This window comes from Haloferula sp. BvORR071 (assembly GCF_000739615.1).
Classification (GTDB): Bacteria; Verrucomicrobiota; Verrucomicrobiia; order Verrucomicrobiales; family Akkermansiaceae; genus Haloferula.
Genome location: NZ_BATP01000042.1, coordinates 1 through 47651, shown reverse-complemented (window position 1 = coordinate 47651; position 47651 = coordinate 1). Strand labels below are relative to the sequence as shown.

General features: G+C 62.3%; 34 protein-coding genes and 1 pseudogene. 13 read left to right on the top strand and 22 right to left on the bottom strand.

Annotated elements, in window-relative coordinates; translation table 11 throughout:
- The 11 genes from BV071_RS23050 to BV071_RS23000 all read right to left on the bottom strand — a co-directional run.
- Positions 1-519, bottom strand: a 519-nt coding sequence (locus BV071_RS23050; RefSeq protein WP_035612218.1) for a lamin tail domain-containing protein, incomplete at its 3' end; no start/stop codon positions are given.
- A gap of 84 nt (positions 520-603) precedes the next feature.
- Entirely contained in the window at positions 604-3927 is a 3324-nt protein-coding gene (locus BV071_RS33525) for a cadherin-like domain-containing protein (RefSeq protein ID WP_265594765.1), read from the bottom strand.
- Between the two features lie 264 nt (positions 3928-4191).
- On the bottom strand, positions 4192-6555 hold the full coding sequence (locus tag BV071_RS23040; RefSeq protein WP_035612217.1) for a hypothetical protein: 2364 nt from the start codon (positions 6553-6555) through the stop codon (positions 4192-4194).
- 234 nt (positions 6556-6789) lie between these two features.
- On the bottom strand, positions 6790-8220 hold the full coding sequence (locus BV071_RS23035; RefSeq protein ID WP_035612216.1) for a DUF1501 domain-containing protein: 1431 nt from the start codon (positions 8218-8220) through the stop codon (positions 6790-6792).
- Between the two features lie 3 nt (positions 8221-8223).
- The gene (locus BV071_RS23030; RefSeq protein WP_081886181.1) at positions 8224-10641 is read right to left on the bottom strand and encodes a DUF1549 domain-containing protein; all 2418 of its coding nucleotides are present in this window, start codon (positions 10639-10641) and stop codon (positions 8224-8226) included.
- Positions 10638-14231: a family 16 glycoside hydrolase gene (locus BV071_RS23025; RefSeq protein ID WP_052573772.1), complete on the bottom strand. Its 3594-nt coding sequence runs from the start codon at positions 14229-14231 to the stop codon at positions 10638-10640. The genes BV071_RS23030 and BV071_RS23025 overlap by 4 nt, the downstream gene beginning before the upstream one ends.
- 28 nt (positions 14232-14259) lie before the next feature.
- Positions 14260-14955 (bottom strand): hypothetical protein, encoded by a 696-nt coding sequence (locus tag BV071_RS23020; protein ID WP_035612215.1) that lies wholly within the window; start codon positions 14953-14955, stop codon positions 14260-14262.
- Positions 14956-14967: 12 nt separating this feature from the next.
- The gene (locus tag BV071_RS23015; RefSeq protein WP_035612214.1) at positions 14968-18435 is read right to left on the bottom strand and encodes a hypothetical protein; all 3468 of its coding nucleotides are present in this window, start codon (positions 18433-18435) and stop codon (positions 14968-14970) included.
- A gap of 111 nt (positions 18436-18546) precedes the next feature.
- The gene (locus tag BV071_RS23010) at positions 18547-18990 is read right to left on the bottom strand and encodes an AraC family transcriptional regulator (protein WP_035612213.1); all 444 of its coding nucleotides are present in this window, start codon (positions 18988-18990) and stop codon (positions 18547-18549) included.
- A gap of 359 nt (positions 18991-19349) precedes the next feature.
- The gene (locus tag BV071_RS23005; RefSeq protein WP_035612212.1) at positions 19350-19997 is read right to left on the bottom strand and encodes a response regulator transcription factor; all 648 of its coding nucleotides are present in this window, start codon (positions 19995-19997) and stop codon (positions 19350-19352) included.
- The gene (locus tag BV071_RS23000; RefSeq protein ID WP_035612211.1) at positions 19994-22522 is read right to left on the bottom strand and encodes a histidine kinase; all 2529 of its coding nucleotides are present in this window, start codon (positions 22520-22522) and stop codon (positions 19994-19996) included. Before BV071_RS23000 ends, BV071_RS23005 begins: the two co-directional genes overlap by 4 nt.
- 151 nt (positions 22523-22673) lie before the next feature.
- Between BV071_RS23000 and BV071_RS22995 the strand changes: the two genes are divergently transcribed.
- Positions 22674-23129, top strand: a complete 456-nt coding sequence (locus tag BV071_RS22995; protein ID WP_035612210.1) for a hypothetical protein — start codon at positions 22674-22676, stop codon at positions 23127-23129.
- Between the two features lie 185 nt (positions 23130-23314).
- Here BV071_RS22995 and BV071_RS22990 read toward each other — a convergent pair whose 3' ends face one another.
- Positions 23315-24172 carry a hypothetical protein gene (locus BV071_RS22990; RefSeq protein WP_265594764.1) on the bottom strand — a complete coding sequence of 286 codons (858 nt, stop codon included), beginning with the start codon at positions 24170-24172 and terminating at the stop codon, positions 23315-23317.
- Positions 24173-24315: 143 nt separating this feature from the next.
- Between BV071_RS22990 and BV071_RS22985 the strand changes: the two genes are divergently transcribed.
- The 6 genes from BV071_RS22985 (at position 24316) to BV071_RS22960 (ending at position 29650) form a co-directional block, all read left to right on the top strand.
- The gene (locus BV071_RS22985; RefSeq protein ID WP_035612208.1) at positions 24316-24924 is read left to right on the top strand and encodes a hypothetical protein; all 609 of its coding nucleotides are present in this window, start codon (positions 24316-24318) and stop codon (positions 24922-24924) included.
- A 198-nt stretch (positions 24925-25122) separates the two neighbouring features.
- Positions 25123-25944 carry a PhzF family phenazine biosynthesis protein gene (locus BV071_RS22980; protein WP_052573771.1) on the top strand — a complete coding sequence of 274 codons (822 nt, stop codon included), beginning with the start codon at positions 25123-25125 and terminating at the stop codon, positions 25942-25944.
- Positions 25945-26012: 68 nt separating this feature from the next.
- A complete protein-coding gene (locus BV071_RS22975; RefSeq protein ID WP_035612207.1) occupies positions 26013-26996 on the top strand; it encodes an alpha/beta hydrolase-fold protein in 984 nt (327 codons plus the stop codon).
- Between the two features lie 55 nt (positions 26997-27051).
- The gene (locus BV071_RS22970; RefSeq protein ID WP_265594763.1) at positions 27052-28146 is read left to right on the top strand and encodes a hypothetical protein; all 1095 of its coding nucleotides are present in this window, start codon (positions 27052-27054) and stop codon (positions 28144-28146) included.
- Between the two features lie 39 nt (positions 28147-28185).
- Complete coding sequence (locus BV071_RS33520; protein WP_052573769.1) at positions 28186-28728, top strand: metallophosphoesterase family protein; 543 nt, start codon at positions 28186-28188, stop codon at positions 28726-28728.
- A 541-nt stretch (positions 28729-29269) separates the two neighbouring features.
- On the top strand, positions 29270-29650 hold the full coding sequence (locus BV071_RS22960; protein ID WP_035612205.1) for a hypothetical protein: 381 nt from the start codon (positions 29270-29272) through the stop codon (positions 29648-29650).
- A 134-nt stretch (positions 29651-29784) separates the two neighbouring features.
- Here BV071_RS22960 and BV071_RS22955 read toward each other — a convergent pair whose 3' ends face one another.
- On the bottom strand, positions 29785-32715 hold the full coding sequence (locus BV071_RS22955) for a PVC-type heme-binding CxxCH protein (protein WP_052573768.1): 2931 nt from the start codon (positions 32713-32715) through the stop codon (positions 29785-29787).
- A 342-nt stretch (positions 32716-33057) separates the two neighbouring features.
- Here BV071_RS22955 and BV071_RS22950 point away from each other — a divergent pair, with 342 nt between their 5' ends.
- The 6 genes from BV071_RS22950 (at position 33058) to BV071_RS22925 (ending at position 39840) form a co-directional block, all read left to right on the top strand.
- Positions 33058-34968 carry a sigma 54-interacting transcriptional regulator gene (locus BV071_RS22950; RefSeq protein WP_035612223.1) on the top strand — a complete coding sequence of 637 codons (1911 nt, stop codon included), beginning with the start codon at positions 33058-33060 and terminating at the stop codon, positions 34966-34968.
- Positions 34969-35349: 381 nt separating this feature from the next.
- A complete protein-coding gene (locus BV071_RS22945; RefSeq protein ID WP_035612204.1) occupies positions 35350-35931 on the top strand; it encodes an OsmC family protein in 582 nt (193 codons plus the stop codon).
- A 73-nt stretch (positions 35932-36004) separates the two neighbouring features.
- Positions 36005-37318: a selenium-binding protein SBP56-related protein gene (locus tag BV071_RS22940; protein WP_052573767.1), complete on the top strand. Its 1314-nt coding sequence runs from the start codon at positions 36005-36007 to the stop codon at positions 37316-37318.
- A 15-nt stretch (positions 37319-37333) separates the two neighbouring features.
- Positions 37334-37975, top strand: a complete 642-nt coding sequence (locus BV071_RS22935) for an SCO family protein (RefSeq protein WP_035612203.1) — start codon at positions 37334-37336, stop codon at positions 37973-37975.
- Positions 37976-38022: 47 nt separating this feature from the next.
- A complete protein-coding gene (locus BV071_RS22930; RefSeq protein ID WP_035612202.1) occupies positions 38023-39315 on the top strand; it encodes a hypothetical protein in 1293 nt (430 codons plus the stop codon).
- Positions 39316-39396: 81 nt separating this feature from the next.
- Positions 39397-39840: a GNAT family N-acetyltransferase gene (locus BV071_RS22925; RefSeq protein ID WP_052573766.1), complete on the top strand. Its 444-nt coding sequence runs from the start codon at positions 39397-39399 to the stop codon at positions 39838-39840.
- Positions 39841-39858: 18 nt separating this feature from the next.
- Here the strand turns inward: BV071_RS22925 and BV071_RS22920 are convergent, their stop codons facing one another.
- From BV071_RS22920 to BV071_RS22880, 9 genes and pseudogenes are all read right to left on the bottom strand, one after another.
- Positions 39859-40641 carry a glucose 1-dehydrogenase gene (locus BV071_RS22920; RefSeq protein ID WP_035612201.1) on the bottom strand — a complete coding sequence of 261 codons (783 nt, stop codon included), beginning with the start codon at positions 40639-40641 and terminating at the stop codon, positions 39859-39861.
- A 10-nt stretch (positions 40642-40651) separates the two neighbouring features.
- Entirely contained in the window at positions 40652-40951 is a 300-nt protein-coding gene (locus BV071_RS22915) for a hypothetical protein (RefSeq protein WP_035612199.1), read from the bottom strand.
- 19 nt (positions 40952-40970) lie between these two features.
- Entirely contained in the window at positions 40971-41969 is a 999-nt protein-coding gene (locus BV071_RS22910) for a galactitol-1-phosphate 5-dehydrogenase (RefSeq protein WP_035612198.1), read from the bottom strand.
- A gap of 10 nt (positions 41970-41979) precedes the next feature.
- Entirely contained in the window at positions 41980-42291 is a 312-nt protein-coding gene (locus BV071_RS22905; RefSeq protein WP_052573765.1) for a Dabb family protein, read from the bottom strand.
- Between the two features lie 60 nt (positions 42292-42351).
- Positions 42352-43539: an ABC transporter permease gene (locus BV071_RS22900; RefSeq protein ID WP_035612197.1), complete on the bottom strand. Its 1188-nt coding sequence runs from the start codon at positions 43537-43539 to the stop codon at positions 42352-42354.
- 60 nt (positions 43540-43599) lie between these two features.
- Positions 43600-44757, bottom strand: a complete 1158-nt coding sequence (locus BV071_RS22895) for an FtsX-like permease family protein (protein WP_035612196.1) — start codon at positions 44755-44757, stop codon at positions 43600-43602.
- 18 nt (positions 44758-44775) lie between these two features.
- Positions 44776-45474: an ABC transporter ATP-binding protein gene (locus BV071_RS22890; protein ID WP_035612195.1), complete on the bottom strand. Its 699-nt coding sequence runs from the start codon at positions 45472-45474 to the stop codon at positions 44776-44778.
- The gene (locus BV071_RS22885; protein WP_035612219.1) at positions 45471-46718 is read right to left on the bottom strand and encodes an efflux RND transporter periplasmic adaptor subunit; all 1248 of its coding nucleotides are present in this window, start codon (positions 46716-46718) and stop codon (positions 45471-45473) included. The genes BV071_RS22890 and BV071_RS22885 overlap by 4 nt, the downstream gene beginning before the upstream one ends.
- Positions 46719-46830: 112 nt before the next feature.
- A pseudogene (locus BV071_RS22880) lies at positions 46831-47651 on the bottom strand (hypothetical protein); the annotation flags it as partial.

Below are 47651 nucleotides of genomic sequence, written 5' to 3'. Positions count from 1 at the left end.
GGCCGCAGGTGAACCGCCGGGATTGAGACTGGCGCGCCAGTTGGCGGGATTGGCAGCGGCGAGCCCGGGCTTGCGCTTGGCCAAGCTTGCCCCCGCGCCGTCAGCAGCTACCGGCCAGTCGCCGGAGTCGGAATAGGTGAGGCGGTCCATCAGGCGCCCGCTCGGATTGAGCAGGTCGATGGTCTCGCCTGAATTGGAGAGATTGCCGGTGAAGGGGCCGAGCACCCCCGGGATGCCAGCAAGGGATGCGTGTGCCGGCATCTTGGCGATGAGCCGGTAGCCGCCGCCGGGGATCACGGTATTCGCCGGGATTTTGTAAGTGATGCCGTCTGCCAGCGACCAGCCGGAGATGTCCACATTCACCGCCATCTGGTTGTGCAACTCGATCCACTCCGCATCCTGGCTGACCAAGGGATTGTAGTGGATCTCATTGATGGTCACCACCGCATCTCCCCACAATCGGGAAACGCCGAGCAAGGCGACAAGGCAAAGGGGACGAAACAGCGGGCGGGAGATCATGGGTGAATCCGAAATCGGCTCCGCGAGAACCCTTTCCGGGCGCTCGCGGAGCCGTTGTTATAACCAGGTCCTAAAGTGCGGCCCTCAGGGCGTATACGAGATACGGTAGAAGGCCTTGCCAGCGGGCGGATCTCCGTCCGTCACCGAGACGGAGCCCGAAGGCGGTGCTATTTTCGTATCAACATCGGTCCAGCTTCCGGCGGCCAAGGTCGTCGAACGCTGCAGGATGTACGTCGCGCCCGGTGCGCCGGTGAAGGTGCCAACGATGTCGCCACTGACGAAGGCAATATTGATGTTGGTCGGAGCGCTGGCACTGGGTGCCGTCACGGTGACCAAGACTGATTCCACCGTGGTGCCACCCCAGATCCCGTCATTCACCGTGTAGGTGAATGTATCCGAACCCGTATAGCCGGCCGGCGGGGTGTAGGTGATCACACCATCGGCCTGCGCCACAGTGCCACCGTGGCTGCTCGTCGCACTGACGCTGGTGAAGGCCACCACATCGCCATCCGCATCCGAATCGTTGGACAGGAGATCAGCCACATCGATCTGAAGTGGAACATCCTTCGGGGTTGTCGCCGCGTCGAACTCCGTGGTCGGATTCGAGTTGTTGACGGTGACCGCTGCCACGTTGCTATCCACGGAGGTGACGTTGTTCGTGACGCGAACCTTGTAGTTGCCCGCGACCGTTGCATCGTCGACCAGGATCTGGAGCACCGGACTGGTGGCATCGACGATGGGAGTCACGCCCTTGTACCATTGGTAGGTCACCGGCGAGGAACCGCTGGCAGCCACTGCCAATGTCAGAGCGCCGTTGTGGGGACCATTGCCACCCACCGGTTGTTCCGCGATGTGCGGAGCAGTGCCCGGCGGGATCGAGCCAATCGCGGCGAACTGATCGATCCTCAGGCCCGTGAAACCGGAGACGGCATCCTCATTCCGGACCACGAAGTCGATGGTATTCACTCCCGTGGTCAGCAAACCCGGGAAGGCCGTGTTGGTGATGGTGAAGTTAACATAGTTTCCGAAGGTGACGCCGGTCGTGTTGGGGAAGCCCACGGGAGTGCCGTTGACCCGGATCTCCACGCCTGCATTGTCCGTCGCCCATTTGCCGGAGATCGCCACCGTGCTCAGGTCGAACCCGGTGAGATCCAGCGAGCGCCGGTAAACATACACACCAGCACCGGCACCGGCATCGGAACCGGCACCAGCAGCTCCAGAACTGTTGGCACGAGGCCCGATCCACTGGGAAGTCGGGGAGTTTGCCAGCCAGGAACCCGGCAAGCCTGTTTGGACGTAGACGGTATCCGTCGGTCCATCGGGATTGACGATGAGCTTGTAGTGCGGATCTACCTGGCCGCCAGCCAGCACATTGCCGTCCAAGCCGATACCGGAGCCACTGTATCCGGGGATATTCTCCAGCACGCTGACCACGGCGGGGTTGCTCGTTGTGGTGCCGGACCCGTTGGTCACCACCAGGGTGTAGGAGCCGGCATCGACCCCGGAGACATCGTTGAGAACCAAGACCGGAGTGGTGGCACCTGAAACATCGGTGACCCCCTTCTTCCACTGATAGGTCATGTTCGGGCTGCCGACGGTTTCGCCGTGAAGGGTCACGCTCGAACCAATGCCGATCGTGGCACCGGTCGGCTGGAGAGTGAACTCAGGGGCCTTCGCCACGTAAGGATCAGCGGCGCGGTTGCTGATGCCGTAGACGTGCATCGATTTCCGGTCGAACGGCGTCGTGGTGGCAACGTCGATTCCGGACGCGGTGATGGTGGCCGTGCCGGCTGCGCTCGCCGTGTAGTGGTACTCGAAGCATACCCCTTGGTTGTTGCCGCCACCACTATCCTGGTTCAGGACACTTGATCCTTCGCCCGTTCCGCCGATGAGGGCGACTCGCCGGGTGCCATCGTCCCAACCCACCGAATAGAGGGTGAAAACGTAGGCCTGGCCCGGAGTAAGACCGGACAAGGTGTGGGTTTCAGGGTAGCCGCCATACACAAAGTCCTTGGCCAAGGGCGCCCCATAGCCGGTAACACTGTTAGGATCGTTGTTGTAGAAGCTGGGGAGGTTGGAGGACGTATAGCCGGTTCCGGCCGGGTTGGCACCGGCGATCCCGGTGAAATTCACCCCGTTGACATTGAAGTTGGTGGCTGCACCGAACTTGAAGGCGTGGGTATAGGGGTGGTTGGAACTGATCCCGGACGTGCTGTCGTCGGACCAGGCATGCGATGTCCAAACGGGTGCCGGCGCACTGGCCACCGCCTCACGGTTGGTGAAACCACTGGTGTGGAAGGATCCCGGACCGTGATTGGGATAGTTGATCACAACCGGGCTGCCGAGTGCATCGGTGGTGTAGGCATAGTTGACCTTGAGCCCGTTACCTTGGCCGTAATGGGTCAGGTTTACCGTGTACTTCTCACTATTCAGGCTGCTGCTGAAAGTTGCCGAGCGCTGGCTTCCCGTGGCATCGAAACCGATTCCGTATAGAGTGAAGACGTACTGGGTGTTCGGCTTCAGGTTCTGCAGCGTGATGGAGGGATTGGGCCCACCATAGCGGAAGTCCTTCGCCAAGCTCCCGCTGACCCCCGTCACGTTGTTCGGAGTCCGGTTGGAGAAGATATTGCCCAGATCGGCGATCGCGAAACGGTTCGATCCGGGAGAATCGCCGATATCAAAATCCACTCCATTGATCTTGGTGGAAACCCAAGCGCCCCCGCCAAAGCTGTGGGCATGGGTATAAACATACTGCGAATCGATCCCCGAATCCGCATCACCAGTCCAAGGGGCGAAGGACCAAGCCCCAGTGGATGGAGCGATGGTCACATCATCCACCAGCAGCGTGTGATCGCCGACAGTCTTGGTGTTCGCGATTGTGATCTCGTGGCTCGCATTGGTGGCCGTGAATTCAAAGCCAACATACTTCCAGGGCGTAGTGTTGAGGGCTGTGGCCACGTTGGTCACTTCGGCAGCCACCGTCGGACCGGTACCGTCGGTCGAGAAGACCAAGTTGGGTAGGTTGGTGGTGCCCTGGTAGCGAGCATTGACCCGGAACGAGACGTTGTATTTCACGCCGGGAGTCAGTCCCGTGATCGTGGTCTTGACGTTGTTCGATCCGGCGCTGGCACCTGCCTGAATGAATAGAACGTTGGGCCCGGTAGGGATTTGCCCGTTGTTCATGAAGGGCGAAGCTGTCGCCGAGTGATTCTGGCCGATGAAGTTCGGGTTCGAGAGAGTCCAGCCAGTAATCACTCCGCCATTGAGATTGGCGTATCCGGGTGACGTCGTGAAATTATTCGACGAGAAACTCGGATTGGTGATGACTTGGGCGGATGCAGGGAGGGCAGCAAGAAGCACTGCGGCAAGGAAATGCCTTGGCAGAGCCCATTGCGGAGTCGGGGTCATTTTCATTGTGGTGGGTTATTTTGATCAGGAAGCCTTTGAGGGTCGGGTGGCTTCGATCCCGGTTCCAGACCGAGGGCCCCGGCGTCAGGAGGGTTTAACGCCAAGCGCCGGCCCTTGGGTGGAAACCGGTATCTATCAGCACGCTTTTTAGCCCGGTGGTGGATTCTGACGACGCAATTGGATTCCAATTCCCTGCCAATCTGTGAGTCTTGACTCGTGGCAGCATGGATTCCGGGATTTCGAACGTACCGGCTCTTGGGGAATTCAATTCTCGATCCGGTAGAACTCGCGGCGCTCGCTTGCTTCGCTGGCAGGCACGATCGCCTGGCCGGCTCCGGCAACATTCGTGGTCACATTCACCGGCGGCACGAGCGGGCCGAATGGAGTTGTTAGATCAGGAGACTTGGTGACATGATACTGGGTTTCCCCCGCACCCGTGAAGTTGATCAGGATATCGCCACCGGCATTCCGGGTGACTCCGGTGATCTTGAGGCTGGCTGGCACAGAGAGCACTTCATTGGCCAAGCCATAGAGGTGGAAGGAACCACTGGCTGCGGCAGCACTCTCGTGAACCTTCGCGTCAATCACCAGGGAGCTGCTTTGCGCCGTGTAGTTGTAGCTGAGGTAATAGGCGGAATGTTCGTTGCCATTGCCCAGCACAGCACCCGGCCGGTCTTCCCGCAGAGCACCGAATGGTTGCTCGACCGAGCTGCCATTGGTGAAGATCAGATCGATCGGGCGGCCTGAGCCCTCGGTATCCCAAGGGCGAATGAAGATCTTGAGCTGATACTGTCCGCCCACGGTCAAACCGCTGAGGGTGAAGGTCTGGCTAACGCCCGGATTGCCATTCGAGCAATAGGTGAAAGCGCCGAAAAGATTGGTCAGATCCGCACCGGTCACATTGCCGGTGTCAGGCACCCAGTCGCCATTGGTGAAGGGATTGACCTCGGACTTCGCGACCGCCGAGGTGGTCCACGAGAAGTTCGGCGGCGTGGTGGTCGGGCTCAGTTCCAAAAAGGTCAGGCCGTTGAGCGTGGTCTCGTTACCCCCGCTAATCAGATGGCTGTAGACCTTGGTGGTCGAAATCCCGGTGCTTTCGTCATCCGTGAGGGGAACCAGAGCGAATGCCGGTGGCAGGGCCGGCTTCGAGCCGCTGTCCATCGGATCGCTGCCATGCGCGACCTCAAAGCCATCGCGCGAGCCGTCCGAATCCGTGTCGGGATCGACAGGATTCGAACCCGTGTCATTCGCGTCCACGAAGGCGAGTTTGTTCGACTCGGCCTTGTCATTGAGACCGTCGCGATCCGTATCCGCGAGAACTGGATTCGTCGGGAGACGGAATCCCGCGCCGGCGAGTTCCTCATTGTCGAACAAGCCGTCGCCATCGCTGTCTTTCGAGGTCGGGCTCATGCCCGGGTAAAGTCCGGCTCCGTAGGTCTGCTCCTGCAGGTCGGAGATGCCATCGCCATCGAAGTCACCGGTGCCAGGACCGGGCCCGGGACCGGAGGCCAGGCCATTGAGCGAGGTCAGGTCATTGGCGTGGAGGATTTCCCAGGTATCCAGGAGACCGTCCTCATCATCATCCTTGATCGAGGTGAGGACCAGCTCGGTCTGGATCGTTCCGCCGGTCACGCTGCCAGTGCCTTGGACACGAATCCGGTAAGTGGTGCCGCCCGGGTCCTGGGTGAAGTCGTAGTTCTTAGCTTCCAGGCGATCGCCGTTGATCTGAAACTTGCCATTGTCGACATCTCCCGTCCCGGACACGAGCGTGAAAACGGAAGCTTCGGGCCCCTTGGCAAAAGTGCTGCCCGAGAGCGTCGCCACCAGATCACCAAGATCGCTTCCCGAGATGACGGTGTTCTTGGAGGACGCCAGGGTGTATTCCACCGGGATGGTGGAAACCGAGTAGTTGTCGATCAGGGTGCCTACCTGATTGGTCTCCAGTTCCATGTAGAGGACCCCGGCATTTCCGTCCCAATTGAAGGTATCGTCCGCCACTTGGACTCCGTCGACCTTGGAACGGGCACGAACGGTGGCGGCGTCGGCAAAGGAACTGAAGACGTAGTCGATCACGATATGGCGCGCCGTGAGGACCGGAGTCGTGCTGCCGCCTGCGCCTTTGTTCGCGCTATTATCAAATCGCTCGGTGGCCCCGTTGTTGCGGAAGAGAATCCCGTAGTCGGTGGCCGCGTGATTCACGCGGGTCGCCGGTTCACCCGCGGCCTGATTGGAGTGACCCATGTTGAAGGAGACCCAGTTGGCCGAGGTGATGTCCGTGGCGACGAAGTCGAACTCCACGCGAAGTCCGCCATCCGCAAGAATACTCGTCCCGGTAGCCCCTGCCGCCCAGTCGAACCAAAGCGAAGGATTCTGGAAACGCACCCGGCCGCCGCCGCCACTGGCGGGGAGAATCAGGCGCAGCTGATTGTCCTGAATCTGCTGCTGCACGCGGGCCGAGCGCAAGACCACGCTGGAGGCCAGGCTGCCGGTCAAGCGACCGGCCGACGAGGTGCCGTCGAAATTGGTGGAATTCGCGACGTTGAAGTTGTCCGCGAAGAGGAGGGTATTGGCCGGAACAGGGGTAGCGGCTAGCGCCGCAAGCAGGCTAACAAGTGTTCTGGGTTTCATCGGGTTTTCGGGGTGGGGACGCGCGTCCCGGCAGGACTGCACGGGTTCGCTGGCGGCCAAGGTCCACCCCCTCGTCCACTGCGGAATGGGAATCGGGAGACCCTAGCAGCTACGACTTGTGACAGATTCGTCACGGAAGGGCCGCGAAATTGGATTCCCAAATCGTGCCAAAGCGCGGGCCCCGGCTAAACCGACCCTGCTAAGGAAAGGGAGGGAAGAACAGTCTCCCTAGTCTCAGGCGAAGAGCGTCTCGACAGCCTTCCCCTTCCCGTCCTGGGTCGCGTAGAAAGGCCTCTTCTCCACCTCGAACACGCTCTTCGGGCTAATACCCATGGCGGTGAAAATCGTGGCGTGCAGATCGGAAATGCTCACCGGATCCTTGACCGCGATCAAGGGGCGCTCGTCCGCGGTAGCACCGTGGACATAGCCTTTCTTCATCCCGCCGCCGAACATCACCACGGAAGAGCCGCCGGTGAAGTGGCGGTGCAGTCCATAGTGGGTCATGTTCTCCAAGGTGTCCGATTTCACGCGAGCCTGATCCTTCGCGACCGAGCCGGGCACGCCCTCGATCATCATGTCGCGGCTGAATTCGCTGGCGATGATGACCAAGGTGCGGTCGAGCATGTGGCGCTCTTCAAGATCGCGGATCAGGCGGGCAATCGGCCGGTCGACCTCTTGCTTGAGCTTCACCACGGTCTCGTGGCCGTTCTCGTGGGTATCCCAGTGGACGAAGGGGACATACTCGGTGGTGACCTCGATGAAGCGGGCCCCGGACTCGGCAAGACGCCGGGCCAGCAGGCAGCCGCGGCCAAAACGGCCTGTCCCATACGCATCCAGCACTTCCTTCGGCTCGCGGGTCAGATCAAAGGCATCCTTCTCCTTCGAGCCTAACAGGCGGTGCGCATTCTCCAGCGAGCGCAGCATCGACTCCTGCTGGTAGTCGCTCATGAAGTCGCGGTCCGGCTGACTGTCCACCAGCTTCTGGTAGAGCTTGTAGCGGTTGGCGAAGCGCCCGGCGTCCATTCCCTCGGGCGGGCGGACCGAGCGGGCGGCCTCATCCGGGTAAGGCAGATTGAATGGTCCGAATTCCGAGCCCAAGAAGCCGGCGGTGGTAAAGGACTTCAGCTCCTCGCTCTCGCCGATGCCTTCGAGGCGCTGGCCGATATTGACGAATGCGGGCATGACCGGATTCGCCGGGCCCAACACCCGCGCCATCCACGCACCGATGTGGGGGGCGGCCACGGTCTGCGGCGGCACATATCCGGTATGCCAATGATACTGGTGCCGCGAATGAAGGATGCTGCCAAGGTCCGGCTGGACGTGCGAGCGGATCAGCGTCGCGCGATCCATCAGCTTGGCGATTTCTTCCAGACCTTGGCTGATCTTCACGCCATCGAGCGTGGTATCGATCGCCGGGAAGGTGCTGAGGATCTTGTCCACCGGTGCACCCTTGGTGAAGGGCAGGTAGGCCTTCGGATCAAAAGTCTCGGGCGCCGCCATGCCACCAGCCATCCACAGCAGGATGCAGCGGTCGGCCTTCGCCTTTGGATGCACTACCTCCTCCACGTTACCAAAGGCGCGTGGAGCGCCGGACATCGTGGCGGCCAAGGTCGAAGCGGAAAGCGCCTTCAGGAAAGCGCGGCGCGACTGGAAGGGCTGGTTCATGGGTCAGCGGACAAATTGGAACTCGGGCAGGAGCAGGACCGTCCAGAGCAGATCTTCCACTGACTGGCGGCTGGGGCGGATGCCCATCTCCTTGGTCAGCGTGCTCTTCTCCGTGGTGGTGGGACGGCGGCCGAGGGCGCGCATGAAAACGGCATCGACCATTTGGTCACTGCCGGTGATCTCGCGGTCGAGATTCTCCGCGCCGGTCTTGAGCAAGCCCGCCAAGGCCTCGCCATTGGCCAAATCAATCGCCTCGAGGGTCGTGATATTGTCCGGCCGCATGCTCACGATCTGCTCGCGGTTTGGACGCCCCAAGGCGCGCATGAGGAGGTCTGCATTCACCAGCGAAGACCGGACCATCGGCTTCTTGGAACTGGTATTCAGCCCCTCGGCAAGTCCTTCGCAGAAACGGTCCCATACTGCGGGCGAAGAGACTTCCTCCGCTGGCTTCCAATCGCGAGGCGCATGAGTGTAGCGACCTTTCAAATCCGGCAAGGTGGGACTGGTCTTCCACTCATTGCTGCTGGCGATCACCACCTTGCGGCCGTCCATCATCCGAGCATGCGCCTCGAAGATCAGGCCAGCCGGATTCGGGAATTCGCCGCCGTTGCGAGCCACGATCAGAAGAGAGTTCTTGCCGGAGCGGAGATGGGCGAGCTCGATCTGGCGCTTCTGCGGCCCGGCCGGCGAGCCCTTCTCAGTGGCAACGCTGATTCCATTCACGAAGATCTCGGCTTCGTTGTCCGCGATGAAGACCGCGGGGGCGGCCACCGGTGCCTCGGGCAAGTTGACCTCGGTGGCGAAGACCATGGTCTCGCCGGCGGGAGAGGAAGCGGAGGCCGTGGAGTAGGACCAGATCCACTTGGCGCTCAAGACCGGTCCGCCACCGGCTGCGCCGCCATGGGGAACGGCGGCGACGATCTTGTCCGGTGCCGTTCCCGTAAGAGTCCACACCGCGTCCACGAACTGCTCTGCGCTCAGGCGCTTCTGCAAGGGACCACGGAAGACCTTCGGGTCATCGCCCTGCGACAAGCCCACACACTGCGACTGGTACGCCTGCGAGGAAACTATCAGCGCGAGTGCCTTTTTCAGATCGTAGCCATCATCGGAGAAACGCACCGCGAGGTAGTCCAGCAAGTCCTCGCTCCAAGGTGCGGTGTCCATGGCATCGACCGGATGAACGATGCCGCGGCCCATCATGCGGTGCCAGAGGCGGTTTACGATCGTGCGGGTGAAGCGGCCATTGTCCGGATGCGTCATCAGCGCGGCAAGCTGGCTGAGGCGCTCAGGCTGCGGGGCACTCGCATCCACTTCACCGAGTTCGGGGAAGAGCCAGCCGGGCTTGGCCATCTTGCCTGTCGGCTTGTCACAGCGCGCAATCTCCAGCGGCGCGGTGGCGTAGATCGCCGCGAGGCCATAGGCCTGGTCCAGCTTCCAGCGATCCACGAAACTATCGTGGCAGGAAGCGCACTTCATGTTCAGACCAAGGAATGTCTGTGAGACCGATTGGGCAAACTGCACCTCCCGCACCTGGCTGGCATTCACATTGCCGCGCCACTGGATGCCATCGATGAAGCCACGGGATTCCGATGTCGGCGGGGCCAGTAATTCGCGGGCGAACTTGTCGTAGGGCTTGTTCGAGACCAGCGACTGGTAGAGCCAACCGGTGATCTGCTTGCGGCCACCGTCAATGTAGCCTGTGCCTTGGTAATCATTCCGCAGCAGGTCGTTCCAGAAGCTCAGCCAATGATCCGCATAATCGGTATCGCGGGCCAAGGTCGAGGAGATCAGCCGTTCGCGCTTGTTCGCCGAATGGTCTGCCACGAAGGCCTCCACTTCCTGCGGTGCCGGCAGCACGCCGATGAGATCGAGTGTCAGGCGGCGGATGAAGGCCGCGTCGTCAAGCGGCTTCGGCCGGGGGACTTTGTTGTCGTGGAGATAGGCGTCGATGATCCGGTCCACGGGGTGCTCGCGCCCCTCCACCACCGGCGGCAACTCCGGACGGCGGGGCTTGAGCGGCGGCTCGTAGGCGTCCTTGCCAAAAGTGAAGCCTGGTTCCCAAGCCACCCCTTCGTTGATCCATGCGCGCAGCAACTCGATTTGCTCGGCGGGCACGCGCGCGCCCTTCGGCGGCATGCGGTCGTCCTTGTCGTCCGAGTGGAGCAGCTCCAGGAAGAGGCTGTCATCGGCCTTGCCGGGCTCAAGGACCACGCCGTCCTCGGAGCCTGCCAGCAGGCTCTCGCGGGTGTTCATCGAGAAGCCGCCCTTGTGGGCGTCACCGGTATGGCACTTGCCGCAATGCTGCCGGATCACCGGCACAATCTGGTGGGAGAAATCCACCGCAGCCCCGGCGGGAGCGGCAAACACCGCGGCAGCCAGAAAGACCGCGCGACCACGCAGGAATCGGGAGGGCGAGGTCATTTGTTGAGCAGGTAAGCTAGCAGGTCCTTCAGTTCGTCCGGATTGAGACGGTTCACCAGGGCTGCCGGCATGGGCGAGATCGGCGAGGGCTTAATCTCTTTGATCTGATTGCGCTCGATTTCCATCGTCGCGCTGAAGTCGAAGGGGCTGGTGGCGAGGATCCAGTGTTCGTCTTTCTCCTCGATCAGCTTGCCGACGATCTGCGAGCCGTCCTGCTTGGTGACGACATCGAAGGCATACTGATCGGATACCACCTTGCTGGGTTCGAGGATTGCCTCCGCCAGATCGCGGACGCTGAAACGGCCACCCACCGCGGTGAGGTCCGGTCCTGCCGAACCACCCTCGCCATCGAAGCGGTGGCATGCGGCGCACAGCGAGGCCTGGAACATCTTCTTGCCGTTCTCCTTGCTGCGACCGCTCAGGCCTTCGTTGGCAAGCCTCTCGATCTCCGAGACGCTCCACTCACGACCCGGGCCGGTGACCCGCGGCAAGTCCGCCAGAGGATTGGGAGTCGTCGCCGGCGAGAGTTTCTCGATCCAGCTCTTCTCCTCCGTGGTGCAGGTGGCAAGGGTTTGGTTCCGCAGGTCCTTGATGAAGCCGGCGTAGCTTTCGCCGCCGCTCTTCTTCAGGAGCGTGTCAAACCAGGCGAAGAAGCGCTTGCGCTCATCTGGCGACCACGGGCCCTTCACCACCCGCAGGCAGTAGATATAGTGGATGACCTGGGCGGGCGGCAGGTTCGCGACCATGCGCTCGACGATGCCGCCGTAGTTCGAATTGCGCTTGGCCGTCTGCAGCCAATCCGGCGGTAGTGCCGGGCCGGTGTTATCCATCAGCGCGAGGGTGCGGCCGACGATGCCCGGTGCCTGCAGGTAGGAAAGCATGCGGCAGAGCTCGCGATTCAACTCGCTGTCCAACGAAGGGAAAGCGGCATCGATCTTGGCGAGCACAGCGGCGCGCTCGGCATCATTCGGCTGCCCGTGACGGGCAAAGACCAAGCCGGCGGCACGCAGCCAGTTGAGCTGCTGCGGCTTGTCGAGCTTGGCCCAATCGAGGCCATTGAGGCTATCGAGCATCTGCTTGCGCTGCGAGGCGCTGCCAGTGCGGGCCAAGGCCATGGCGCCCTCGATCACGCGCCATGAGTCGCTCTCCTTGGGCAATTCAGCGACAATCGCCGCCGCGCCTGCGGCCTCCACCGCGAGACGCGATTCGTAGCGGGTCAAGCGATCGGGCGAGCCCATGCCTTCCCACGCTCCATTGGCACTCGCGAGCTCCAGCGGCTTGGCCTCGTAGGGCACGGGAGTGGTTGGCTCGGCGCCCTTGTAAGTCACACGCCAGAGGGACGAGGCCGTGCGGCGGCCGCCGGTCAGGAAATACATCGCGCCATCCTTACCGATCACCGCATCGGTGACGGGCAGGCCGCTGCCAGCCAGGAAGTCCTCGCGCTCGGCCTTGTAGCCCCGGCCCTCCGGCGTCAGGTGGATCGCGTGGATGGTGGCGTAGGTCCAGTCCAGCGCGTAGATTGCCTTCTGGTACTTCGCGGGGAACTTCGCGCCGCGGCCGGAGAGCACACCAGTGGGAGAACCCGGCCCCATGTCGAGCTGCGGATACATACTATCCTCATAGTACTGTGGCCAAGGCCCCGAGCCGTTGCGCCAGCCGAATTCCGCGCCGGGAACCACATGGCAGATCCGGGTGGGGCGGTACCAAGGCGTACCAAGGTCCCACTCCATGTCCGAGTCATAGGTGAAGAGGTCGCCCTTCCAATCGAAGGCGAGGTCGTAGCCGTTGCGGAAGCCCATCGCGAAGAGCTGCCACTTCGAGTCCGTGAGATTCATGCGCGCCACCCAGCCACCCGGTGCCATGCGGTCGTGGGCGTGGCCCTTCGCATCCGGACGCCGCGGCAGCAGTTGATCTTCTTGCCACACCTGCGGAGGTAAGGACGAATCCATCTTCGGCAGGTCGGTGAAATTGCCCGCGATCACATAGAGATACTTGCCATCCGGCGAGGCCGCCAGGCCGTGCGGGCCGTGCTCGCCGCGCCCGTTTACTTCCAGCAGCAATTCCGGCTTGTCCGGCTCACCGTCGTGGTCGCTGTCGGTCACCTTGTAAACGCCCGCCTTGTCACCGCCTTCGTTGACGGTCACGTAGAGCACACCATTGTGCCAGAGCAGGCCGTGCGCACCACTGAGCGGAATCGCGGTCGGCGTGACCACCGTCGGATCGGTCGAATTCGCCGGCGGCTCGACCCGGTAGATCTTTCCGTATTGGTCGGAGCAGAGCAGCTTGCCATTACCGTCGATGGTCATGGCGACCCAGGAGCCTTGCACCCCCGGCACCTTGTAGAGGCGCTCGACGCGGAAGCCATCCACCACGCTGAAGTCCGCCGTCACGTCTTCCGGCGCGCTGCTGCCGCTGCTTTCCGGCTCGATCACATTGCCCCAGGGCGCGTCACCCATGGTCGCGATCACCACTGCAGGGGTCCAGCCCTTCGCATCGAAGCGGTCCTCGGTCCAGCCGCGAGTCCCTTCCAGGTTCGCCAGCCACTTGTCGTCCGAAACCAGGAAGATCTTCTTGCCGTCCTTCAAGGTAGCGCTGAAGCGCAAGGCGATGGCGGCGACCCCTTCCTGGTTGCGACCTTCCACCGTGATCACGTTGCGCTCACCCGGCCGCACCAGCTTGATGATGTCGTGACTCGCCGGCACCGACCATTCACTGCTCCAGCCGAGATCCTTGCCATTGACCCACACGCGCTGCCAGTTGTCGCCGGTTACGGTGACAGTGGCGGAGACAAGATCCTTCGGCAGCTCGAACTCGCGGCGGAAGAAGGCTTTCTCTCCATCGGCGGCATTGCGCTTTTGCCAAATCCACTTCGCGGATGGCTCGGCGACCTTGGCTGCCGCGGTGACCTTGCCCGGCGCTACCGTGCGGATGCGGATATCCTTGAACTCCGCCTTCATCGATGGACCCGCATGAAGCTGCAGCGCCAGACTGCCCTTCAAGGCTCGCCGCCCCGCATCCACGTCGTGGATCTCGGCCACCTCCTTGTCGTTGACGAAGTGCTGTAGGGTATCACCGCGGGCGACCACCCGGTAAGTGTTCCAATCCTCGAGCTTCACCGCCGGCCGGTCGAACTTGCCGGTCACTTTCGGTTTGTCCGCGAGCTCGACCTGCTGACCGCTCTCGCAGGCGATTCCCCTGCCCCGCTCCTCATAGAGCATGCCGAGGTAATTCGCAGCGGGGTGCATGTCCATTTGGTAACCGCCGACGCTCCATGTCGCGGCGTCCAGGACCTTGCTGCGGTACTGCAGCCCGGAATTGTTGTCGCCGGTGACGCGCCCCTTGAACTCGATTTCGAAGTCCGAGGGTTCGCCACCTTGCCAGATGAGGAAGGTATTCACGCCGACCTTGCGCTGGTCCTGGTCGGTCTCGCCGACCAGCACGCCTTGGTCGACCCGCCAGAGGCGCGGATCACCGGACCAACCGCTCAGGTCCTTGCCATTGAAAAGCGGTTTCCATTCCTGCGCATGGGCACAGTTCAGGCCGAGCGGAAGCACAGCGAAGGCAAGCGGAGTCAGCAGGCGGAGTTGCATGTGATGGATACCAGCAAAACGGCGATACTCAGGGATTCTTTCCTTCAGGCTCCGGGTTGTCCGGAAAGGACATCACCCGGGGGATCGGACTGCCCGGCTCCGCCACGATGAACAGGATGGTGCGGGCCGAGGGATCGTGGTTCCAGCGGGTCTCGCAGACCGGATAAGCCGGGCTCTTTTCAGAAGTGCGATAGGAGAGATTCACGTTGTAATCCTCGTGGCCCGAAGTCGGCGCATCAACAATCACCTTCGAGCGCGGCTTCACGGCCACCTGCTGCTTGCCCACCTGGCCGCCGATTTCCACACCGGTCAGATTGTACCACAGCATCTGGCCGGGCTTGAAGTGCTCCGCGGAGGCATCGATCACCTGAAGTCGAACCGGCAGAGTTTTGTTAGAGGGGTCCGCGCTCAGCATCAGGTAGCAGGCACCGATATTTTCACCCACCGTCGCCGAGGGCGACGCAGGATCCGGGACCTCCTTATCTGCCAGCGGAGCTTTCAGCAGGCGCAGGGTGAGTGCGCCGCCGGGCAGCTCGTAGAACTTCGAGAGGTTCATGCGCGGCAAATCGATCTGACGCGCGACCTTGCCATCGTAGAGGTAGAGCGGCGAGGGCACGCTGTTGTTTTCCCCCAGCACCAGAACCCGGCAGGTGCGTTTGGACTTTTCCTGCGCAAAGGACGCGAGCGGCAGGAGGGCGATCAGAAGAGCCAGTAGTTGTCTCATGTGTAGAGCCTGTCAGATTTCCGAGGGATTAAGCCAGCGGAAGCTGACGATCTCGAAGCGGCGGCCAAAGATCTTGTTCACGCTCGAGGTTGGCACCGTGGCCAGATCGGCCGAGTCCTTGGAGTCCACGTAGTTGCGGGTTCGCTGGACCACCGCTTCGCAAACCGCACGGCTGATGATATTGCCCTTCTCATCCCGGGCGTCGCCGTGAGCGCGGATCGTGAAGGTATCGTCACGTGCGGAAAGGATCGGGGCCAGCGGCCGCAGCACATCCGCCTGGCGGGTCCAGCCCGGCAAGCCGTAGGCGCTCTCGCCCACCGCGGCTTGCTTGAAGCTATATTCGGCTTCACCGGCGGCCTGATCGGGGTCGGCCACCGAGTCCTTGGAAAGCCCTTCGAGGGTTCCATAGGGACCGCTCTGGCCCTTCTCCGCCAGCTTGTTCAGCGCCGCCTGCACGGCTCCCGCCAGGGCCAAGTCTCCGGAGGAAAGCTGGCGATTGATGAATTCGGAGAGCGAAAGGAAGGGGCCGCGTGCCCGGACCTGTTCCACGATCTCGCGGGCCATTTCCTCGATCAAATTGTCATCCAGCGTGCGGTAGCCAGTGAACTCGGAAGCCCCGGGGAACCCGCCAGCACCGGTCGCCTTTCCAGCCTGCACATCGCCCGCAATGCTGAAGCGGCTGAAGGGATGCTCGCTCGCCTCCGAGGAATCCACGCTCCAGCTCGTGCCGGACTCGCGGATGTAGGGCACCCGCTGCTCGCGGGCATGTCCGAGCAGTGCCCGCCACGCCGCCTCCGAGGTCGAGTTCACGTTGAACATCCCTTCGACTTCCAAGCGGGACGCGGCGCTCTTCCAGCCATTCGCGCTCTTCAAGGAGGTGAAGATCTTGTCCGCCTTCGATGAGTCGGCGCCGGCGTCCTCGCGGATCGGGCGATAGGCGGTATTCCCGAGCGGCTGTTCACCGGCGAGGAAGGAGGAGTAAACCTGCTGCGTGGTCCGGCCACTGCCACCGTAAGAGCTCGGATCCGGCGCGATCGACGAGAAGAACCAGTCGTCGAAGAGCACGTGGTTCGCGCAATACGAGTCGTCGTGCTGGAGGTTGAGATCGGCCGAGGGAGGCCCGGAATTATAAACCGCACCGGCTGGTATCAGCGGAGTGGCATCGCTATTGCCGATCAGGTTGAAGGCAAAGGGCGGGATTGGATTCTCGTAGCGGAGATCCCAATTCTGCAGTTCACAGATCGATTGGAGCGGCCGCACCGGGATCTCAGCGATCACGCAGCGCGAGAGCCCGTCGCCCTTCAGGAACCCGGTCACAATGTAACCGCGTTGCGAGCTGTCGCTGGAATTCGGCAGATAGCTGTCACCGCCCGCGGAGTGCTCCACAAAGCTGTAGTCGAAAGGTGAATTCACCGGATGCCCCGTGCCGCGGTAGTGCTGGTGGATCGTCTCCTCAATCAGATCCTTGCCACCCATCGCGGTGTAATTCACCAGTGGGCTGGACTGGACGAAGCCCTTGGCAGGCACGTGAGTGCGGCTGGCCATCCGCGCCCCGAAGATGGTGGACATGAAGGGTACCGGTGTGCTCGCTGCCGAACTCAGCGAAGCTTCGGCCAGATTCGGCAAGGGCTTGTAAACCTTGTTCGCCACCGCCTCCGGGTAGATCATGCGGTAGGCAAGCGTGCGGACTCCGGAGACGAAAATATCCAGGAAAATGCCCACCCCCGGCGGGCCGGTATAGGTGGCATTGTCATTGTAGGCCGTGTCAAATTTCGCATCCGCCCGGATCTTGGCGGTGGCTGACACCGCCCGGGCCTTCTTCGTCACCGGATCCAGCAAGGAAATGGCGTGCCCACCCTTGGCGCGATAGCCGGGGGTGAGTTCCAAGGGGTTCGGCTGTGGCATCGTCGAATCCGAAGGCAAGGTGACGATCGCATTCGCAGCCGGACTGAAGACCTTGGTTTCGCCGGGCATGAGCGTGTAGCCGGACTTGATCTCGTAGCGCAGCTCACTGGTGATCGGCGCCATCGCCGAATAGTTCGTGGAGCCGCTGAAGAGCGAACTGTAAGTCGCATCCTGAACGCCATTGACGGTGTAGCGCAGGGCGGAGGGCAACGGCTTCGGCAGCAAGAAGCTCATGGCCGGCGCATTCATCTCCACGCTGTAGGGATTCCACATCGTGATGACCGGCGTCAGGAGCAACTGCGGCGTCACCAGCGAAGCCCCCGCGGGGGAGGTGGTGGCGTAGTGGGAATAGACCCACTGCACGCGGGCGACCACCGGCAGGATGCGAACCTTGTGGATGAAGTTGTAAGAGTTCGCGCTACCGGCGTCGTCAATCGCCGCGTACTGGGGCGTGATGCGGTTGCGGCCGCTGGCGCTTGCGGTGATGGTCTTGTAGAGCGTCGCGTAGTTCTTGAGGTTCTCCCAAGTATTCACCGCCGCGTGGCGGTAGATCGGGATCTGGCTGCTGCCGCGGTAGCTTGACCAAGGATACAGCACCGAACGCGAAGGATAGGGGCTGGCCGAGCTGGGCTTGTTGTACATCAGGTCCTTCTCCGGCGTGACACGGAAGAAGGGCAGGTTGTTATTGCTCAGGCCGCTCCAGTACTCGGTGGCAAGCGACAGGTCCTTGCGCCAGCCGCCAGTGGCGGTGTTCGTCAGCAAGCCGACCGACACAGCGGAAAGGTCGTGGAAGAATTCGCGCGAGACCCGCGTCGAGCCCTCGGCTTCTCCCACGAAATCGCTGAGCTGGTGGCTCACCACTTTCGCGGCTGGCGAAGCGTCATCCATCAGCTTGTCCATCCGGAAGATCGATGGGTCTGCCACCGCGTGTGACTTCGCCAGGACCGACCAGCGGGCGGGAGAGTCAGTTTCCGGTTCAAAGGGCTTTGGCAGGCGCGCCTTTTGGTTCTCCCCGCCGATCCACCACGCGACCGCGCCACGATCCTTACCCTCGTCGATCTTCACCGGCTCCGCATGAATCTGCAGCTTGTTGTGGTCATTGCCCACCGTGCCGCCACCGACCAAAGGCACGCTGCCCCTGCGTTCGGCGATATCCGGCAAGGTGCTGGCACCTCGCTTCGCGCCGGAAAGCATCCACGAGAGGAAGCGCTGCTGCTTGCGGGACTTGTAATTGCTCGGCGCAATCGGCCGGCCCGTGGATGCATCGTGATCCGTGCCTTCCCAGCTTTTCCACACGCCCAGCAGCGGTCCGTTGTTCTTGTCGAGGATGTCGGCCCGTGCGGTCACCCGGGTGTCCAAGCCGGCTTCGCGCTGCAATTCACCGATCGCCAGCATCAGGCTCATCCTCGCATTAGCGCGGGCCCGTGCCACCGCATCGCCCTGGCCGCTGCCACGCAGTGAAATCGACGAGAGGCCCAGTAGGCCGACCGCGATGATCGTCATCAGCACCATCAGCGACAGGGTGATGATCAGGGCGAAGCCGGGAAGTTGCCGGGCACCGCGCGGAAAACCCAACCGCGCGGTGCCCTTCCCCAGCCCGATTGCGGCCGGGTTGGGAAAACGATGCTTTCCCGGAAATGATCTAAGGTTTTTCATTGGGTTCTTTGAGGGTCAGCTGGTGCTTGGTCAGGCACTGCGGGCACAGGAACCGTGGAACGATTCCTTCCATTGGCCGGGCGTAACCCCGAAGTGCTCCTTGAAGAGCCGGCACAGGTTCTTCGCGTTGCGCAGGCCGGTCTCCATCGCCACCGGCTCCAGCTTGATGTCGTCCTCCCGCAGCATGTCCGCCGCCGCCTCGATCCGGCGGTTGAGGAGATCACGGCCGACTGTCTTGCCGGTCACCGCACGGTAGGCCCGGTGTAAGGAGCGGACCGACATCCCGCATTCGCGTGCGAGGGTGGTGACGCTCAGCGGACGGGAATATTCCTCGCGGATGGTCCGTATGACCTTGGCGATGCCAGGGAAGTCCTCCTCACCGGCGTAAGGAAGATCCAGCTCCCGCAGGGACTCGGACGGAGCATCCGCGACTACTGAATCGTCGGAGTACGAATCGTATGACTGGAGTTTCATGGGTTTTATCCCCCGGGACTTTCCGGCGGATCATCACCCTTTATCCAAAGGTCGGGGGGATGGATACCTAGGTGTATCCATAGGAAACGATAAACGCACTCAAAACCAACAACTTACACCTCGACGAACTTTGGAAGATTCGCGAAATTTTTGCGTGAATCTGGGTTTACCCGAAAGCGGATATTGGATGCCTCCCGCGAGTGTGGGTTAGCTATCCCGCTCAAATGTCTTAAAAGTGCGCCGGAAAATAGACAAAATAGCACTTTTTATCACAAAAAGCGCACAGCGATCCCGAATTTCCAGTTCAGAGGATGAGGACTACTCACAACGTGGCCACAATGGCCATGCTTCCATTGCCCTTACGCCTCCGGGTCGCGCTTCATGTACTTCAGCACCGCCTCGGTGCGGGTCCGCACGTGAAGCTTCCGGTAGATGTTGCCGAGGTGGAAACTCACCGTCTCCATCCGCACTCCCATTTCATGCGCGATTTCCTTGTAGAGGTAGCCCTTCGCCAGCAGGTCGAGGGTCTCCTTCTCGCGGGCCGTCAGGTGGTAGTCCTCATCCGGCTCAGCAACGGGAATCTGGAAGTGCTGCACCACCTTGCGCGCGATCCCGCTCGACATCGGCGAACCGCCCGCAACCACATCGTCCAAGGACTCTAACAGCTTTGAATCGATGTCCTTTTTCAGCACGTAACCGGAAGCGCCCGCAGCCAGGGCCTCGAAGACGCGATCCGCATCCTCGAAGACAGTGACCATCAGAAACTGCGTGTTCGGGCACAGTGGCTTGAGCTTGCGCAGGAGCTGGATTCCGGAGATCCCGGGAAGCTGGATGTCCATCAAGCAGGCATCCGGCAGTTCCTTCTGGATCGCCGGCAAGGCGGATTCCGCGCGACCGTAGCAGCCAATGACGCGCCAGGTATCGGAGGCGTTGAGGGCCTCGCGGAAACTTTCCCGCAGGGCGGAGTCATCTTCGACGATGGCGATGGAGCGCTTGGCCTGAGTCATGGATGGGGCAATGCAGGAATCTGCGGCAGGTGGCAACTGAACACCGCGCGAGTACCTTTCCCGGGCTCAGAATCAATCCGGAAAGTTCCGGCCAGTTCTTCGAAGCGAGCCGCAAGATTGAGCAGACCATTGCCCTCGCGCTGTGCCTCGAGGTCGAAGCCCGCGCCGTTATCCTCGATCACTGCAATCAAATCGCCATTGCTGACGGACAGCTTGAAGAGCACGTCGCAGGCCCCGGCATGCTTGAGCGTATTGTGCAGTGCTTCCTTCACGCCGAGCGCAAAGTGATGGCGGAAATCCGAGCGCAGTGGCAGTGCCGGCAGGTCGGGTGGAATCGATATCCGCAGTTTCGCGGGGCTGTCGCGGAAGATCTCCTGTGCCACGGCGGAAAGGTGCGTCGCCAAGTGATCCAGCGTGTCATTCGCCGGATTCACCGCCCACACCAAGCCGTCCATGGCATTCACCAGGTCGCGCGCGGCGGACTCCAGCCGGACGATCTGCTGCCGTGCTTTGTCGGGATCGCCGCCGATCGAACGACGGAGAAAGGAGGCGGCCAGATTGAGCACCGTTACACGTGTGCCCAAGTCGTCGTGCATGTCGCGGGCGATGCGGGCGCGGTCGCGCTCGACCGCATGCTGCAGCTTGATTGCGGCCAGGCGATGCCGTGAGCGTCGCCGATAAGCCACGAAAGACACCAGACCCACCATCAAGACGCCACCGGCTACCACAGCAGGGATGAACCAGCCTTGTCGCCAGAAGGGCTCCTCCACCACCAAGGGGAAAGCCAGGTGGGTCGTATCTCCAGACGGGTCGTTCCCCACCGCAATCGCGCGGAAAGTGTAGTGCCCGGCCGGAACGTTGATGTAGGTGGCGCGCAGCGAGGCGCCGGGAATCACGTTATAAGCCTCCGACCAGGACAGCAGGTAGGTCTCGCCGCCCTTGGCCGGTGGCTCCTTCAGATCCTGCTGGGAAATCCACGAGGCGCTGCGCTCCTGCGCGGCATCCAGCAGGCCCAGCGCGGGGCCATTGGGAAGCTGCATCACCCTGGCGATCGCCTTCTCGGTACCGGCTCGCGTCCATCCTTCCGGAATGCCGCCGATCTGGTTCGTACGCTCGCCGGAACGGAAATTGCCATTGGGCCAAAGGTTGACGCCGGGAGTCCGGGAGCTGGTCAGGCTCAAGTCATCGATCACCCAGGTCCCGGTGGTGTCATTCTCGCCGGAAGACACGGTGACCTGCAGGCGTCGCGTCGCCTCCGGAATGAACAATGGCTCGGAGCGACGGACCAGCGGTGAGCTCACCGCATCCAGCTCCCAGCCGATGCTCGCACCAGTCACCGAAAAAAGCCGGCGCGCCAGCGTCTTGCCCACTCCATCGATCATCTGCCACTCCATGGTCATGCCGCGGGCGGAGGGATGCCACTCGTCATCGAGGCCCTCCAGGCGCGAGCGCACCACCAGCGGATCGGCATTCACCAGGCCGAAGTCGAAGTCCAGCCGGTGCAAGCCCCAGCCGAGCACCAGCGGCTTGCCCTCCGGAGGCAGCGGAATCCTCTCGTCGTCCACCGCCACATGGTCCAAGCTCATGCCGAGCTGCGGAATCTTGGGCGGTTGCCGCCGCGAGAGTTCGACCGCCCGGTACTTCGCATCCTCGCTCACGAAGCAGAAGTCATAGGGCTGCCGCGCGATGCCGCTGATGCGCACCTCGTCAATCGCGCCAGGGAAGAACTCGTTCGGGCCCACCCCGTTGGACTGGCCGGAGTTGCCAATCGCGAAGTCGCCAAGCCCATGCCCGAGGTCCGCCGTGAGCGTCCCTTGGCCGATGAGGTTGGCCACTTCGTTGCCCGCGGACAGGCGGGTCCAGTAGAGCTTCAGATTGTTCACCGCGGTCTCGCGGCCGTCATAGGCCACCGCCGCGTGAAACCACTCCCCCGGCACCATCGCATGTGGCCCCGTCACGGGAATGGTGGCCAGACCACCACCCCGCACCGCCGCCCCGGTGATCGGCACGAAGCAAAGGAAACCCGGCTTCTCGATCCGGAAAATGAAGGTGCGCTTGGTCGAGTCCTCATCATCCATGCTGACGATGTCCAGCGCTTGGCTGGAGGAGTCCTGCGGCATGCAGTCCAGCTTGACCAGGGCCTCGAAGGTGAAAGCGCCATCCGGTCCCGCGATCGGGAACGGTGGATCGACATTGTCCTGCGGCCCCATGGCCAAGGCCGGCTTGGCCAGCAGGATCGGCCCGTAGTTGGAGTTCAACAAGGACTCCTTGCCGGGATCCTCGAAAGTCACCGCCGCGCCAAAACCCGGAAAGGGTGCCTGCCCTGCCTGCGCTCCGTTCAGCAGCCCAAGCAGAGGCGTCGGGCTCGTCCCGTCATCCTTGAAGGGCGGCCCCGCCTCATCGAGATGCCAGAGGTGCAGCGTCTGCGGGTCGTTGCCATAGGGCACGAATGCCGGTGCCGCCGCGACCGGCGAAGCCAAGGCCGCAGCCAGGATCAGGAGGGTGCCGAGTCTGCCGCCAAGCATGTCCCTTCAAGAGAGAGTGGCAGCCGCTGGAATGCAAGCTGCATGCCGAGCTCCTACAGCGCGAACATTGAACGCCAGCCCGCTCCGCTTGGTCATATAATTTGCCCCCCTAACCGCTCTCCCCCCGAGATGCTTGGAATCGCCGAATGGAATGTCCCACCTTTACCTGATCTTGCCCGCCATCATTTGCTGCGGGTTGCTTGCGGGTTGGCTGCTGGCTCGCTCCTTGGAGCGCCGCAGCCGCGGAAGCTCCGAAGAAATCCTGGATGAGCTGGAACTCGCCTATACGCCGCGGCGAGGCATCGAGATCCGCACCCAGAGCGAATACTTGCCCTACGTCTTCGGCTGCATTCTGGAGAACGTGGATTCAGGCTTTGAAGACAAGCAGGTGAAGCACCTGTTGGATCGTATTGAGGAGCAACGCCCGAACGGCTCGAAGAACGCCCTTTTCCCGGTGAAGGTCAGCGGCGTGCGCAGTGAGATCGACCTGCAATGGTCGCGCGACAACGAGGACCGCGTGCGCATCTTCGTCCTCGCCGCACCCAAAGTCATCCGCGCCCTCAAGAAGCAGGTAAGGACGATTCCACGGGTGCTTGCCGAGAACTAGACGCAGCCCTGCTTCCGCCAGATGGGCCCGATGGGACCTGCTCATCCGCCGTTGTGAAGCCGACTAATCCGGACGGAGAAATATGCTTAACTCACCCCGACAGTCGTGACTGGCGAACAACTCGACCCTTCGGCAAGCGCCTTCGAAAATGCGCTTGGAGCGTGCGGCCGCCTGGCCTCACTGACTCACTCGTTCTCCTGCAATTCGTCGTCGAAGTCCTTGGCATGTGACTTCCACCATGCCTGTGCCTCGGCCGCGGACTTGAACTCCTCGTTGACCAGAAAATCGATGGTGCCGCGCGCTGAATCCGCAACCTCCGCATTCGGGTTGTCGAGGTAGTGGAACATGACTGCCAGATCATCCTTGCGGGTATCGTCGGCGAGCTGGCCAAGTGCAGAGGACGCGGTATTGGCATCTGCGGTGGATGCCGCTGTGAGGACGCTGCGGCGCGCCGCGTCATCGCGCCCCCGCAGTGACTCCACCAGCTCCACCGACTCGTAGCGGAGCTGGGCGTTTTTGGACTTGAGACCATCCTTGAGAATATCCGCAACCACCGGATCACTCTCGGCAGCAGCCGCGCGCAGGACTGCCAGTTTCGCCGCCGGATCGTGCTCATCTTTCACCGCCTCCCAGGCCTTCTTGGTGCCGTCTTCCCCGGACTTGACCAACACCGCGAGCGCCTTGAGCAAATCCTCACCGCCGAGCGAGCCTTTCGCCAGCGCGGCGGCGGTCGCCTCATCCAGTTGAGCGGGCAACTCCTGATTGGCGAAGGCGCTCATGTCCGGCTCCAGCTCGACCTCTACCGAATTGAAATTCGTTCGGGCATCCTGGGGAGCAGTTCCGCCCAAGCGCGGCGAAGCGGTGGAATCGCCCGGCTTGGATGTAGGGGATTTGCGCCCCGTGGTGTCGGGAAGGACCTTCGACTTCGGCGGCTTCTCAGGGCCTGTATGAGGCGGCTGCGCATCCTGCCGCGGCCACAGGAAATAGGCCACTGCTACCACCAAAAGAAGCAAGACGATTGCGGCACTGGTTTTCCGGATCATGGGCGCACCGGGATGAAACACCCGCCACGCGCAGGCGGCAAACAAATCCCCTTGCCGGAGAGCCGCGCTTGGAGCTTCACTCCCGATCTATCAGGACCCGCGCCACGCGCATCCCCACCCAACGCAAGCCCCAACTCCCAGACATGAAAAAGCATCTCTCCTCCGCGCTTCTCGCCCTCGCCGCCTTGGCCGGCAGCAGCCTCTCCGCCCTTGGCGGCGTCGGCAATACCACCGTCCAGATCTTCAAGGGCACGGTCAAAACCAACTTCGAACAGCTCGCCTCAGGCTCCAGCCAGAAGGGCAGCTATTCGCTGCTGGTCTATTACATCCAGAGCCGCACCGAAGGTGCGGAAACCCTGCTGATCCTCAACCCGAAGACCAAGGTCTTCACCATCGAGCACAGCGGCGCCGCAAGCTTCCAGCTCGCGAACAACAACAGCAACTTCTTCAACATCCGCAGCATCGACCTGCGTGATCTCTTCAGCGGCACCGGCTCGCTGACCGGCAAGGTCGCCCCCGGCACCTTCTCCGGTGTCACCGTGGATTTCCACACCCCGAAGCTGACCTACCAATTTGATTCCTTCGCCCCGGCTCCCGGCGCGCTCTACCTCTCCACCCACGACAAGGCGACCCTCAAGATCGACAAGGCGATGATGAAGCTCGCCTACGATGGCGGCGCGACCACCGTGGGCGTGGCGGTCAATGACGTGATCAACTTCCTGGTCAGCAAGGGCTGGGTCGGACTCGCCTGATCAAGCTCCGCAGAATCCCGGCTCCCGAGGCCAATTCATCCAGCCATCCGGCGCTCGTCGCCGGGTGGCTTTTTTTGTGGCTGCGGAGAAAGGCCACGATTTCTTCATGACGACAGCGTGAACCCCTGTTAGATAGGAGAGGACGGTCATTCAAAAACCCATCCGTCGTTTCACCTTACCCACCCCAGTCGCAAACCCATGGACCTCCCCTATTTCCAAGTCGATGCCTTCACCAGCCGGCTTTTTTCCGGCAACCCCGCAGGCGTCTGCCTGCTGGAAACCTGGCTGCCCGACGAGACCTTGCAGGCGATCGCCGCCGAGAACAATCAGGCTGAAACTGCTTTCGTGGTGCCGCTGAACGGGGGCTTCCAGCTGCGCTGGTTCACGCCTGCGCTGGAGGTGGACTTGTGCGGTCATGCGACCCTTGCGGCCGCCCATGTCCTCTTCCGCCACCGCGGGCTGGAGGGCGATGAAGTGAAATTCGCCACCCGCTCCGGCGAGCTGGGCGTGACCCGCCATGGTGAGCTCTTCTCGCTCGATTTCCCGCTGATGGAAGCAAGCGCCTGCGACGTCCCGGCAGCACTCGTCAAAGGCCTGGGCAAGTTCCCGGCCTTCACCGCCAAGTCGTCCCGCGATTTTCTGGCAGTTTACGAAACCGAGGAGGAGGTACAGGCCCTCAAGCCGGATTTCGTCGAGCTCGGGCGACTGGACACCCTCGGCGTGATCGCCACGGCACCGGGCATGGAATGCGACTTCGTCTCACGCTTCTTCGCCCCTCGCGCGGGCGTAAATGAAGACCCGGTGACCGGCTCCGCCCACTGCACCCTTGCACCCTACTGGGCCGGGCAGATCGGCCGCAACGATTTGACCGCCCGCCAGGTTTCATCCCGCGGCGGCGAGCTCAGTTGCCGGATTCGTGAGGGCCGCGTGATCATCACCGGCCGCGCGAAAACCTATCTGACCGGCACCATCCACCTCGCAACCGCGCGCAAGGCATGGCTGGCCGGCGAACCCGCCTGAAAGAACCGAAGCGCCGCCCTGCTACTATAAGGCCCATCATAGGACCGATCAGACCTATTCCTCCAGCCATGAGATCCTTCTCCCTCGTCACGCTCCTCGCCAGCACCAGCCTCCTCGCCGCCGCCGATCCCGCCACTCCGGCCAAGACCACGGACAATGTCGAGTTCACCATCGGTCCGGTCTATGCGGATGCGCCCGAACTGGCGGTGAAGGACGATGTACCGAAGGGCGAGATCCTCCAGTTCGTGATGAAGTCGGAGGACAGCGCGATCTACAAGGGCATCGCGAAGAATCAGACCGGCGTGGTCCCCTACGAGCGCAAGGTGGCGGTCTATGTGCCCAAGCAATTGGACAAAAAGAAGCCCGCCCCCTTCATCGTCGCGCAGGACGGCCTCGGCTACCTCGGCGTGCTGCCGAAGTCGCTCGATACCCTGATCCACGAGAAGCGCGTGCCCGCCATGGTGGCGATCATGATCAACTCCGGCGGCGGCGATGCCCAGGGCAGCCAGCGCGGCCTGGAATATGATACCGTCTCCGGCCTCTATGCCGAATTCATCGAGAAGGAAGTCCTGCCGAAGATCGAAAAGGACTACGACCTGAAATTCAGCAAGGATCCCGATGCGCGTGCCACGATGGGCGGGAGCTCCGGTGGTGCCGCGGCCTTCTCCATGGCGTGGTTCCACCCGGAATGGTACCACCGCGTGCTGACCTACTCCGGTACCTACGTGAACCAGCAGTCGCCGCTCAATCCGGAGTCGCCACACGGAGCCTGGGAATATCACGAGCACTTCATCCCGAAGGAGAAGGCGAAGCCGATCCGGATCTGGCTCCAGGTCAGCGAAAATGACAATGGCTCCAAGAAGGACGAGGCCTCCCTGCACAATTGGGTGATGGCCAACCAGCGCATGGCGGCAGCCCTCAAGGCAAAGGGTTACCAATACCGTTACGTCTTCAGCGAGGCCGCCGGCCATACCGATGGGCGGGTGACCAAGCAGACCTTGCCCGGTGCGCTGGAGTGGCTGTGGGAGGGATATGGGAAGAAAGAGAAATAATTGAGAGGAAGAAGACGATCTCGACTTCGTTCTTGGCCGATCCCAAGGTGTCTTGGTGAAAATCGGAGTTCTTGCTTGCTGGATTGCACTCTCTTCCACGCTTGTCGCGGAGCTTGTTGATGTCGCGCAACTCCCGGGCAAATTCGTCTTTACGAAGGGTGAGGTATCCTTGGGGATCGATCCTTCCGGCAAAACCGCGGGGGCCTTCTTGGTGAACGATACCGGCGAAGAGCTGAAGAACGGGATATGGGAGTCTGCCCGTTGCACCATGGAAGCCAAGATCGGCGGTGTCTGGAAACGGTGCCAGCTTGGCGAACTTGAATGCGCATCTGGTGGACCGCCTGGTCCCATCCCCCCACGAAAGGCCATTTTCCTGGAAGGTCCCAGAGCGATGGAAGGAGACCGTGAAGCCGAGCTTCGCTACTCTACTCACGGCGGTGCAATGACGTCCGGCTCATTCCGCGGACGTTATTTCTCACGCGTTCAATTTTCGATCGAGGCATTGTACGCTCTCGAAGATGGCAACTGGAAGGAATTCCCCTACGCCCATGGTCCGGAAGAATTCATCGCGTTGGTCGAACTAGAGAGGCACTATGACCGAGATAGCTGGTCATTGACCGTAAGGCAGTGCGCGGAGACCATGCCCATGTCCGAGAAGGATCGAAGCCGCTTGAAAGTTGCAGGGGCAGAAGCATTGGCCCGACCGGCCCCCAAGAACCCCGGCGAGATTGCAATCTTCGAGCGCTGCGTCGCCGCGCTTGCGGCTCCACCTTCGGAAAATTACGCTTACGGCGGTCCAGAACGTTGCCGGCCTTTGGTTTGGCGTCGCCTTACAACCCCTCTTGGAGAGTCGCCCTATATCAATCCCAACTACAAAGGAGAGCCTGAGGCGAACCGGGCTTCCGGAAACCCTTGGGGCATGGATAAAGAACGGCTGACGACGGTCGTGGATCTCGCGATCAAAGCCCTATCTTCCAAGGATGCATCTGAGCGACAGGAGGCCATAAGCTTCCTCGGAATGACGTGGGTCCGTGAAGAACATTTCCCAAACGGAGCGATCGACAAGCTGCTCAAGATGGACGCTCCTGAAGTCCGGAAAGCCGCTGCAGACATCCGGGGGAGGTCCTTGCCGGCCAAACCCGAGCCCTGAGGATCTCTCAAACTCTGCCGCGTCTGGCTTTATACTGGCATGAAGCTCATCCTCATCGCTGACGACGACTCGCAGGTAGGCCAGTTAGATCCGGCTCCCTGCGATGTCTTGATCTCCCTCGGCGACCTCTGGGACGGCACGATCGAGAAGGCGATGTTGCGCTATTCTCCGGACAGGGTCCTCGCGGTGCGCGGAAACCATGACACCAATGCGCCATTTGCGCCCGGTGTCGCATCGTTGCATACCACCGTGGTTGAACATGGCGGCTTACGCTTTGGAGGCTTCGGCGGTTGCTGGCGCTACAAGCCGCGCGGCCATCATCTCTACGATCAGGAGGAAGTCATTGCGGCGCTGAAGGACTTCCCGCGCGTCGATGTCTTCGTCTCCCACAATTCACCGCGCGGGATCCACCAGCGCGACGATGAGGTCCATCAGGGCTTCGACGCCTTCCTCGCTTACATCGAGCGGGCCAAGCCGGCCTACTTCATCCACGGCCATCAGCACCTGAACACGGTCACGGTCCATGGAGAGACGACGGTGATCGGCATCTTCGGAGAAGGAGAACTCCTGATTCCCCGGTAGTCGCTTGCACTGGCGCCGCTTACTTCAAGCACAGTTCAACTACGATAACTACCGTAGCAAACAGGACCGCGCGCATGAACCACCCGGCAAGCCCGCGGACGCGTTCTTCATGCGGTCCGGCCTCACCCACCCATGCACCCCAACCCGTTGGACCGTTAGAATGCCGGTGCCACGAACGATGGCGGGCTTGGAAGCTGCGGCGGGGCGGGGAGAGAATCTTCATGTTTGCCGGGAATACCGGTGTTTCCCAGCATCTACCACACCGTGAAGGTCACGAAATCGGCGCGGTTCAATGAGTTACAGAACCGCCTCAAAACCTGTTTGAGAAACGCCATTCATGGAGGAATGGGTCCCGGGCGTGGCGATTTCGTGGCTGCTGGAAGATTTTTTTCAGTCCCATTTCATCGTTTTATCGGCGCGCCCATACGAGGGCAAACGAGCATCCTTTCAGGCAGAACATCAGGCCTGATTTGATAAATCCAAGGGGGCACCGCGTAATTTGAGCGCCTCCCAACGGGGCACAATCTCCCACACACCCTGTATGAATACACCAAACAACACCCCGCTCCCCGACAGCACTACCGTTGCCGCCGAGCTGGAACTGAACGGCATCTGGGACACGGCCGCCGTTTCCGAATTGATCCGCTCGAAGTGCGAAAACGGTGAAACGCCGGCCTTCCTCTTCCTCGGCATGAAGGAAGCCGCACTGCTGCGCCAACACCTCGCCCAGGCCTTCGGGGCCGAAGCCGTCGCCACCCTGCGGGATACCTACTACATGGGTCTCGAAGTTGTGGAGATCGAAGTCGAAAGCTTCGTCTACACCGGCGGTCGCAAGGCCATCCGCACCCTTCAGGATCCAATCTCCCGCCGCCCCGCATGGCGCGACCGCGGCACGGAGACGATGTGGCAATTCCGGATCTGATCCGATCCGTTCGCCCGACGGCTGTCGCCCCCGTGCCTTCCGCGTGAGGAGGGTACGGGGGCGAAAACCCAAATTGAGCCGCCCCGCGAGCAGGATAGGCCTCATGAATCCCACAAGCCCTATCCTAACAGGCCTCAAGGCTTCACCTGCGCCGGCGACCTGAGGTAAGAGATCAGGTTCTGCACGTCTTGCTCGGACATGCCGTTCAACAAGCCCTCCGGCATGAGCGACATGCCCAGCGGTTTGTCGGACTTGATGTCCTTCTTCGCCACGCGGGTCTCCACCCCCACCATCTTCAGCACGATCTCATTGTCGTCCTGGGCGGAGAGCATACCGCTGACCACCGTGCCGTCGTTCTTCTCGACTTGGTGGAGCTCGTAACCTTGGCCGATCAGCGCGCTGGGCTCGAAGATGTTGTCGAGCCAGTGGTCCACATTCATGCGGTCACCGCCGGTGAGTTCGGGCCCGATATCCGCGCCTTCACCGAAGAGCTTATGACATGCGGCACAGGTCCGGTCGAAGATCGCGCGGCCCTTGGCGGGCTCCGCCTTCGCAAGAACGTCGGGACCCAGCTTGCCGCGCCATTCCGTGATTGCCGCACGGCGTGCCGCTTGGTCGGTGTTCAGCTTGCCCCAGTGTTCTTCCACCTTGGCCACCAGCTCGGCATCCTTGCTCTCGCGCAGGCGTGCGACGGCATCGGCGGGAATGTCCTTGTCGAGGAGCTTCTTGGCTTCGAGCCACTCGAGCAGGCGGCTGCCCTTGCCCTCGCGCGCGGCCAAGCGGCTCACCGCGAGCTTTTCCTGGGGCGTGAAGCCGGCCACTCGATCGATCACCGCATCGGTATCCAGCAGGCGCGGGCTGATCAAGAGCACCGGCAAGCGCAAGTCGGCATCGTCCATCATGCCGCTCAGGCGTTTCACGTCGTCCTTGCCCAATGAAGGAGTGAGCAGGCGCAGCGCATCGAGCCTCGCTGGCGCGGCCGCCTTGCGGTCTTCCAGGGTGGCCCAGAGCTTGACCATGGCTTCCTTGTCACCGGCGCGGGCCAGGAGGGTTTCCGCCTTGGCCTTGAGCTCACTGTTAGAGCTGGCTGCGATTTTCGCGAGGACTTCGCGGTGCGCGGAAGTCAGGCGTTCATCCGCCACCTTGTCCAGGCGACCGGCCAGGGCATCGAGCAAGTCTCCCGTCCGTTCGCCGTTCAGGGCGATGTCATCGACCAGCGCATCAGCCGACTTCAGCCGGCGCCCGGTCCAAGCCAGCATGCGCTTGTCCGGGCAAGTCATCGCGATCTGCACCGCGCGCTTTTCGTTGCGCGGCACGAGCGCCTCGAAGCCGAACCAGAACATCTTCGGCAAGTTCGCGTCATTCGGATCCATCTTCGGTGCGAGCCTTTCGGCCAGGTCCATCGCCAGATCCGGCTTGAGCTTTTGCAGAGCGGAACACAGGGCCAGTAGCACCTGGGGTGATTTCTCCCTGTCGGCGAGATTGCGCCACGCTTCCGCAGACGGCTCTTGCCCTGACTCCGCGGCCAGGCGCACCGACCAGCCTCGCACGGCCTCGCTGGAATCGGCGAACATCGGCTCCTTCACCATCGAACCGCAGGCAGCGAGGCACCACATCGCGCGCAGCCGACGGGTCTCATCCTTGTGGTCGAGCAGAGTCTGCAAAAGGAAGACGCGGGCTGCGGGATCCAGTTCCCTGCCGCTCGTCACCCGCTCTTGCAAGATGCGACGGCCGGTCCGCAGCGCCCACTCGCCGCGGCCCGCCTGCAGCTTCGCCAGCTCAAGATCGGACATCTTCGCGAGATCACCTTTAAATCCCTTCACCTCGCCATTGCGCAAGCGGAAGAGCCGGCCATTGCTGCGATCCCAGCGCAGCGGATCGGTGCGGTGGCAGCTCGTCGGGTCATGCCAGTCGGTGAAATAGATCGCTCCATCCGGCCCGGCTTTGAGGCCGACACCAAGGAACCACTGGTCATTCGAGAACATCAGGTCCTTGCCGTGCTTGCCCACGTAGCCCGAACCCTTCGGCTCCAGCAGGTCGTGGTTCAGGCGATGCCCGTGCACATTGAAGAAGATCGCGCTGTCGCGGAACTCCGCCGGGAAGGCATCGCTCAGGCAGACCACAAAGCCAGCATGCGCATGGCCGCCACCCGCCTCGGAAACATTCTGCGCGATCTCGCCCTCATGCCCCCAGTGCGCGTGCTCGCGGATATCACCCACCCAGTGGCGGTGATCGGCGATGGTCTCGATCGGCTCGTAGATTGACGGATTGAAGTGTGAGCCCGCCTGGCGCTGGTAGTAGCCGCCGGGGATGATGTGCCAGAGGTGCGGGATCACGCAGGCCTCGCAGAAGGCCTCGCCGCGGTCATTGAAGTCGAGCCCCCAAGGATTCGAGGTACCCCACGCGAAGACCTCGAACTTCTTCGTCACCGGGTGGTAGCGCCAGATGCCCGCATTGAGCGGCACCCGCTCCTTGGCCGGGGTGCCGGGCTTGCCGACCCGCGAGTTCGTAAAGACGCCATGGCAACCATAGAGCCAGCCATCCGGGCCCCAGGTGAAGGAGTTCAAAGTCTCGTGGGTGTCTTCATAGCCGAAGCCATCGAGCAGGATCTCCGGCGGGCCGTCGGCCTTGTCGTCGCCGTCCTTGTCCGCGAGGAACATCATGTAGGGAGCCGCGCCCACGAAGACCCCGCCGAAGCCGGTCTCAAGCCCACTCACCAGATTCAACCCCTCCGCGAAGACCTTGCGGGTCTCGAAGCTGCCATCCCCATCCGCGTCCTCGAAGATCAGGATGTGGTCCTTCCCCTCACCTTCCGCTGCCCGGATCGGATAGGTCATACCCTCCGCCACCCAAATTCGTCCGCGGGCGTCGAAGCACATCGCGATCGGCTGCACCACATCCGGTTCACCGGCGATCAAATCCACCGCGAAGCCCGCCGGCACGGTCATGTGGGCGGCGGCTTCGTTGACTGGCACATTGTGCGCCATCGGCTCCTCCGCGGCATGGGCAAAGGTCAGACAACAACAAGCGAAGGATGCGAGGCGCAATGTGATGGCGGGTTTCATGGATCAAGGTTTGAGGAGAATTCCAGCAGGCCTATTCGGTGAACTCAAGCCAGCCGAAGCGGCCAGGGTTGTGAAAGCTGCCCCTGAGCATGCACGGAAAGGCAAGGCGGCATATGGCCAAGAACAGGCCAAGCGCGACAAGGGCATGGGATTTTGGACGCATTCCGGCGGAGACTGCTCAATTCGCCCCGCAGAAGCGGGGATAGGAAGTAATTCGACGCTCGGAAGGCACTCAATATTTCAATGCGCAAAACCGGGGTGCCTCCCGCCAGATTTCCTTCAAGTCGGGATGGGTCAAAAGTAGCATTGAAGCTGTGCCGCCAGTCCCGCAAGCTGGTGGACATGGACGATCCCTCCCCGGCCGATACCAGCGCCCTCCGGCTGGTGATCGAAGGCACGGTCTCCGAAACTGGCACGGAGTTCTTCCGCTCGCTGGTGAAGAACCTTGCCGCCGTGATGGGAACCGCCGGAGCCTGGGTCACCGAATACCTTCCCCAAACGCATCGTTTGCGCGCCCACGCCTTCTGGATCAATGGCGGCTACCTGGAGGACTACGAGCATCACATCGAGGGCACGCCCTGCGAAGCCGTCCTGCGCGAGCGCAAGCTGGTGCTCTTCCCGGATCGCATGATCGAGCTTTACCCGAATGAGCCGGATGTCCGCACGCTGAACGTCCGCAGCTACATGGGCGTGCCGCTCTTCGATCCGGACGGCTCGATTATCGGCCACCTCGCGGTCCTTGATACCAAGCCATTCCCCGGCGAGCCGCGGCTGGTCTCGCTCTTCGAGATCTTTGCCGCCCGCGCTGCCGCCGAGTGCCGCCGCCTGCGCATGGAGCAGCAAGCCCGGGCCCGCGAGGAAGAAATCTCAAGCCTACTCGACAGCGCCATGGACGGCATTGTCGTGCTCGATGGAAATTCACGCATTGTCCGCGCGAATCCCGCCGCCGAGCGCCTCTCCGGCTACAGCAGCGAGCAGATGCTCGGGCAGGAAGCGAAGTGGTTCCTCGCCGGGGAAAGCGCGAAGCTCCTCAGTGGATGCGTCCGCGAACTCTGCGAAAGCGGCGGGCGACAATTGTGGATGCCATCCCAGCTCACCGTGCTGCGCGCCGACTCCAGCCGTTTCCCCGCGGAGGCCACGCTCTCGCGCTTCGATTTCCGCGGCACGCGCTACTTCACGCTGATTCTCCGCAATATCGACGAACGGCTTGAAGCCGAGCAGCGCATCGCGCGGCTCTCCTCCGAGGCCGAATACCTGCGCGACATGCTGGCGGAAGAGACCGGAATCAACGGCCTCCTGGGGAGGAGCAAACCGATTCTCGAGCTGAAAGCCGCAATCCAGCAGGTCGCCGCTACCGATGCCACAGTGCTGATCAACGGCGAAACTGGCACCGGCAAGGAGCTCGTGGCCTGCGCGATCCATAGCTCCAGCCCGCGCAAGGACCGCCCACTGGTGAGGGTGAATTGCGCCGCGATTCCCGGCACCCTGATGGAGAGCGAATTCTTCGGTCACGAGAAGGGAGCCTTCACCGGCGCAGTGGCCAAGCGCGAAGGCCGCTTCGCCTTGGCCGATGGCGGTACCATCTTCCTCGATGAGCTCGGCGAGCTGCCGCTCGACCTGCAAGCCAAGCTCCTGCGCGTCTTGCAGGAAGGCGAATTCGAGCCGCTCGGCAGCACCAAGACCCGCAAGGTCGATGTTCGCGTGGTGGCGGCCACCAACCGCGATCTCGCCGAGATGGTCGCGGAGGGGAAGTTCCGCGAGGACCTCTACTATCGCCTGAATGTCTTTCCCCTCTCCGTGCCGCCGCTGCGCGAGCGTGGCAATGACATCGCAGAATTGGCCTCGGCCTTCCAAGAACGCTTCGGCCGCCGCATGGGCCGCAAGCTCGCGCCCCTGCATCCGGAGGACGCCCGCCGCCTCGCCGCCCACGATTGGCCGGGGAATATCCGCGAACTCCAGAACGTCATCGAGCGCGCCATTATCCTCTCCCCCGGCACCCGCCCCGACCTCGCGAAGGCCATGCCAGCCGCCGCAACTACGAAGCATATCGTAGTTCAAGCGGAGGAAGAAGGCGGCGTCCTCACTGCAAAGGAATTCGAAGAACTCGAACGCGCCAACCTCAAACGCGCCCTGAATGCCGCGAGCGGTAAGATCGCCGGCAATACCGGCGCCGCCGCGCTCCTTGGCGTGCCAGCCTCCACCTTCAGTTCCCGCCTCAAGGCCCTCGGGATTGAGCGAGCGGTGAAGAGCTGATCGAAGGCCCTGTGGAGTGCTGCGGCACAACGCGGTTTTGGCTTCGGGTTGGTAACGCTGCGGCAGGCGTTCACGAATTGGCGAGGAGTGGCCTCCCACCAAGCCAAAGCGGCGTCGTGCCGCAGCACTCCATGGGACGCCAATCGGATTGGCATCGGCACCTCGCCTCTAACACTCGCGAATCCTCGTGTCTTCCCCTCGCGAGATCCCGCGAGTCGCGAAATCCCGTGAGACCCTTGGAATCACACACCATTCGCGGAACCCTTTATCCTCAATGCCTACCACCACCAGCACACCCTTGGCACGCGGCAAGCAATTAGCTTCCGCATCCGCACCAACGAAACATCGCGGACCTCCACATCACATCAAACCACCAAAACCATGAAGACCAATCCTCAAGTCATCAACGGCATCAACACCGCTGGCCTCCTCGGCGCTATCGACGCGATCAGCAAGGATCCCGCCCAGGGCCAGACCACTTGGCAGGTCAGCACCGAATGGAAGGGCGGCACCCGCTCTGACACCAAGGTGAGCGCCTCCTACCTCGCCGGCCAGCGTCTCGCGAAGGACTTCACCATCTGCGTCGATGAACCGGTCGAACTCTGCGGCACCAACCAACATGCGAACCCGCAGGAATACCTGATGGCCGCGCTGAATTCCTGCATGGTCGTCGGCTACACCGCTCTCTGCTCCCTCGAGGGCATCACCATCGAAGAGCTGCGGATCGAAACCGAAGGCGACATCGACCTGCGCGGTTTCCTTGGCCTCGATCCCACGGTGAAGCCCGGCTACGACGGCTTGAAATACACCGTACACCTGAAGGGCGACGGCACGCCGGAGCAGTTCGAGCGCATCCATCGCAAGGTGATGGCCACCTCGCCGAACTACTTCAACGTCTCGAACTCCATCCCGCTGACCTCGCGGCTCGTGCTCGGCAGCATGGCTGGCCGCCAGGCGGCTTGATCTGCTCATTCCTCCTCCGGCCGGCGCGACCCTCCCGCGCCGGCCTCTCTTCCCCACACGACTCTCCTCTACCATGAAACCCTCGAACTTCCGCGGCATTCCCGCTGAGACTCTCCTCGTCATTCTGATCATCGCCTTGTTCTGCAGCGTCGTTGCGCGTGGCGATGAAACCTGTTCCTCCCCCTACCTCACCCGCATCGAAGGCCAGGAGGAATTCCTCTACGTCTGGACCCTCGGCATAGAAGGTCAGGGCGATGGCTCCGACAAGCTGGTCACCGTGGACGTCAACCCGGGCTCCACGAACTACGGCAAGGTCATCCACTCCGTCAGCACCGGCGGCCGCAATGAGGCCCACCACGGCGGCTTCACCGATGACCGCCGCCAGCTCTGGCTCTCCGGCCTGGAGACGAACCGGATCTTCATCTTCGACGTCCACACCGATCCCGCGCGACCCAAGCTTGTGAAGACCATCACCGACTTCGCGAAGAAGAGCGGCGCGATGGGGCCCCACGGTGCCTATGCCCTGCCCGGCCGCGTCCTGATTCCCTGTCTCTCGAATACCAAGGACAAGGGCGGCCGCACCGCGCTGGTCGAATACAGCAACGAGGCCGACTACATCGCCACCCACTGGCTGCCCTCCCCCGCCGATCCCCGCGGCGTGAAGAATCCCGAACTCGCCGATGGCTACGGCTACGATGCCCGCGTGTTGCCGCGAAAGAACGTGATGCTCACCAGTTCCTTCACCGGCTGGGACAACTACACCCGCGCCTTCGGCGATGTCGCCGGTGATCCGGAAGCCATGAAGCACTTCGGGAACAGCATGGTCGTCTGGGATTTCCACACCCGCAAGCCGCTCAAAGCACTCAAGGTTCCCGGCGCGCCGCTGGAGATCCGTTGGGCATGGGGCGCGAAACACAACTACGCCTTCACCGCCACTGCGCTCACCTCAAAGCTGTGGCTGGTCTATCAAGATGAGAAGGGCGAGTGGCAGTCCGAGGAAGTCGCCGACATCGGCGGCAAGGGCGGCTGCCTGCCGGTCGACATCAGCCTGAGCGCGGATGACCAGCGCCTCTTCGTCGATTGCTTCGGCGATGGCACCTGCCGGGTCTTCGACGTCTCCAATCCCCACCACCCTACGGTGATCCACGAGAACCAGATCGGTAGGCAGTTGAACATGGTCTCCCAGAGCTGGGATGGAAAGCGCCTCTACTTCAGCAGCTCCTTGCTCGCCCGCTGGGACAAGGGCGGCGCGGACAACGAGCAATTCGTCCGCGGCTACGCTTGGAACGGCAAGCAGCTCGACCAGCGCTTCGCCCTCGACTTCAACGAGCTGAAATTGGGCCGCCCCCACCACATGCTCTTCGGCTCCACCAAGGTCGGCAACTGAGGAAAGGAATTCGCCATGAAACTCATCCCCTTCATCATCCTCGCTCTTCTTTCCCTGCCGCTGCGGGCGGAAGAAGCCCCTGACTACACCGCACCGGAGCCCGGCAGCTACACGCTGCCGGGCATCCGCCCAGCCCCCGGCGGCGCGGTGATCGATGCGACCGGCACCGCACGGCAGCTCAAGGATTTAACTCGCGGCCGCGTGACCGTGCTCAGCTTGATCTACTCCCGCTGTGCTGATCCCCAGGCCTGCCCCCACGCCACCGGCGTGCTCCGCAGCTTGCACGAGCAGAGCACCGCCGACCCCACGCTCGCCGGTGGCCTGCGCCTGCTCAGCATGAGCTTTGATCCTGAGCATGATACTCCCGAGCGCATGAGCGCCTACTCTGCCATCGCCGGGGAGTTCCCCCAGGGTTGCGAGTGGCAATTCCTGACCACCGCCTCCCGGTCCACCCTTGCCCCCATCCTCGCGGACTACGGGCAGGCGGTCTCCCGCAAGAAGGACCCGGCATCCCCCATGGGCCCGCTGAACCACAGCCTGCGGGTCTTCCTGATCGATGAAAGCGGCACGATCCGAAATATCTACAGCTCCGGAACCCTCGACCCCCGCTTGGTCATGGCGGACATCCGGACCTTGCTGATGGAAAAGCGCGACTGAGGCCTTTCCTCGCCGTGGATTCCTGCCACAAGGAGTTATCACGCGAGATGAAGACGGCCCCATTCCTACTGGTTCTGAGTAGCGGAATTCTGATCGGCGGGATCGGGGGCTGGTCGCTTCGCTCCACCGCAGAAGAACCCGAGCCTCCCGCCGCATCTGGCCATGCGGCAGCAAAGCCAGAGAAGACCGCACGCCGGGACACGCCACAGAATCCCGCCCTGCAAGCGGAGCTCCGGGCGCTCAAGGACCCATCCGCCCCCAAGGGTACTGTCGACTTCCGCGAGTGGAGCCTACCCGACCTGAGGATCTTGGCCACGGCCTTCTTGGAACAATCCGATCCCGTTGAAGGCCTGCCGCCGGTAATGCGGATGAGCCTCGACGCGTTGCTCATCACCATGGCGCGCAAGGACCGCGACGCCACCTTCGCTTGGATCGATGCGAATCTTCCCAGCCAGCGTGCCAAGCTCTATTGCGCGATCATCGCCGACTCCATGAGGAACGCATCAATCCGGGAGAGGCTCGAGTTCCTAAAGGGCAGAAACTTCACCACCTCGGAGATCAGTGGCTTCGCCCGCGAGGAGCTTTCCAAGCTCGGGTTGCGCGACAAGACCATGGACACGGAGACGGGACTCTATCTGCTGGGGAATCTCGGTCCCTGCAAGAGCATGCCCACCTTGTGCACGACCAACTTCGCTTCCGACTTTGATTTCGCCCGCTTCGCCACGGCCGTATTGGAGAAGGCCAAGTCTGACGAGGGCAAGTTCCCCGACATCTTTCCCTCCAATTTCCTCCAGGATTGGGCGAAGACCTCACCCCAAGCCGCCATCGATTTCTACTTCAGCCACTGCGTCGGCAAGGGAGCCCTTGAATTGCCGATCGAGCAGTTGCTCACGAGCGTGAAGTCGGGCATTCCCGCGAAGGAATATGCCACATGGTTGGGCGAGACCATCTCCCAGCAAGTGAGCGCCGAGAAGCCCGACCCGTCCATGATCCGCAGGATGATCTATTCCGAACTCGCCAACCCGGCGCTGCTGGGCGCCGCCTTGGATGCAATCGATGATCGCGGGGCGAGAACGAAGCTTTTGTACGATACCATGTTCGCGGCAGCCGAAAGCAGCTTCTTCTCCTCCGATGGTGCCAACACACTACGCGGCACCCTGGCGCTGTTCCAAGATCCGGCCGAGCGACTGGACCAAGCGGGACGCTACGCCCGCGAGGTTGCCCAGCGGAATGGCGACCGGGATCAAGCCAAACTCATCGACAACCTTTGCACCCAGCTTGCCAATTTGGGCCACAGCGAATCCGAAATCCGGGGCATCCGGGCCGCAGCTTTCCCCTGAGGCCGCCCGGAAAATGCCACGCGGGGTGCCGAGGATCGCACTTGGCAAGCACGATTCCGGCGTGAAGATGGCTTCAACAACATGCCCCTCCAGCTTCTCCCCATCACCCCGGACCTCGATTTCGGCTGCCACAACTACGAGGCGATCTCCGACATCCTGATGGACGTGATCCACGGCACCCTCGACATGGGCACCACCCCGCCCTGGTGCGGCTACCTCGCGCTAACTCCCGATCAGATGGTCGTCGGCACCGGAGCTTTCAAGGGAGCACCTGATGCCGCAGGGCAGATCGAGCTCGCCTGGTTCACCTTCCCGCCTTACGAGCACAAGGGCTACGGAACCGCCATCGCCGCCGAGCTCGTCAAACTCGCCCAAGCCAACGGTGGGGCCCGTGAAATCATTGCCCACACCGAGCCCGAGGCCGGCCCTTCGACCCGCATTTGCGAAAAGAACGGGTTCAGCTTCGGCGGAGAGGTGAATCATCCCGAAGATGGACCCGTGTGGCTCTGGAAGCGCGGGGTGTGACACCCACCTCACGGCGTGCTACTTCTTCGGCACCGCCTTCACCGCGCCGACGGAGATCCCCCCGTCCACCAGCAGCGTTTGCCCGGTCATGTAGGCGCTCGCATCCGAAGCGAGGAACACCAGAGTCCCATCCAGATCCCCCGGTGCGCCCGGGCGCTTCAGCGGGATCCGGTCGGTGAGGTAATCCACCCAAGCTTGGTCCTCGTACATCACCGCGTTCTGCGCGGTCTTGAACCATCCCGGTGCCAGGCAGTTCACGGTCACCCCGTGTTTCCCCCAGTCGTCCGCCAAGCTCATCGTGAGTTGCTTCACCCCGCCACGGCTCGCGCCATAAGGAGCCAAGCCTGCATAGCCATTCACGCAGGTCACCGAGCCGATATTGATGATCCGCCCATAACCGCGCTCGACCATCCGACGCGCGATTGCCTGAGCCACGAAGAAGACCCCGCGCAGATTGGTATCGAGGATCAGGTTCCAGTCCTCCCAGGTCACCTCCAGCGCCGGTTTACGCACGTTGCAACCCGCGTTGTTGACCAGAATATCCAGCTTTCCTGCCGCGCTCCATGCTACCTCCGCCGCTGCGGTGATGCTGTCCTTCTCCCGGACATCCAGCACCACCGGCCATGCCTTCCGGCCCAGCGCTTCAATCTCGGCGACAGTCGCGTCAAGAGATTCCAAGCTGCGGCTGGTCACCACCACATCCGCTCCCGCGCGTGCGAGTGCCAAAGCAAATCCTTTGCCTAGTCCCCGGCTGGCACCGGTGACGAGTGCGGTCTTCCCGCTGAGATCGAAAAGGTCCATTCGGTCAAAGTCAGTTATCACGTTGCTTCACCCACTGCTTCATATGGGCTTCCGTTTCGTCGGAGAGTTGCCGCAGCGCTTCCATTTGCGTGGCCTTGTCCAGTTCCATCAGCTCCGCATCCATGGTGCCGAGTCTCTCCAACATGAAGCGGTGATGCTCTTGGAAGCAGGAAGGACAAGCGAAGCGATTCGACGATTCACCGAGAATCGAATCGATCGTATTCGCACGCACCTGCGCCTTTGCTCCACAGTAGCTGCAGTCAGCAGCCGCTGGAGCGGCGGCTTCGTCCTTGGTTTCTTCGGATTCCATCGGTTCAGCTCGAAACAATTCACTCATCCACCACCAGCACCTTCAGCGCTCCCGGTGCCTTCGCCTTCACAAAGGCTTCCTTGCCCTGTTCCAGCGCCACCGCTGCCGTGATCAGCGGTTTCACGCGGATCCCGCCCGAGGCAATCGCCTCCAAGGCATCCGGATACTCGCCGGCAATCGCGCAGGAACCCAGCACGTCCAGCTCGCGGGTCACCACGATCTGCAGAGGCAGCGGCACATTGGGCGAGAGATTTCCCACCAGCACCACCTTGCCGCCCTTGCGCACCGAGCGCACGGCGAGGTCGACCGTCGGCGCGGCGCCGACGACTTCCATCGCGATATCCACCAGCAAGGCCCGCGCATTCGCTGAGAGATGGCATTCATCCGCACCCAGCTCGCGCGCCAGCTGTAGGCGGCCTTCATCGAGATCCACGGCGATCACCTTCGCAGCACCGGCGCGTTTCAACGCCTGGATCACCAAAAGACCGATCAGCCCCGCACCTACGACAAGCACCGTAGTTCCAGAAATATCCCCCGCACGCCGCACCGCGTGCAGCGCCACGCCCACCGGCTCGGCAAAAGCAGCCTCCGCGAAGGAGAGCCCCTCCGGCAAGCGGTGCAGGATCCGCTGCGGCACCGTCACGTATTCCGCGAAGGCACCGTCGCGCTTGAACTCAGCACAGGACACGCCCACCACCTGCCGTGAATCGCACAGATTCACCCGGCCCTCGCGGCAGTAGCCGCACTCGCCGCACCAGACCGTGGAGTCGAAGGTCACACGGTCGCCAGCCTTCCAGGCCGACACTCCGTCGCCCAACGCATCCACCGTCCCGCTCGCCTCGTGGCCCATCACGATCGGCGGGATCCGCCGGCCGCTGCTGCCATCCATGCCGTGCAGGTCACTGCCACAGATGCCGCAGGCTTTCACGCGCAAGCGGACTTCACCGGCACCGGGCGAGGGCACCGGGAGATCCACCACGGCCAGCTCCGAAGGAGCGACGAGTTGCAGGGCTTTCATCAGGGCGATCTTACTTCATCTTCCGTTCCAGGTCTTTCACCTCCACCTTCGCCCACCAATCCTTGAAGCTGTTGATGAAGACGTAGTGGTCCGGATCTTCTTGGTAGATATCCTGCGCCTCCACGGAGGGGAAGGTCATCGTGGTCGCGTAGTCCCAGGATTGGTCGACCACCGGGCGCTCCATCACCTTGGCCGGCACGGCCCAGAAGCCGCCGGTGCAGCCCTTCACCTTGAAGAGATCATCGAGCCCCGCTTCGAAGGTGGCGAGATCGGCCTCGTTCTTGCGCTCTTCCTTCAACCAGAAATAGACGTGGTGTTCCATAGCGGGCGCGATTTAGGCCCTCCGGCCCGCCTCCCGCAAGGCCCGTCCGAATCATTACCACTACGACTCGCGCAAACCCGATGCAATCGGCAGCCGCGCCGCCCGCAGGGCTGGGAAAATCCCACCGACCAAGCCGATCGCCGTCGCGAAAATGATCGCGATGATCAGCAGCGGCGGCGTGACGCGGAAGGAGAAGGTCACCTGGCTGAAGGTCTGGAAGTTCATCGTCGAGGCCCGGTAGCCATCGAACAGAAGATAAGCGGCTATTGCCCCTAGTGCTCCACCTGCCAGCGAGAGGATAATCGACTCCACCATGATCGAGGCCACCACCGGCCCGCGCCCGAAGCCCAGCGCGCGCAGCGTGGAGATTTCCCGGGTGCGCCCGGCCACCGCGCTGTACATCGTGTTCAGTGCACCGAAGAGCGCACCCACCGCCATCAGCGTGGCGATGAAGAAGCCAATGGTCATGATGAAGGTGGTCACCATCTTCGATTGCTCCGCGTAGAAATCCGACTCCAGCCGCGTCTTCACGCTCAAGCGAGGATCGCTGCTCAGGGCATCGGCAAACTCCTGATAGGAGTTCTCCGACTCGAGCCGGACGTAAACCGACTGGCGGTTCTCTGTGCGATTGTAGGCCGGAGCCAGAACATCAGCGTCCGCCCAGATCTCGGATTCGCCGATCCCGCCATCCGCCGTAAAGATGCCCACAACGGTCCAAGTCACCTGGCCCATCTTTACTTCATTGCCCAAGTCCAGCCCGGCAAAGGCCCGCGCCGCACCGGCACCCACGATGATCTCATTCTTCCCCGGCTCAAAGTGCCGGCCCTCCACCATCTTGATATTGCCCCGCACCTCGTACGCCGTCTGCTGGATCCCGCGCAGCGGCACATTCGCATCCGTAGGCAGCGAGCGCTTGGGCAGATTGATGATCACGAACAGCTCCGCGGAGGTGAGTGGCCCGGAAGCATTGCGCGCGATCCCGGGAGCATCGGCGACAATCCGGGTAATCTCCCGCGACAGGCCGCTGCTCATCTCGTTCTCCGCACCCTCACGCAGCACCACCGCCACCTGCGGAGAGGCGGCATTCGTCATCGTGCTACGGAAGCCTTCCGAAATCGCCAGGACTCCAACCAGCACCCCCACCACCCCGGCGATCCCGATCACCGCGGTCAGGGCCGACCCCTTGCGTTCAGGAATCGAGCGCAGGTTGAAGAGCGCAACGGCAATAACTTGGCGGAGGCCAGACATGGAGAGATCGGGTATTTGAGATCTGAAATTTGAGATTTGAAATTCGCGCAGCAGCAGACCTCAACCGCCTCGGCGCAGCGCTTCAGCAATCTGCAACCGCATCGCCTGCCAGGCAGGAATAATCCCGGCAACCACACCTAGCGCGACGGCAAAGATCGCCCCCGCCTCCAAGGTCGACTGCGGCAAATAAACCAAAGGCAGCATCTGCGGCGGCTCCACCGTATTCACGATCACCCAAGCGATTCCCAAGCCGGAGAAGCCCGCAATCACGGCCAACAAGCAAGATTCCAGCAGCACCAGGATCAGCACCCGCGAGTTCGTGAAACCCAGCGCCTTCAATACCCCGAGCTCCTCCGTGCGCTCACGCACCGACTGGCCCATCGTATTTCCCGCGACGATTAGGATTGTGAAGAACACCGCTCCCACCACCGCCATGGTGATCGCACCGATGTCCCCGATCTGATTGGCGAAGCCTTGCACGAAGGCAGCTTCCGCCTCGGTCTTGGTCTCATAGGGAGAGTTCGCGAATTCCTCATCGATCTTCGCCGCGATCTCCGCGGAGCGGGCGGGATCGCTGATCTTGATTGAGTACCATCCGACCATCCCCTTCTCGCGCTGCCGCGCCTCCTCGAAGTAGTCGTAACGGAAGTAGAAGTTGTTGGTGTCCGTGGTCTTCTTCGCACCATCGAAGATCCCGACGATCTCGAATTCCCACTGGCTCATCCCAGCAGGGACTCCCCAGATCGAGGACTTCAGCGGAATCCGGTCGCCGAGCTTCCAGCCGAGCCGGTTGGCGGTCTTGCGGCCGACGATCGCGCCGGTGCGGGTATTCAGCCAGGCCTGCTTCTCCTCGGGTTTGAGGATGAATTCCGGGAACATCTCGAAGAAATCCTCGGGAATCACCGGAAAGGTCCCGATGTTGTTCTCCGGCTTGTCCTGATAGACGCCGCCGAACCAAGTTTGGTGGCAGACTGCCTTCACCCCCGGGACGTTCAGGATCCGCGCCTTGTAGGCCTGCGGCAGGGTCATGATGAAGGAGATCTTGTGCCGCAGCATCAGCCGGTCCAAGCCCGCCATCTGCACTCCGCCTGTCAGTGCCGCCTTCAGCGAGCCCAAGAAGGCAAAGAGCATGAAGGCGACCATGATCGAGAAGAAGGTCAGGACCGTGCGCAGCTTCTTGCGCATCAGGCCGGCCCATACCAAGTGGAAGAATTTCATGGTGGGGTGCGGCGCGGTTCAGTCCACCGGATTGTCGGAAAGCTGGCCCTTGTCGAGGTGCACGGTCCGCGTCGCGCGGTGCGAGGCATGCGGATCGTGCGTCACCATGATGATGGTCTTGCCGTGGTCCTTGTTGAGCGACTGCAGCAGCGTCAGGATCTCATCCCCCGACTTGCGGTCGAGGTCACCCGTCGGCTCGTCACAAAGCAGCACCGTGGGGTCGGTCACAATCGCCCGGGCAATGCCCACCCGCTGCTGCTCGCCACCGGACATCGTCCGCGGGAAGGCTTTGGTGCGGTGCGACAGTCCCACCGCATTCAGCGCGGCAGCCACGTGATCGCGCCGCTGCGCCTTGCTCAAATGCGTCAGCAGCAGCGGCAGCTCGACATTCCGCTCCGCATTCAGCGCGGGCAGCAGATTGTAGAACTGGAACACGAAACCAATGTGCCGCGCGCGCCAATGGGCGAGCTGCGAATCCGAAAGCTGGTCCACCCGGTCGGAGCCGATCTGCAGGGTCCCGGAGCTCGGCCGGTCGAGCCCACCGATCAAATTCAGAAGCGTCGATTTCCCCGAACCGGAGGGGCCCATCAGAGCAAGGAACTCACCCTCTTTTACTTCGAGATGCAGACCGGAGAGCACCTCGACACTCTGCGAGCCGCGGGTGAAGGTCCGGTTGACCCGGTCGATGAGGACGAGGGTGGGGCGGGAATCGCTCATTGGAGTTTTTCTACTTTGACGCTTTTGCCTTCGGCAAGATCGGACGGTGGATTCAGCACCAGGGTATCTCCCGCCGTGAGTCCGGCAGTCACCACCTGCTCATCCCCCCGTGCGGGACCCAAGCCAACCGCCTTGCGTGCCAGCTTGCCATCGCGCACCAGCCACACCACACCCTTGCCTTCAGTCGAAGATTGGAGTGCGGCCTTCGGCACGATGATAGCATTGGCAGCCACCGGCTCGACCTTCTCATCGCTCTGGAAGGCAACCTTCACCCCCATCTGCGGAAGGATCCGCGGATCGAGCTGATCGAAGCCCACCCGCACCTTAACCGTCGCCTTCTGGCGATCGGCCGTGGGAATGATTGCGATCACCTTGCAGGGAATCTTCCAGTCCGCATACGCATCCAGAGTCGCCTGCACCGGCTGCCCGGATTTGACCCGGTTGATGAAGCTTTCGCCGACATCCACCTCGATCTCCAGCGAGTTCATGTCCACCAGCGTGCAGATCCCGGTGCGGGTAAAACCACCACCCGCGGAGATCGGCGAAATCATCTCCCCGGGCTGCGAATCCTTGGTCGTCACAACCCCAGCGAACGGCGCTCGGATGATCGTGTCGTCGAGCTGCTGCTTCCAGTCATCCACTTGGCGCTCGGCCACAGTGATCTCGGACTTCAGGCGATCGACCCGGGCCCTCAAGCCCCGCGCTTCCGAATCCGCGCGCTCGTAGAGGGTCCGGCTCACCGCGCGGTCTTTTTCCAGGCCGGTCATGCGGCCCAGTTCCGCCTCGGCATAGACTAAGCCCGGCTCAGCTTCTGCAAGGGCCCGCTGCGAGGCCACAAGCCGCGCTTCCGAGAGGCGCAACGCAGTCAGGACATTCGAATCGTCCAAACGCGCGAGCACTTGGTCCTTTTCGACCTTCATCCCCTCCTCGACCAGGATCTCCTTCACCTTGCCGGTGACCTTGGAAGAAACGGTCGCATCAAGCCGCGTGGTCACATAGCCCGAGGCATTGAGCAGGGTCTTGGCCGAGCTCCCGCCACCACTGGTGCTCTCCTTGCGCGCCACCGCCGTCTTGACCGTCAAGGGCTTCGGACCCCACTTCCAGTATGCGGCAGCCCCGCCGGCGATCAGCAGGATCAGTATAAAAATCCAACCCTTCCCTCCGCCGCCACCACGGGAATGAATGGGTGCATGTGAGGATCGGTCGATGCGCAGGGCATCGAGGCTGGCAGGCTTGGACTCCATGGATCGGGTGCCCCGCACCATGGCTTCTGTTGGAGAGATTGCAAAGCCCGCGTGCGCGGCCTGCCCCGCAGGTGGTATAAGAATCTATACCACCTGCACTATCCCCTGAGCCTCAACGCTTCTTGCGCAGGAAGGCTGGCACATCCAGATCCTCGCCTTCGAACAGGCTGGAAGCGCCTTCGAATTTTCCGCGCGGGCCGCCCTCGAAGCTCATTTCAGACTGGGCCTTGCCCGGAGCCTTGCCCTTGGAAACCACCGGACGCTCCGCAGTCGCCGGCTCTTCCAGCTCTGCAAAGTCTTCATCCAGTTCGTCGAAGACTCCTGGTAGCACCACCGGATCCTCCGGCTTGCTCTCCTTCGCGGCGGGCTCCTCTTTCTCAATGGAGGAAAAGGCCGGCTCGTCTTCTTCCTCGGCCACTGGAGTCGCAGCGGCCGGGAAATCCTCATCGTCGAGCTCGGCCTCGCCCAACGACGTCACCGGCTCGTCATCCTCGGCAAAGCTCGCGAAATCATCCTTCTCCGTCACCACCTGCTTCGAAATGCTGCGGTCGATCGTGAAAGGCGAAGGCTCTGGCTCGGCGAAAGGCGCTTCTTCCACCACTGGCGGCTGCGCCGGGCGGGAGGTGAACTCGGCCACTACCGGGCGCGGCTCAGGTTCGGCGAACAGGCTGGCCGCCGTCGCAGACGCGGGAATCGCCGGCTTCTTTTCGCGCGGCGCGGGACGAATCACTACCGGTGCCGGTTCTGGCTCGGGCTCAGATTCGGGTTCGGGTTCGGGATCCGGCTCAAGTTCAGGTTCAGCATCATCTGCGAAACCCACCGTCGGCTCCAGCAACGCCGGACGCTCCAGCGAGGAAGTCCGCGGCATGTGCAGGCGGTCTTCCGGCAGCGAGCTGACCATGGTGATGCTCAGATGCTCGCCCATGCTCGGAT

Bases quoted from the DNA above. Each gene is read 5' to 3' on its own strand.
- BV071_RS23040 (WP_035612217.1), bottom strand. From the start codon at position 6,555: ATGAAACCCAGAACACTTGTTAGCCTGCTTGCGGCGCTAGCCGCTACC.
- BV071_RS22990 (WP_265594764.1), bottom strand. From the start codon at position 24,172: ATGATCCGGAAAACCAGTGCCGCAATCGTCTTGCTTCTTTTGGTGGTA.
- BV071_RS33525 (WP_265594765.1), bottom strand. From the start codon at position 3,927: ATGACCCCGACTCCGCAATGGGCTCTGCCAAGGCATTTCCTTGCCGCA.
- BV071_RS22915 (WP_035612199.1), bottom strand. From the start codon at position 40,951: ATGGAATCCGAAGAAACCAAGGACGAAGCCGCCGCTCCAGCGGCTGCT.
- BV071_RS22940 (WP_052573767.1), top strand. From the start codon at position 36,005: ATGAAACCCTCGAACTTCCGCGGCATTCCCGCTGAGACTCTCCTCGTC.
- BV071_RS22995 (WP_035612210.1), top strand. From the start codon at position 22,674: ATGTCCCACCTTTACCTGATCTTGCCCGCCATCATTTGCTGCGGGTTG.
- BV071_RS22960 (WP_035612205.1), top strand. From the start codon at position 29,270: ATGAATACACCAAACAACACCCCGCTCCCCGACAGCACTACCGTTGCC.
- BV071_RS23035 (WP_035612216.1), bottom strand. From the start codon at position 8,220: ATGAACCAGCCCTTCCAGTCGCGCCGCGCTTTCCTGAAGGCGCTTTCC.
- BV071_RS22930 (WP_035612202.1), top strand. From the start codon at position 38,023: ATGAAGACGGCCCCATTCCTACTGGTTCTGAGTAGCGGAATTCTGATC.
- BV071_RS22935 (WP_035612203.1), top strand. From the start codon at position 37,334: ATGAAACTCATCCCCTTCATCATCCTCGCTCTTCTTTCCCTGCCGCTG.
- BV071_RS22910 (WP_035612198.1), bottom strand. From the start codon at position 41,969: ATGAAAGCCCTGCAACTCGTCGCTCCTTCGGAGCTGGCCGTGGTGGAT.
- BV071_RS22890 (WP_035612195.1), bottom strand. From the start codon at position 45,474: ATGAGCGATTCCCGCCCCACCCTCGTCCTCATCGACCGGGTCAACCGG.
- BV071_RS23005 (WP_035612212.1), bottom strand. From the start codon at position 19,997: ATGACTCAGGCCAAGCGCTCCATCGCCATCGTCGAAGATGACTCCGCC.
- BV071_RS33520 (WP_052573769.1), top strand. From the start codon at position 28,186: ATGAAGCTCATCCTCATCGCTGACGACGACTCGCAGGTAGGCCAGTTA.
- BV071_RS22895 (WP_035612196.1), bottom strand. From the start codon at position 44,757: ATGAAATTCTTCCACTTGGTATGGGCCGGCCTGATGCGCAAGAAGCTG.
- BV071_RS22980 (WP_052573771.1), top strand. From the start codon at position 25,123: ATGGACCTCCCCTATTTCCAAGTCGATGCCTTCACCAGCCGGCTTTTT.
- BV071_RS22920 (WP_035612201.1), bottom strand. From the start codon at position 40,641: ATGGACCTTTTCGATCTCAGCGGGAAGACCGCACTCGTCACCGGTGCC.
- BV071_RS22945 (WP_035612204.1), top strand. From the start codon at position 35,350: ATGAAGACCAATCCTCAAGTCATCAACGGCATCAACACCGCTGGCCTC.
- BV071_RS23010 (WP_035612213.1), bottom strand. From the start codon at position 18,990: ATGAAACTCCAGTCATACGATTCGTACTCCGACGATTCAGTAGTCGCG.
- BV071_RS22885 (WP_035612219.1), bottom strand. From the start codon at position 46,718: ATGGAGTCCAAGCCTGCCAGCCTCGATGCCCTGCGCATCGACCGATCC.
- BV071_RS22905 (WP_052573765.1), bottom strand. From the start codon at position 42,291: ATGGAACACCACGTCTATTTCTGGTTGAAGGAAGAGCGCAAGAACGAG.
- BV071_RS22985 (WP_035612208.1), top strand. From the start codon at position 24,316: ATGAAAAAGCATCTCTCCTCCGCGCTTCTCGCCCTCGCCGCCTTGGCC.
- BV071_RS22975 (WP_035612207.1), top strand. From the start codon at position 26,013: ATGAGATCCTTCTCCCTCGTCACGCTCCTCGCCAGCACCAGCCTCCTC.
- BV071_RS23030 (WP_081886181.1), bottom strand. From the start codon at position 10,641: ATGACCTCGCCCTCCCGATTCCTGCGTGGTCGCGCGGTCTTTCTGGCT.
- BV071_RS23025 (WP_052573772.1), bottom strand. From the start codon at position 14,231: ATGCAACTCCGCCTGCTGACTCCGCTTGCCTTCGCTGTGCTTCCGCTC.
- BV071_RS23000 (WP_035612211.1), bottom strand. From the start codon at position 22,522: ATGCTTGGCGGCAGACTCGGCACCCTCCTGATCCTGGCTGCGGCCTTG.
- BV071_RS22900 (WP_035612197.1), bottom strand. From the start codon at position 43,539: ATGTCTGGCCTCCGCCAAGTTATTGCCGTTGCGCTCTTCAACCTGCGC.
- BV071_RS22950 (WP_035612223.1), top strand. From the start codon at position 33,058: ATGGACGATCCCTCCCCGGCCGATACCAGCGCCCTCCGGCTGGTGATC.
- BV071_RS22925 (WP_052573766.1), top strand. From the start codon at position 39,397: ATGCCCCTCCAGCTTCTCCCCATCACCCCGGACCTCGATTTCGGCTGC.
- BV071_RS23020 (WP_035612215.1), bottom strand. From the start codon at position 14,955: ATGAGACAACTACTGGCTCTTCTGATCGCCCTCCTGCCGCTCGCGTCC.
- BV071_RS22955 (WP_052573768.1), bottom strand. From the start codon at position 32,715: ATGAAACCCGCCATCACATTGCGCCTCGCATCCTTCGCTTGTTGTTGT.